The sequence below is a fragment of the Pseudomonas sp. URMO17WK12:I9 genome (assembly GCF_900230165.1).
Classification (GTDB): domain Bacteria; phylum Pseudomonadota; class Gammaproteobacteria; order Pseudomonadales; family Pseudomonadaceae; genus Aquipseudomonas; species Aquipseudomonas fulva.
This window is the reverse complement of record NZ_OCMQ01000005.1, coordinates 170,714-228,384: the sequence shown is the minus strand read 5'-3', so window position 1 is coordinate 228,384 and position 57,671 is coordinate 170,714. Positions and strand designations below refer to the sequence as shown.

Sequence of the window (57,671 nt, the reverse complement as noted above, 5' to 3'; positions counted from 1 at the left end):
AGGCACCTCGAACAGGCCAAACACCGGGATCCCCACGCCGTCGGCGGTGGAAATCAGGTAACCGGCAATCATCACGGCGAACAACCCCAGGTACAGGGCCAGATGCCCCAGCTTGGCACCCAATCGGGTGAGCGGGCCATAACTGGCAAGTGCCGGCGGCGGCGGGCTCACAAAACGCCACAGCACGCGCAACAGCATCACCGCCAGCAGCATCAGACCAATGCTTTTATGCAGGTCTGGGCCGGCCTTGCGCCATGGGTCATAGTAGTCGAGCCCGACCATCCACAACCCGAGGCCGAAAAGACTGAAGACGGTCAGCGCCACGCCCCAGTGCATGAGAATGCTGACAGCGCCGTAACGTGAAGATGAATTGCGCACTTGCATGTTGGCGTTCTTCCCCGTGAAAGCTATGCAAAGACTAGCGTCAAACGTATCGAATAAAAGCGGAAAAACTTGCTTTGGATTATCAACAAATCCGATAGCAATTTTCATAGAAGGCTATTAAGGAAACGTTAACGCCGATATCAGGCAGCGAGCGCTTCGATCAATGCGCATGGCACAGGGCTCAGTCGAGTGGCTGAGCCCTGCGGTTAGGCGCCGCCGGGGCGGTGCCGGGCAGGCCGGCGGTATCAGCTCGCTTTGGCCTGGCTATCGGTCAAAGACTTCTTGGCTGGCGCCGGCTTGGTAGCCGCTTTTTTGCTGTCGGCAGGCTTGTGAGCTGGCTTGTGGGCCGATTTGGCCGCTGGCTTGTGGGCCGGCGCCTGCTTGACCGGGGCGGCCTTGGTGGCTGCTGCCTTGGTGGGTGCTGCCTTGACGGCGGGCGCCGGGCTGGCCGGTGCCTGTTGTGGCGCTTGCGCTGCAGGCTGCGCGACGGGGGGTGCTACAGGTGCTACGTCAGCGGCCTTTGCCGCCGGTTGAGGCTCTGGCGCTGGGGTTTCCTTGGCGCCGAACAGCCGAGCGAAGAACCCTGGCTTCTTCTGACCCGTCGCGTCGGTTGATTGGGCCTCAGGCTTGGCCGGCGCTTGGTCGCCTGCCTTGTCTTTGTTGGACGCGCCGCCGAAGAGGTTGGTGAAGAAATTGCCCTTGCTCTTGGCCGCTGCCGCACCTGCTGCGGCTGTCGCGGCAGCCGGCACGGCCTTGACTGGGTCGAACGACTTGCCGGCCAGCAGGTCCTGCACTTGGCCGGCAGCCCGTTGACCGCTACGCAGTGCGCCTTCAAGCGTGCCTGGGTACAGGGCATCGGTGTGCTCACCGGCAAACGCGATGCGTTGCACCGGGCGCTCCCAAAGACGCCAGTACTTGCTGATCTGGCCAGGTCCATAGGCCAGGTAGGCACCCCCGGTGCCGGCATCGGCGCTGTAGCGCTTGACTTCATAGCCGGTGAAGGCGCCGCGGGCCTGAGGATAGAAGGTGTGCAGGCGAATGAGCACCTGGTCGACCATTTGCTTGTCGCCAAAGGCCTGCAGCAGGCGGGCGTTGTCGCCGGAAAGGTTGATCACCACATTGGCACCGCCCTTGAGGGCCGGCTCGATCCACAACATGCCCAGGCCGGTATTGCTGAAGATCTCGCCCGACATGCGCGCCCGGCTTTCCCACACCGGTTTCTTGAACTTGAGCATGACCTGGTCGCGCCAGCCGTAGTTGGTGCCCTTGAGCGCCGCCACATGCTGGTTATCCAGGCCAGGTGTCATCTGGATCTTGGCCAGTGCGCGCAGGGGCACGGCCATCACCACGTAATCGGCGCGATAACCCACGCTGCCGACTTTCACGGTGACGCCATCCTTGTCCTGAACGATTGCACTTACCGGCGAGTCGGTCTTGATGGTCTTCAGTTGCTTGACGAATGCCTGCGCCAACACCGGGCTGCCGCCAGGAAGCCGCGCTGCACGCAGGTCACGGTCGCTCACGTCACGGTAGACGCGGTTCTGCTGAGCGAAATACAACAGCGACAAGCGCGATGGCTCGTCGTAGCGGCTGCGGATCTGCTGGTTGACCAGCTGACGGGCGGTGGCAGGCAGCTGCAACTTGTCCAGCCAGGAGGATACGTTGATCTGGTCCAGGGCGAACAGGGTGCTGGTCGCCTGGGGGTTGAGCGGATCGTCGATCGAACGGGCCAGGTCGTCCAGGGTTTTCTCGTAGCGCTTGAGGGCTTCGGCCGTGGCCGGCTGCTTGAGGGCCAGGTCTGCGGCGCTGAAATACTCGCCATCGATCAGGTAGCCAGGGGTGCGCACGAATTCCGGCGCTGGCAGCGTGTCGAGCTTGAAGCGATCAACGTACTGGTTGAGTACAGGCTGCGCCTTGGTATTGCCGATCCATTCGCTGGTGGCCAGGCCCGAGCGGCCGCCCATGCCTGCCTTGGCTTCGAGCAAGGTCACCTGCCAGCCCTTGTTCTGCAGCTCATAAGCTGCGGTCAGGCCTGCCATGCCGCCACCCACGACGATTGCCGTGGGCATCTTGTCACTCGCCAGCGCGGCACCGCTGGAAACACCAATCAATACCAACGCGCACAGGCGCACCCAAGCAGCAGCCATGTTGGCGAACTCCGAGTCAAAGGTTGCAGAAAACAGAGAGAGGCGGGATGCCCCGAGAGAGGCGCTAGAATACGTCACCGCTGCCAGGGCTGCCAGCGTAGTGACATCAAGTGGTCTGGCTAAATGACATTTTCTGGCGGGTTGTTCTCACCCGTGCCATTGCTTAGGCTTACGCCCCCACGCCGCCAAGCCAGGAGAAATGCTCATGGGCCTCAATGATCAGTGGATGCAGCGCGACCTCAAGGTCCTCTGGCACCCCTGCACCCAGATGAAAGACCACGAGCAACTGCCGCTGATACCGATCAAGCGCGGGGAAGGCGTGTGGCTCGAGGATTTCGAGGGCCGGCGCTACCTGGATGCCGTGAGCAGCTGGTGGGTCAACGTGTTCGGCCATGCCAACCCGCGTATCAATCAGCGCATCAAGGAGCAGGTCGACCAGCTTGAGCACGTGATTCTGGCAGGCTTTAGCCACCAGCCTGTGATCGAGCTGTCCGAACGCCTGGTGGCCATGACACCGACTGGGCTCGACCGGGTGTTCTACGCCGACAATGGCTCCTCGTGCATCGAAGTGGCGCTGAAGATGAGCTTCCACTACTGGCAGAACGTCGGCAAGCCGGACAAGAAGCGGTTCGTCACCCTGACCAACAGCTATCACGGTGAAACCATCGCGGCCATGTCCGTCGGTGATGTCCCGCTGTTCACCGAAACCTACAAGGCGTTGCTGCTCGACACCCTGAAAGTCCCAAGCCCCGATTGCTACCTGCGTCCGGAGGGCGTCAGTTGGGAGGCGCATTCGCGCACCCTGTTCCAAGTCATGGAGCAGACCTTGGCCGAGCATCATGCCTCGATCAGCGCGGTCATCATCGAGCCGTTGATCCAGGGCGCCGGTGGCATGCGCATGTACCATCCGGTCTATCTCAAGCTTTTGCGCGAAGCCTGCGATCGCTACGACGTGCACCTGATCCATGACGAGATCGCGGTTGGCTTCGGTCGTACGGGCACGATGTTCGCCTGCGAGCAGGCAGGTATTCGCCCGGACTTCCTGTGCCTGTCCAAGGCCCTGACCGGGGGGTATCTGCCCCTGGCCGCCTGCCTGACCACCGACAAGGTGTACCAGGCGTTCTATGACGACTACCGCACCTTGCGCGCGTTCCTGCATTCGCACAGCTACACGGGTAACCCACTGGCGTGCGCGGCCGCATTGGCCACCCTCGACATCTTCGAGCAGGACAACGTGATCGAGGCCAACAAGGCGCTGGCCACGCGCATGGCCACCGCCACCGCGCATCTGGCCGACCATGCCCACGTGGCCGAGATTCGCCAGACCGGCATGGTCCTGGCCATCGAAATGGTCCAGGACAAAGCCGGCAAAGTGCCCTACCCCTGGCAGGCGCGACGCGGCCTTAAAGTGTTCGAGCATGCCCTGACCCGTGGCGCGCTGCTGCGTCCGCTGGGCAGTGTGGTGTATTTCCTGCCACCGTATATCATCACGCCCGAACAGATCGACTTCCTGGCCGAAGTGGCCAGCGAAGGCATCGACATCGCCACCCGCGACAGCACCTGCGTGACGGTGCCCAGCACCTTCCACCCGGATTTTCGCGATCCGGGCTGATTACGGGGCGAAGGCCAGGCCTTCGACCGCGCCGGAACCTGCGCTGCGCATGCGTCATGCCAGCGCGGGCCTTCCGGTTGTCCTTACCTTTTCAGAGCTTACCCATGAGACTGTCCCGCTTTTTCATCGACGCTACCCTGAGCCTTGGGGAACACGACCTGCCCGAGGCACAGGCCCACTACATCGGCCGCGTATTGCGCATGGCGGCGGGTGACCCCGTGCAGCTGTTCGACGGCAGCGGCCAGGAATACCGTGGGCAGTTGCTGGAGGTGGGCAAGAAGGCCGTGCGTGTGAGCCTGGACCAGGCATTCGCTGGCCAGGCCGATTCCCCCCTGCAGGTGCACCTGGGTCAAGGGCTGTCGCGGGGCGAGCGTATGGACTGGGCCATCCAGAAAGCCACTGAGCTGGGCGCCAATGAAATCACCCCGATCGTCAGCGAGCGGTGCGAGGTGCGCCTGAAGGACGAGCGTGCCGACAAACGCCTGGCCCACTGGCGGCAAGTGGCGATCAGCGCCTGCGAACAGTGTGGCCGCTCCAGCCTGCCGATCATCCACCCACCCATCACCTTGACTGAGTGGCTGGCCGCAACCCAGGCGCAGCTCAAGCTGGTGTTGCACCCGGTGGCCGAACCGCTGGTCAGCCATGCCAGACCGGCAAGCCTGGCTTTTCTGATCGGTCCCGAAGGCGGCTTGAGCGAACCCGAGGTCGAACAGGCCAAGGCAGCGGGCTTTCATGCAGCGCGCCTTGGCCCGCGGGTATTGCGCACTGAAACTGCGCCGGTGGTAGCCCTTTCGGTGGCGCAACAGCTCTGGGGCGATTTCTAAGCCTTCTCAGGGGAGCAGAGGCTGCTCACAGGCTGGGTTCATCAGCGCACGTAGTGCGACACTGCCACGAAATGCATCAGGCTGCCGGCAATCACGAACAGGTGCCAGATGCCATGCCAGTGGCGAAAGCGCCGGTCGAATGCGAAAAATATGATGCCCACGGTGTAGAACACGCCCCCTGCGGCCAACCAGGCAAAACCGGCCGTACCCAGCGCCTCCAGCAACGGGTTGACCGCGACCAGCACGATCCAGCCCATCACGGCGTAGATCACGATGGACAAGACGCGTGCTTCGGAGCGGGGCTTGATTTCCTGCAACATGCCCAGTACGGCCAGCCCCCAGACGATGCCGAACAGGCTCCAGCCCCAGGGCCCGCGCAGGCTGATCAGGCAGAAGGGCGTGTAGCTCCCGGCGATCAGCAGGTAGATGGAGAGGTGATCGAGCTTGCGCATGATCACCTTCGCCCGCCCTCGCGTGCTGTGATACAGCGTGGAAATGCTGTACAGCAACAGCAGCGTGCCACCGTAGATGGAGAAACTGACGATCTTCCAGGGGTCCCCCTGCAAGATGGCGCCGATGATCAGCCAGAGGGCACCGAGGCCTGCCAGCAACGCACCCACCAAGTGGGTCCAGGCATTGAAGCGTTCACCGTAATACATGCACTTAAAGACCTTTCGAAACCCAGCTAGTTTCAGCCACGACACTCGACGCGTACCGGCGGCACGCTCTAACCCGGCGTTTGCAGCCTGCCGCTGCGCTGTGCGTCCCTGACCAGGCGCTCGAGCCCGACCAGGTCAGGCACGCGCGCCACCTGATCCCCTACCTGGACAGCGGCCAACTCAAGGGGTGCCAACGCCACGTCAACGTAGTTGAGCTGGCTGTCGAGCTTGCACGAGCGCGGTATGTCTTGCAGCAACAAGGCCAGGTAACGCAACCCCGTGTCGCCCAGTGCGTTGAGCACCACCACACGGGCCCGTTCTCCACAGGGCGTATGGCTGTCACAGGCCGCTTCGAAGCCGATCAGGGGCAAGCGCTGCTGGCGCCAGTCGACCCAGCCCAGGTGCCAGGGCAGGTCACCGCGCTGACACGCTACATTGCGCAGCCCACTGAGTTCGGCTACGGCCACATTGGGCAGCACCAACGTACGGTCGCCCAATGGCAGCAACAGCCCGGTAAGGCTGCTGCGCTGCCCGGCTATCAGTTCAAGCATGGGACTGGCTCCACCGGAGGATGCTGTGCAGCAAGACCGACTCCTGATAAGGCTTGCCGAGGTATTCGTTGACCCCGATGGCCATGGCTCGGTCGCGGTGCTTGTGCCCCGTACGCGAGGTGATCATGATGATGGGCAGCGCCTTGAGGCGGGCGTCCTGACGAATGCGGGTCGCCACTTCGAAACCGTCCATGCGCGGCATTTCGATATCCAGCAGCAACACATCGGGCCGGTGCCCTTCCAGCACCGCCATGGCATCCACCCCGTCCTTGGCGGTGATCACGCTCATGCCATGGCGCTCAAGCAGGCGGCTGGTGACCTTGCGCACCGTGACCGAATCGTCTACCACCATCACCAGCAAGGTGCGGTCCGGGGTCGCTGCCGGCAGCAACCCACGCGGCGTGCCTCCAGGCAAACGAGCAAGCCGCCGTTGCTGGCCACGCAATTGCCCCAACAGGTCGAGAATCAACACGACGCGCCCATCCCCCAGCAGCGTTGCACCCGACAGGCCGGCAACGGCCGCAAACTGCGGGCCCAGGCTTTTGACCACGATCTCCCGGCTGGGCGACAGGCTGTCGACCTGAATGGCGAACGACTGCTCCTGTGAATGCACCAGCAACAAGGGCAGCGGCACGCTCTGGCCCAGCAGCGTAGGACGCGGCGCGCCCTGCACCAGCTCGCCCAGGTAGCGCAGCTGGTACTGATGGCCTGCGTAGGTGTAGCGCGGCGGCTCCTGCTCGTAGCAACCTGCCAGCTCAGCGGGCGGTACCCTCACGATGCCTTCGATGGTGTTGAGCGGGATGGCGTACTGCTCGTCGACCAGGTGCACCATCAGCGCGCGGTTGATCGACACCGTGAACGGCAGGCGAATCTGAAAACGCGCCCCTTTGCCCTGGGCCGACTCGATGGTCATCGAGCCGCCCAACTGCTTGACCTCCTCGTGGACCACGTCCATGCCCAGGCCTCGCCCTGAGATCTGCGTGATCTTTTCGGCCGTGGAAAAGCCCGGCCTGAGGATGAACTGCAGTATCTCGTGGTCGCTCAGCTGTGCCTGCGGGTCGAGCAGGCCGCGCTTGATCGCCTTGAGTCGGACGGCTTGTAGGGGTACGCCGGCGCCATCGTCGGTCATCTCGATGACGATGTCCGCCCCCTCGTGCAGCAGGTTCAGGTGGATCGTGCCCTGCTCAGGCTTACCCGCAGCCAATCGGGCTTCGCGGCTTTCCAGGCCATGGTCGACGGCATTGCGCAACATGTGTTCAAGCGGCGCCACCATGCGTTCCAGCACACTGCGGTCCAGCTCGCCCTCGGCGTTGCCCACCACCAGCTCGACCTGCTTGCCCAGCTCGCTCGCCACCTGCCGCACCACGCGCTGCAAGCGCGGCACCAGGCGTTCGAAAGGCACCATCAACGTTGCCGTCAGGCCTTCCTGAAGCTGACTGTTGACCCGCGCCTGCTGCTGGAGCAGGCCGTAGGCTTCCTGGGCGCGCTGGGCCATGGTTTCCTTCAGGTCCAGCAGGTCCGAGGCCGACTCGAACAGCGCCCGCGACAACTGCTGCAGCTGGGAGTGGCGGTCCATTTCCAGTGGGTCGAAGTCTTCATAGACATCGCCCTCCAGCTGCTGGCGGCTGGAGATCCGCCCCTGAGTTTCGATATCCAGGCGCAGCAGCTGGTCACGCATGCGCTCGAGCGTGGTTTCCATTTCGTTGAGGGTGAACTGGGCGTCATTGACCTGCTGCTCGATGCGTCCACGGATGATCGAGTGCTCACCGGCCAGGTTGCCCAGGTCGTCCAGCAATTCGGCATCGACCTTGACCATGTCCCCCGGCACTCGCTCGGGGGTTACTGCCGGACCTTCGCTGGCGGCAGTTTCGACCGGGCTGGTGCCGGCCGCGCTGTCGGTCAGGCCTGCGCTGCTGAAGTTGCGGATGTAATCGATCAGCGCCGTGGCGGCGTGCAGCGGTTGCCCCAGGCGCACCGCATCGAGCATGTGCGCCAGGCGGTCGTGGCAGTTCTGCAACAGCGAGAACAGGGCCCCGCTCGGTGGCAGGCGCCCTGCCGCGAGCAACTCGTACAAAAATTCCAGCTCATGGGCCAGGTCACCGATGGGGCCGATTTCGACCATGCGTGCCACCCCTTTGAGGGTGTGCAGGTCGCGCATCAGGTTGTCCACCTCCACCGTGCTGCGCGGGTCGGCCTGCCATCGCGCCAGCGCTGCAGCGGCGCTCTCGACGATGTCCGAGCTTTCTTCGAGGAAAACCTCCATCAGCTCTTCCCCGGCGCTTTCCGGAGCTTGTGACGGCGGCACTGGCGCGGGGTCGAGGGCCAGGTCTGGGGCTGGCGTGTCGATCAGTTGCACGTCCATGTCCGGGTGCAGCGGTGTGACGCTGTCGAGGCCCACGCGCCCGGTGGCATCGGGTGCAAGCCCTTGCCCCTGAAGTTCGCGCAGGCGAGCCACCAGCGGCGTACGCGGGACGACGTCCTGGCCGGCAGCCAGCTCGTCGAGCATGTCCAGCAGCGCCTCGTGGGCGTGCTGGGCATGGGTGAAGAACTGCGCATCGGCAGGCAGGCTGCCCTCCTCCACTGCACCGTACAGGTCCAGCAAGGCTTCGCACACCTCATCGACCTGCCACAGATCGGCCGAATGGGCGGCATGGGCAAGCTCGGTCATGTCATCGAGCAGTGTCTCCAAGGCCGCCCGTTGAGCCGGGCGCCGCTGCCAGTCGGCCAGCAACGACTCGGCGTCCAGCAAACGATCCATGGCTTGCGACAGGAAAGCTGCGACCTGTTGCGGGTCGCGGGCGTTGCCGGTCGAGGCATGCGCATCGCCGCCCAGGGCGGCGATGCGCGTATCGATGGCCAACTCGACCTGCTCGATCAATTGGGCCGCACCAGGCAGTGGCTCGAACGGGGTGGTGGATAACTGCGCCAGGCCCTGCCCGAACATCGAGGCGGCGGACTTGAGCCAGTGCAGCTCCGTTTCATCGAGCAGCAGGTCGTGCGCCTTGTACTCGCGCACCAGTCGGTCGAACACGGTGGCAAGTTCGGCGATGGGCACAACTCCGGCCATGGCCGCACTGCCCTTGAGGGTGTGCAAGGCCCGCTGCAGGGCGTCGTCTACAGGGACGCCGTGCTGGGCATTTGCCAGGAACCCGTCGAGGCTGGCCAGGTGGCCTTGGGCCTCGCCACGGAAGATGTCCAGTAACTGCGGGTCGAGCCCCTGCGCGCTGGCCGCGGCTGGCAGGTCGCGCTCGGCAAGGGCATGCAGGTGGCCCACCAGTTGCTGTACGGCGCTCACATGCGGCAGGTGCCCCGCGGCGAAGTCGGCGAGCACCTCGGGCAGTTGCGCGAACGCTTGCTCAAGCGCCATCTGCCCGTCCGCACCAAGCACGTTGCGGCCGGCAAGCACACGGTTGAGCAAGTGCTCGGCGGCCCAGGCCAGCTCTGCCAACGCCTGGGCATGCACCAGGCGGCCTGCGCCCTTGAGCGTATGCAATGCCCTATGCACTTCGATCAGCGCGTTGTGCTGCTGGTGGTCGGCACGCCAAGTCAACCAGTGCCGCTCAATGTCCTGAAGCAATGCTTGGGCTTCTTCGATGAATACGCCACGCAATTCGTCCTGAAGGCCATCCGCCTCTTCCAGATCGGCATGCTCTTCAACGGTGGAACAGTGCACGCCCAACGCCCCCAGGCGCTCGCGAGCCATGACGATGAAGCGCTGAGCGTCGGCCAGTGGGTCGGCCACGCGCCATTGTAGATAGCATTCGCCAGCGCTCAAGGCTTCGGCCAGCAGCGTCAGTTCCTCGGACGAGGGGTCGGCCTGCGCCTGTTGTACCCAGCCCTGGACAAACACCGTGCAGCGCGCGAACACCTCGGCAGCGGCCGGCAACATCAGCATGGCCAGGGCGCCGCGCACCTGCTGGAGCAAGCCTGGCAAGGCCTGCAGGTGCTGACGGGGCCAGCCCGACTCCAGGCAATCGCCCATCAGGTCCTTGGCCTGCTGCAACACGTTCAGCGACTCTCGCAGCACGACCAGGCGAATCTCGGCGACATCGGCGCCCGGCAGGCCTGGCTCCCCCCCTTCTTCGAGTGGCCCGACCATGCCGTTGAGCGTGGCTTCCACGTACAACAAGGCCCCCGCCACATCCATCAGCACCGCGTCATCCACGGCCCGATCGCCCTCGGCCAGCCCTTGCAGCGTCATCACTTGATCGATGATGACCCGACGCGGCTGCTGGAAACCCAGCACGGCCAGGGTATCGGCCACGTGGCGCAGGGGCGCGAGCAACACCTCCAGTTGTTCATTGTGCTGCCGGTCGCTGCGCACGAACTGGTCCAGGCGGTCCTTGATGCGCATGAGGTCGTCACACAATGCCGCCACTACCGACCTTAGCGCGTCGCGGCCCTCCCCAGCCTGCAACTGCTCGCGCCAGTTGCCCAATGACACGTCAAGGTTCGCCAGGTCCTGGGCACCTGCCAGACGCTGGCCTGCACTGCCGAGCAGGCGGCCATGAACCACCGGTTCCGCGCCCCGGCAGGCACGCAGCTGGTTCAGGAGCGGCAACATCACCAGTGGCAAGTCATGGCGTGCACCGCGCAGACGTTCCAGGTAGGAAGGCAACAGCTCCAGGCCCTTGAACAACGCGCCCAGGCAGTCGCCTCGCGGGGTGACCTTACCGTTGGCCAGGTCGGTCACGAGCATCTCCAGCTCCTGGGCAAGGCGCGTTGCCCCAGGCAACTCCAGCATCACCAGGCAACCGTGTACCTGGTGCAGGTTGTCCGCCACGAAGGTGAGTAACGACAGGTCTTCAGGCTCGCCGGCAAAACGTTCCAGCGCCTGGCGCCCCTGCCCCAGGCAATCGAGCAGGGCAGCCTTGGTCCAGGCCAGGCCCACGGTATCGTGGCGGGCAGGGCCAGCAATGGGGCCGGGCATGGGCGTGGACATGGGCATTTCTCAATGGGGCTCGGCAGGTGCCGGCAGGGTGAATCCGGAGACCGAACGACGCATCTCGCTGGCCATGCGCGCAAGGTGACGAATGCTGTCGGCGGTGGCGCTGGAACCTGCGGACGTCTGGGCGGTGATCTGCTGGATGACGGCCATGGTGTGTGAGATCTGCCCCGCCGAGGACGTCTGCAATTGGGCCGCATCGGAAATGCTGTGGATAAGGTCGGCAAGGTTCTGCGAAACCCCTTCGATCTCAGCCAGCGCCACGCCGGCGTCCTGCGCCAGCCTGGCGCCGCGCACGACTTCGGCCGTGGTCTGTTCCATGGAAATGACCGCTTCGTTGGTGTCGGCCTGAATGGTCCGCACCAGGGCTTCGATCTGCCGCGTGGCAGAGGACGAGCGCTCGGCCAGGCGCTGGACCTCGTCCGCGACCACGGCGAACCCCCGCCCTGCCTCACCCGCCAGCGAGGCCTGGATCGCGGCGTTCAAGGCCAGGATATTGGTCTGGTCGGCAATGTCGTCGATCAGGCTCACGATATCGCCGATCTCCTGGGACGATTCGCCCAGGCGCTTGATGCGCTTGGCGGTGTCCTGGATCTGCTCGCGAATGTTGTTCATGCCATCGATGGTGTTGTGCACCACCTCATTGCCCTTGTTGGCAATGGCCACGGACCGCTCGGCGACCTTGGCCGACTCGTAGGCATGGGCCGAAACACGGTCGATCGACTCGACCATGTCCCCGACTGCCTCGGAGGCCTCGCTGATCTGCTCGGCCTGTTGCTCGGATGCCTTGGCCAACTGGCGGGCCGTGTTCTGCGTATCCTGCACCGCCGAGGCGACCTGCACCGCGCTGTGGTTGATGGTGGCGACCAGGTCGCGCAATTGGTCAACGGAATAGTTGATGGAGTCGGCAATGGCGCCGGTGAAGTCTTCGGTCACCGACACGGTCACCGTCAGGTCGCCATCTGCCAACTCTTCGATTTCATCGAGCAGGCGCATGATCGCCTGCTGGTTGCGTTCGTTCTTTTCGGCGGTCTCACGCAACTGACGGTTGGTGGTGCGCACCATGACCAGGCCGATGAGGATGATCGAGGCCAGCGCCAACAAGCCCAGTGCATACCCCCCAACGGTATCGAGCGTGCGCCCGCTGGCCAGGTTTTCGAACCCGTTGGCCAGGTGCGAGGCTTCCTCGAGCAAGGTCTGCGACAGGCTGAAGATGCTGCCGGCCGCCTCCCGCACCCGGAACAGCTCCGGCGAGGTTTCGAGAATTTCATCGACCGAGCCGGCCACGAACTGGAACAGCTCGGCGATTTCCGCCAGCCGCGCCCTGGCATCGGCGTCCTCGACACGGGTAACGCCAATGCCAGCGTCGCCCTTGAGCATGCCCTCGAGCACCTGGCCGAAGCGGCCGGCATCACGGCCGAAGGCATCGGCGGCCTGCGCCGCCGCCGCATCGCCGGCCAGTACGGTATTGACCGACCCCAGGATACGTTCGGCCAACAGCAGTTGGCGCTGAGCCACGGCGACCTGGCTGGCCGGGGCGCCACTTTGCAGCAGAATTTCGACCACTTTTTCGTATTCGACCTGCAACTGCGGGACGGTTTCGGCCAGGGTTGCCGCCACCTGGTGCAAGGACAGCACGGTCTGTTCGCTGGCCAGGATGGTGTCGGTGCTCTTGCGCAGGCTCTCCCAGTCATCGCGCACCGCTTCCATTTCTTCGCGCACCGAGGGTGGCGCTGCGGGCAGGCCAGTGGCCTTGTCGCCTTCGCGCAGGTAGCCCCAGCGACGCTCGAAGTCGTTGCGCGCATCGGACAGCAGCCTGAAGGCCACACCCTTGCCGGCAGCCGCTTCAGTGGCGTTCTTGGCAATGCGCTGGGACAGCACGCGCAGCTCGCCGGCATGGCCGATGTACTGCTTGTCGTAGTTGGACTGGGTGTTGAGGTAGGCGAAATTGGCGAACAGCAGAATGATCGAGAGGATCAGGATCAGGAACAGCACGGTGATCTGCGCAATGCTGCGGGTGCGGGGGCTCACGGTGGTGGCGGTGACGGGGGGAGCAGGCTGGTTCACGTTTGCAAGGTCCTATAACGCCACATCGAGAAAGCCCGGTGCCTGGGCCAGGGCAAAGGGGCTGAAGATCGCCCAGTAGTCGTGGTCGCGTTCGAAGCGCCCCTGAACGAAGGGCCCGGCAGCATCGGTCACTGGCAGCGCAGGTTGCAGGCTGTCGATAGCAAAGTGCTGCAGGCCCACCACTTCGTCCACCAGCAGACCAACGAAAAGCGCCTCGTGATCGAGCACCAGGACGCGGCGCTGCTTGCCTGGCACGGCACTGCCCAGGCCGAGGAAACGGCCCAGGTCCATCACGGGCAGTAGCCGGCCACGCAGATTGGCCACCCCGCATACCCAGGGTTGTACACCGGGTACTCGGCTACTGCGGGGCTCACGCAGCACTTCGGCCACCTCGCCCATGGGGGCGACGAACCATTGCCCGGCTACACGAAAACCGATGCCGCTCCACTGCTGCAACCTGTCACCCGAAGCTGGCTGGTCGGCCACCAGCAGCCGGCAGCGGCGATCGATATCCAGCAACAGTTCGAAGGCGGTCAGCGACGCCCCCTGCGGGCGTGTGGTCAAGCCCCCAGCACCTCTTGGAGCTTTTGCACCAGCGCATCTTCTTCCACGGGCTTGGTCAGGAAGTCACGTGCGCCCTGGCGCGTCGCCCAGATGCGGTCGGTCTCCTGGTCCTTGGTGGTCACCACAATGACCGGAATGGCCTTGGTCTCCGGGTCCTTGCTGAGCTGGCGAGTGGCCTGGAAGCCGTTCATGCCTGGCATCACGATGTCCATGAGCACTGCATCCGGCTTCTCTTGCCGGGCAAGGGCCACGCCATCGGCGCCGTTATTGGCCTTGAGTACCTCGTGCCCGTGCTTTTCCAGCCATTGGGTCAACTTATACATTTCTGTCGGCGAATCGTCGACAATCAGAACGCGGGCCATACTGGTTCCCCATCAGGATTCGTAAGACCGTGCCAGGGCAGGGCACGATCAGGGTGCTGTTTGTTGGGCTGTGGCAAACCCAGGCACATGGGCCTGTATTGCCTCGATCAGTTCTTCCTTGGTAAACGGCTTGGTCAGAAACTGATCAGAACCGACCACACGCCCGCGGGCCTTGTCGAACAAACCGTCGCGCGACGACAACAGAATCACCGGGACGTCCTTGAAGGTGCTGTTCTGCTTGATCACCGCGCACGTCTGGTAGCCGTCCAGGCGCGGCATCAAGACATCGACGAAGATCACGGCCGGGTTGTGATCGACGATCTTGGCCAGGGCATCGAAGCCATCGCTGGCAGTGATGACCTCGCAGCCCACCTCACTGAGCAGCATCTGCGCCGTGCGGCGAATGGTGCGTGAATCGTCGATTACCATCACTTTCAGGGGTTGTTCCATAGACGCCTACCCGGGGGAATTGAGCTGCATGGTGCAAGCGGCACGCGACAGGAAAGCCCCATGGGCCCATGGCCGCTTTTCGCTTGAGGCGTGTAGCCAAAGGCTTGAAGCTGCATTTTTAGCACAGTCCGGGTAGCCATTCCATCTGCCGCGCCCCTTGACCGGCGGCGTTAGCGGCGCCACCCTGAGCCACTTTTCTTTCGATCCATCGCGGCCACGCCGCCAAGAGGAACCACCCCATGAGCGTTCGCCTCGGCATTGTCATGGACCCTATTGCGTCCATCTCCTACAAGAAGGACAGTTCGCTGGCCATGCTGCTGGCTGCCCAGGCACGCGGCTGGAGCCTGTTCTACATGGAGCAGCGCGACCTGTATCAAGGCGAAGGCAAGGCCCGTGCGCGCATGCGCCCATTGACGGTGTTCGCAGACCCGGCCCGCTGGTTCGAGCTGGGCGAGGAGCAGGACAGCGCCCTGGCTGAACTGGACGTGATCCTGATGCGCAAGGACCCGCCTTTCGACCTGGAATTCGTCTACAGCACCTACCTGCTCGAACAGGCCGAAAGCGAAGGCGTGCTGGTGGTCAACCGCCCCCAGAGCCTGCGTGACTGCAACGAAAAGCTGTTCGCCACGCTGTTCCCGCAGTGCACCCCGCCTACCCTGGTCAGCCGCCGCCCGGACATCATCCGCGCATTCGCCGCCGAGCATGGCGATGTGATCCTCAAGCCCCTGGATGGCATGGGCGGCACGTCGATCTTCCGTCACCGGGCGGGCGACCCAAACCTGTCGGTGATCCTCGAAACCCTTACCCTGCTGGGCACTCAACAGATCATGGCCCAGGCCTACCTGCCGGCGATCAAGGACGGTGACAAACGCATCCTGATGATCGACGGCGAGCCGATCGACTACTGCCTGGCCCGTATTCCGGCCAGCGGCGAAACCCGTGGCAACCTGGCAGCCGGTGGTCGCGGCGAGGCACGCCCCTTGAGCGAGCGCGACCGCTGGATCGCGGCCCAGGTGGGCCCGACACTGCGCGAGAAAGGCCTGCTGTTCGTCGGCCTGGACGTGATTGGCGACTACCTCACCGAAATCAACGTGACCAGCCCCACCTGCATCCGCGAAATCGACGCCGCCTACGGCACCGACATCGGCGGCCAGCTGATGGATGCCATTGATCGCCAGCTCAAGGCGCGTTGACCACGGACATTCGGTAACGGGCTGGCGTGGGGTATCATGCTCACCCGCAAGCGACAGGCTGCAAGCCCGGCACAACCGCCCCGTGCTTCTGCTGACTGTCGCGTGCCGTTTGTAGCTCGACGATGCCCCTGGATACCTGATGACGCTGCCCGCTGACATCCCCGCCGACCTGTTGCCGCCCCGCGTTCGTCCGGTGGACAGGCTGGGCTTCACGCTGTTTCTGGCGGCGCTGGTGCACCTGGCGTTGATCCTCGGAGTGGGCTTTACCGTGGTCAAGCCGGCGCAGATCAGCCGCACCATGGACATCACCCTGGCCACGTTCAAGAGCGAAAAGCCGCCGGAAAAGGCTGATTTCCAGGCGCAGGACAACCAGCAAGGCAGCGGCACCCTGGACAAGAAGGCCGTGCCCAAGACCACCGAGCTTGCGCCTTTCCAGGACACCAAGATCAACAAGATCACGCCGCCTCCTGCCGCCAGGCCCGAGGTACCGCCGCCTCCACAGAAGTCGGCGGTCGCGACCAAGGCCCCCAAGGCGCAGAAGGTCGAGCCCAAGCCCCGGGAAAGCAAGCCCCAGCCCAAGCCGAGCACGCCCGTGCGGGAGTTCGACAGCTCGCAGCTGTCCAGCCAGATCGCCAGCCTTGAAGCCGAGCTTGCCAACGAGCAGCAGCAATATGCCAAGCGCCCGCGTATCCATCGCCTGAATGCGGCCTCGACCATGCGCGACAAGGGCGCCTGGTACAAGGAGGAGTGGCGCAAGAAAGTCGAACGCGTGGGCAACCTGAACTACCCGGACGAGGCACGCCGGCAGCAGATCTACGGCAACCTGCGCATGATGGTCTCGATCAACCGCGACGGGTCACTCTACGAAGTGCTGGTGCTCGAATCCTCCGGTCAGCCCGTGCTGGACCAGGCGGCCCAGCGCATTGTGCGCCTGGCTGCACCGTTCGCACCGTTCACCGGTGACCTGGCCGAGTACGACCGGTTGGAAATCATCCGCACCTGGCGCTTCGCCAGAGGCGATCGGTTGTCCAGCAACTGAGCCGGCACGCTTGCAGCTGTGGCCGGGTGGCGCCACACTATCCCCCATGAAGAACCTCACGCCGAGCTACCTCAAGCACCAGTTCCTGATCGCCATGCCGCACATGGCCGACCCGAACTTCGCCCAGACCCTCACGTACATCGTCGAGCACAATGCTCATGGCGCGATGGGGCTTGTGGTGAACAAGCCGCAGGAACTGAACCTGGCCGACATCCTCGAGCAGTTGCGCCCGGACGAAACCCCGTCGGCCAGCACGCTGCAGGTACCCATCTACCAAGGCGGCCCGGTGCAGACCGACCGCGGCTTCGTGCTGCACACCAGCGAGTGCAGCTACCAGGCCACGGTGGAACTCCAGGGCCTCTCGCTCTCCACGTCCCAGGACGTGCTGTTCGCCATCGCGGAAGGCGTGGGCCCGGAAAAGAGCCTGATCACCTTGGGTTACGCCGGCTGGGAAGCGGGCCAGCTGGAGGCCGAACTGGCCGATAACGCCTGGCTCAACTGTGCGTTCGACCCGGATATCCTGTTTGCCATGACCAGCGAGCTGCGCCTGGAAGCGGCGGCCGCGAGCCTTGGCATCAACCTTCACCTGCTGACCAGCCAAGCGGGCCACGCCTGATGGCCGACGCACTTGCCGCACCCCGGCTGCTGCTGGGCTTCGACTATGGCACCAAGCAGATTGGCGTTGCTGTCGGCCAGGCGGTCACCGGCCAGGCCCGTGAGCTGTGTACGCTGCGCGCCCAGAATGGCGTGCCGGACTGGGCCCAGGTCGAGCGTCTGATCGCCGAATGGAAACCTGACGCCATCGTCGTCGGCCTGCCGCTGAACATGGACGGCACCCCCAGCGACATGAGCGCCCGCGCCGAAAAATTCGCCCGCCGCCTCAATGGGCGCTTCAACCTGCCGGTGCATACCCATGATGAACGCCTGACCACGTTCGAGGCCAAGGGCGAGCGCATGGCCCGTGGCGGCCAGCGCGGCACGTACCGGGACAACCCGGTCGACGCTATCGCCGCCGCCCTGCTGCTGCAAGGCTGGCTGGAGGCCAATACCTGATCATCTTCGCGGCCGGATGCCTCCGGCGCACCCTTCCGAGGAACCTGCAATGAGCCTACCTGATCCTGCCGCGCTGATCCGGCAGATGGCTGTCGACCTTCGCGCCCATCTGGCCCGCCGCGCCATCGCCGAGCCACGCTACATCGGCATTCGCACCGGCGGTGTGTGGGTGGCCCAGGCGTTGCAACAGGCCATGGACGACACCAGCCCCATGGGTACGCTTGACGTGTCGTTCTATCGAGACGACTTCAGCCAGAATGGCCTGCACCCGCAGGTGCGCCCCTCGGAGCTGCCGTTCGAAATCGAAGGCCAGCACCTGGTGCTGGTAGACGACGTGCTGATGAGCGGTCGAACCATTCGTGCCGCCCTCAACGAACTGTTCGACTATGGCCGTCCGGCCAGCGTCACCCTGGTCTGCCTGCTGGACCTGGATGCAGGCGAGCTGCCCATCCGCCCGAATGTGCTCGGCGCCACCTTGTCATTGGCGGCCCATGAACGGGTAAAATTGACCGGACCCACGCCGCTCGCCCTCGAGCGCCAGGACCTCGCCCCCGCTACCGCCCTTTAAGAGTCCCCCGCGATGACGCCAATCGACGCCAAGCGCCCGCTGCAGCTCAATGATCAGGGCCAGCTGCGCCATTTTCTTTCGCTTGACGGTTTGCCCCGCGAACTGCTGACCGAAATTCTCGACACTGCCGATTCCTTCCTGGAAGTCGGCGCCCGCGCCGTGAAGAAAGTGCCGCTGCTGCGTGGCAAGACGGTGTGCAACGTCTTCTTCGAGAACTCGACCCGAACCCGGACCACGTTCGAGCTGGCCGCCCAGCGCCTGTCGGCCGACGTGATCAGCCTGAACGTGTCGACCTCCTCGACCAGCAAGGGCGAGACGCTGTTCGATACCTTGCGCAACCTTGAAGCCATGGCGGCCGACATGTTCGTGGTGCGCCACTCGGATTCGGGCGCGGCGCACTTCATTGCCGAGCACGTGTGCCCGGAGGTTGCCGTGATCAACGGCGGTGATGGCCGCCATGCGCACCCGACCCAGGGCATGCTCGACATGCTCACCATTCGCCGTCACAAGGGCGGCTTCGAGAACCTATCGGTTGCCATCGTCGGCGATATCCTTCATTCGCGCGTGGCGCGTTCGGACATGCTGGCGCTCAAGGCGCTGGGTTGCCCGGACATTCGCGTGATCGGCCCCAAAACCCTGATCCCCGTCGGCATCGAGCAGTATGGCGTGAAGGTGTACACCGACCTGGCAGAAGGCCTCAAGGATGTGGACGTGGTGATCATGCTACGCCTGCAACGTGAGCGCATGACCGGTGGCCTGCTGCCCAGCGAAGGCGAGTTCTACCGTCTGTTCGGCCTGACCACCGCCCGCCTGGCAGGCGCCAAGCCGGACGCCATCGTCATGCATCCCGGCCCGATCAACCGTGGGGTGGAAATCGAATCGGCCGTGGCCGATGGCAAGCATTCGGTGATCCTGAACCAGGTTACCTACGGGATCGCCGTGCGCATGGCCGTGTTGTCCATGGCCATGAGCGGGCAAAACGTACAACGTCAACTCGACCAGGAGATCGCCCAGTGAGCATCAGCATTCTTGGCGCCCGGGTCATCGACCCTCAAAGCGGCCTTGACCAGGTCACCGACCTGCACCTGGAGGGTGGCCGCATTGCCGCCATGGGCGCCGCGCCCGCTGGCTTTGCTGCTAGCCGCACCCTTCAGGCCGATGGCCTGGTCGTCGCCCCTGGCCTGGTGGACCTGGGCGTGTCACTGCGCGAGCCCGGCTACAGCCGCAAAGGCACCATCGCCAGCGAGACCCGCGCGGCCGTGGCCGGCGGCGTGACCAGCCTGTGCTGCCCGCCGCAGACCCGCCCGGCCCTGGACACCTCGGCAGTGGCCGAGCTGATCCTGGACCGCGCCCGCGAGGCGGGCAACAGCAAGGTCTACCCGATTGGTGCGCTGACCAAGGGCCTGGAGGGGGAGCAGCTGGCCGAACTGGTAGGCCTGCGCGACACCGGCTGCGTCGCTTTTGGCAATGGCCTTAAGGAAATACCCAACAACCGCACTTTGGCCCGTGCGCTGGAATACGCCGCCACGTTCGACCTGACGGTGGTGTTCCACTCCCAGGACCGCGACCTGGCCCAGGGCGGCCTTGCCCACGAAGGGGCCATGGCCAGCTTCCTGGGTTTGCCCGGCATCCCTGAAACTGCCGAAACCGTGGCCTTGGCGCGCAACCTGCTGCTGGTGGAGCAGACAGGTGTTCGCGCTCACTTCACCCAGATCACCAGCGCCCGTGGCGCCAGGTTGATCGCCCAGGCGCAAAGCCTTGGCCTGCCGGTGACTGCCGATGTCGCGTTGTACCAGCTGATCCTGACCGACGAATCGCTGCGTGAATTTTCCAGCCTGTACCACGTGCAACCGCCACTGCGTAGCGCTGCCGACCGCGATGGCCTGCGCGAGGCGGTGAAAACCGGCGTGATCCAGGCGATCGCCAGCCATCACCAGCCTCATGAGCGCGATGCCAAGCTGGCCCCGTTCGGCGCCACGGAGCCGGGTATCAGCAGCGTGGAAGTGTTGCTGCCATTGGCCATGACGCTGGTACAGGATGGCTTGCTCGACCTGCCCACGTTGCTGGCGCGCCTGACCTGTGGTCCTGCTGGAGCGATGCGGCTGCCGGCTGGCCAGTTGCAGGTGGGGGCAGCGGCTGACCTGGTGGTATTCGATCCACAGGCCTCGACCGTGGCGGGTGAGCATTGGTACTCCCGTGGCGACAACTGCCCGTTCATCGGGCACTGCCTGCCGGGTGCTGTGCGCTATACGTTGGTCGATGGGCGCGTCTGTCACGAGGCGTGAGCCAGGGGCCGGCCGATCAATGAGTTGTGTAGCGGTTTAGGGTTTCAGCTTTACAGCTTGTAGCGTTGGGGCCGCGCAGCGGCCCACGCGGCCGGTCCGGCGCTCCGGCAAAGCCACCACAGGGATGGCGGTGCAGTCCGTATCTGAGAGGCGTACTCATTGCGGTGTGGGGGCGGCCTCGTGCCGCGATGGACCGTTGCGCGGCCCCAACCTACGGGTTGCGAAGCCAGGATCCTGGGCTGCCGCTTACCGCATCGAGGTGTTTCGCCATACGGTGTTTCGCCATACCTGGCACAAAAACCTCGTCACCCATTCTGAACCCCCACTCCTCGAACCGTTCATCCCCCGCGGTTGAAATCCCGTCCTGCACCCCCATATGAGTTTGCAACAGGCATTTTCGCCCCGCTGCGTGGAGACTCTCCCTTGACCACCATCGTTTCAGTCCGCCGCAATGGCAAAGTCGTCATGGGCGGCGACGGCCAGGTATCCCTCGGCAACACCGTGATGAAAGGCAACGCCAAGAAAGTGCGTCGCCTGTACCACGGTCAGGTCATCGCGGGCTTTGCCGGCGCCACTGCCGATGCCTTCACCCTGTTCGAACGCTTCGAAGGCCAACTGGAGAAACACCAGGGCCACCTGATCCGCGCGGCCGTGGAACTGGCCAAGGAATGGCGTACCGACCGCTCCCTGAGCCGCCTCGAAGCCATGCTGGCGGTGGCCAACAAGGATGCCTCGCTGATCATCACCGGCAACGGTGACGTGGTCGAGCCCGAAGACGGCCTGATCGCCATGGGTTCCGGCGGCGCCTACGCCCAGGCCGCAGCCCGTGCACTGCTGAACAAGACCGACCTCTCGGCCCGCGAAATCGCCGAGACCGCGCTGAACATCGCCGGTGACATCTGCGTGTTCACCAACCACAACCTGACCATCGAGGAGCAGGACCTGGCCGAGTGATCAGCTGCTTTGGCGCCCCGTCTCGGTGACGGGGCTTTTCCACGCTGAATCATTCGTACGAGGACCCTATTGATCATGTCCATGACCCCCCGCGAGATCGTCCACGAGCTCAACCGTCACATCATCGGCCAGGACGACGCCAAGCGCGCCGTGGCCATCGCCCTGCGCAACCGCTGGCGCCGTATGCAGCTCCCTGCCGAGCTGCGCGCCGAAGTGACGCCCAAGAACATCCTGATGATCGGCCCCACCGGCGTGGGCAAGACCGAGATCGCCCGGCGCCTGGCCAAGCTGGCCAATGCCCCGTTTCTCAAGGTCGAAGCCACCAAGTTCACTGAAGTGGGCTATGTGGGCCGCGATGTGGAATCCATCATCCGCGACCTGGCCGACGCTGCTCTGAAGATGCTGCGTGAGCAGGAAATCATCCGTGTGCGCCACCGCGCCGAGGATGCCGCCGAAGAGCGCATCCTCGACGCCCTGCTGCCACCGGCACGGGCCAGCAGCTTCAGCGAGGAAGCCGCCCAGACCAGTTCCGATTCCAATACCCGCCAGCTGTTCCGCAAGCGCCTGCGCGAAGGCCAGCTGGACGACAAGGAAATCGAAATCGAGGTGGCCGATGCCGTGGGCGTCGAAATCGCCGCGCCCCCTGGCATGGAAGAAATGACCAACCAGTTGCAGAGCCTGTTCGCCAACATGGGCAAGGGCAAACGCAAGTCGCGCAAGCTGAAGGTTCGCGAAGCGCTGAAAATGGTGCGCGACGAAGAAGCCGGTCGCCTGGTCAATGAAGAAGAGCTCAAGGCCAAGGCGCTGGAAGCGGTCGAACAGCACGGCATCGTGTTCATCGATGAGATCGACAAGGTCGCTAAGCGCGGCAATGTCGGCGGCGCCGATGTCTCCCGTGAGGGTGTACAGCGCGACCTGCTGCCGCTAATCGAAGGCTGCACGGTCAACACCAAGCTGGGCATGGTCAAGACCGACCACATCCTGTTCATCGCCTCGGGCGCGTTCCACTTGAGCAAGCCGAGCGACCTGGTGCCTGAGCTGCAAGGTCGTCTGCCGATCCGCGTGGAACTCAAGGCCCTGACCCCGGAAGACTTCCAGCGCATCCTGCGCGAGCCGCATGCCTCGCTGACCGAACAGTACCAGGCACTGCTCAAGACCGAAGGGCTGAACATCGAGTTCGTCGAGGATGGCATCAAGCGTTTGGCCGAAATCGCCTACCAGGTCAACGAGAAAACCGAGAACATCGGTGCCCGTCGCCTGCACACCTTGCTTGAGCGCCTGCTCGAAGAGGTGTCGTTCAGCGCCGGCGACCTGGCCAGTGCCCATGACGAAGCGCCGATCCAGATCGACGCAGCCTATGTGAACAGCCACCTGGGCGAGCTGGCCCAGAACGAAGACCTGTCCCGCTACATCCTGTAACGGGCCCGCGCCAGGCTGCAAGCGCCCCGTGCGACGCTTGCAGCCTGGCGAAACAGGTTTTTTGCTCAAGAAGCTGGCGAGCATTTCGTGCAGCGGGTAGCGTGCGGTGTGTAACTCAAACAGAGATCACGCCCATGGCTCGCATGCCTACCGCCATCAACCTGCACAAAGCCTCCAAGACCCTGCGCCTCACCTATGGGCCCGATGAGGTCTACCACCTGCCCGCCGAATTCCTGCGCGTGCACTCCCCCTCGGCCGAAGTCCAGGGGCACGGCAACCCCATCCTGCAGTTTGGCAAGGTCAACGTCGGCCTCGTCGGGCTGGAACCGGCTGGGCAATACGCCCTGAAACTCACCTTCGACGATGGCCATGACAGTGGTCTGTTCACCTGGGAATACCTGGAACAGTTGTGTCTGCGTCAGGACGTCTTGTGGGCCGAATACCTTGAGGCACTGCACAAGGCCGGCAAGACGCGAGACCCTTCGGAATCCGTGGTCAAGCTGATGCTTTAACTGTTCTCCTGGCAAACGCCTTCGCCCGCCATGCCGACCCAACTGACAGTGATAAGGAACATACGACAGCGCCAGGTTGCTTCGCGCCTGAAACTCGGGTAACCAGTAGAGGTGGCCATTTACCAGCATGGCGCGGCAGGCGCCTGATCGCCCGTAGCAGTGCAGGACGTGGTCACGGATTACCCGAGTAGCGGTATCGGGGACACGTCGGTGCACCCCTCGGCAGCCGGTACTCGTCTCAGACAACGGAGCGTCGCGGATGAGTAACAAAAACAATGAAGATCAGCAGCAGGCCCCGCAACGCGCCGCGGGCCTGAACCCGATGGTCGGCGTTCAACGCAAGGACCTGTTGGGCACGGCCCAGACCGTGCTGCGTCAGGCCGTACGCCAGCCCTTGCACAGTGCCAAGCACGCGCTTGCCTTCGGGCTCGAACTGAAGAATGTGGTGCTGGGCAAATCGAGCCTCGCCCCTGCCAGCGATGACCGCCGCTTCAGCGACCCGACCTGGTCACAGAACCCGCTTTACCGACGCTACCTGCAAGGCTACCTGGCATGGCGTAACGAACTCCAGGCGTGGATCAGCAGCAGTGACCTGCCCCCTGAGGACATCAGCCGTGGGCAGTTCGTCATCCAGCTCATGACCGAAGCATTGGCGCCTACCAACAACCTGTCCAATCCTGCCGCACTCAAGCGTTTCTTCGAGACCGGCGGCAAAAGCGTGCTTGATGGCCTGTCGAACCTGGCCAGGGATGTGGTCCACAACGGCGGCATGCCCCGCCAGGTGAACATGGATGCTTTCGAGGTGGGCAAGGACCTGGGCAGCAGTCGCGGCGCGGTCGTGTACCGTAACGAGGTGCTGGAATTGATCCAGTACAGCCCCCTCACCGAGCAGGTGCATGAACGGCCATTACTGGTGGTGCCCCCACAGATCAACAAGTTCTACATCTTTGATCTGTGCCCGCAAAAAAGCCTGATGCGCTTCTGCCTGGACGCCCGCCAACAGACCTTCATGGTCAGCTGGCGCAACCCGACCAGGGCGCAGCGCGATTGGGACTTGTCCACCTATGTGCGAGCACTGGGCGAGGCAGTGGACGCCGTGCTGAGCATCACCGGCAGTGCGACCCTGAACATGCTCGGTGCATGCTCAGGGGGCATCACCTGCACCGCGCTGCTGGGCCACCTTGCGGCGCGCCATGAAACCAAGGTCAATGCCTTGACCTTGCTGGTCAGCGTGCTGGACGCCACGCTCGACAACGCGCTGGCGTTGTTCGTCGACGACCAGGCGCTGGATGCGGCCAAGCGTCAATCCCAGCAGGCGGGGGTGCTCGAGGGCAGCGATCTGGCCCGGCTGTTTGCCTGGATGCGTCCCAACGACCTGATCTGGAACTACTGGGTCAACAATTACCTGCTCGGCAACGAGCCGCCAGCGTTCGACATCCTGTACTGGAACAACGACACCACGCGCTTGCCCGCCGCATTCCATGCCGACCTGATCGAGATGTACAGGGGCAATCCGCTCACCCGTCCCGGTGGCATCACCGTTTGCGGTACCGCCATCGACCTCAAGCAGGTCAAGTGCGATCTCTTCAGCGTGGCGGGCAATGCCGACCATATTACGCCCTGGCAGGCTTGCTACCGCTCGGCGCGACTGTTCGGCGGCAAGGTCGAGTTCGTGCTCTCCAACAGCGGGCACATCCAGAGCATCATCAACCCGCCAGGCAACCCGAAGGCGCGCTTTCAGGCCGGCGGTGGCCAGCATGACGATCCGCTGGCGTGGCAAGAGGACGCCGTCAGGCATGTCGATTCATGGTGGCTGCACTGGCAGGGCTGGCTGGTCGAGCGGGCCGGGGCATTGATCGAGGCGCCGGGCCACCTGGGGTGCCCCAGTCATCCTGCAGCCGAGTCTGCGCCAGGCCGCTACGTGCACCAGCGTTGAACCCCTGCGCCGTGGCCACCTGCGCGGTGCCAAGGCGTTTACCTGCTCCAGGAGCCATGCGCATGCCGTCACCCTACGTGTTCAAAACGGTCGAGCTCGATGGCCTGTCCATCCGTACCGTCGTGCGGCCAGGTCAGTCGACCCTGGCGCCCTTGCTGATCTTCAACGGCATCGGGGCCAACTTCGAGCTGATATTTCCGTTCATCGAGGCACTGGACCCCGACCTGCAGGTCATCGCCTTCGATGCCCCGGGTGTGGGCGGTTCATCCACGCCGCAGCGGCCCTATCGGTTTTCAGGGCTTGCCCGGCTCGCCGCTCGGCTGCTCGACGCGCTAAATTACGGCCAGGTCAACGTCATCGGTGTGTCGTGGGGAGGTGGGCTGGCTCAGCAATTCGCCCATGACTACCCGCAGCGCTGCCGAAAACTCATCCTGGCCGCCACGGCGGCAGGGGCGGTGATGGTGCCTGGCAAGCCCAAGGTGCTGTGGAGCATGGCCAGCCCCCGCCGGTACGTAGACCCGGCGCATGTCATGCGCATCGCACCGCTGGTGTATGGCGGCGGGTTTCGCCGGGATCCGCACCTGGCGCTAAAGCACGCGGCCACGGCACGCTCGGCTGGCAAGCTGGGTTATTACTGGCAACTGTTCGCAGCAGTTGGCTGGACCAGCATCCACTGGCTGCACAAGCTCCGCCAGCCCACCCTGGTGCTGGCCGGGGATGACGATCCGTTGATTCCGCTGGTGAACATGCGTCTGCTGGCCTGGCGTATTCCCAACGCGCAGCTGCACATCATCGATGATGGTCATCTGTTTCTGATCACCCGGCCGCACGCCATCGCGCCGGTCATCATGAAATTTCTTGCCGAGCCCACCTGAAACGCCCCGTTCGCCATCACCCGGCGAACCGGGCCGAATGGCCGGTGTCCAGATTCAGGCAAGCGCCTTGTCCAGCGCCCGTTCGATTTCGCCCTTGATGGTGCCGCTCATCATCGACATCATCATGCCGAGCTTGAGATCGACACGGATGCTGTCCTGGCCGATGTGCACGCTGCCGTTCGCACCGCTGCGTGCCACATCGACGCGGTCGCCATCCCATGAGGCCTTGAGGTCATACTCGCGGCTGAGGCGATCCACCAGCGCCTGGGCCTTGGCACGGGCGGCGTCGCGCCCAAGGGTGTGTTTGCGTTCGACGCTGATCTGGGTCATGCGGGTGTTCCTGAACATGTAGACATAATCGACATTATGCCCGCCCCCGCCTGGCGGTACACCCCGCCAAGACAAATCCGCTCGTTCGCCCTAGAATGGCGTCAATTAATTTCGGTGAAGCGATATGAACGACCAGCGCAAAGGCGACCACGCCGAACCCACGACCCATTTTGGCTACCAGGACGTGCCTGAGAGCCAGAAGGCGCGCAAAGTCGCCGAAGTGTTCCACTCGGTGGCGGCCAAATACGACCTGATGAACGACGTGCTGTCCGGCGGCATGCACCGCCTGTGGAAGCGCTTCACCATCGAGCTGTCGGGCGTTCGCAGCGGCAACCGTGTGCTCGACATCGCCGGCGGCACGGGCGACCTGGCAGCCAAGTTCGCGCGCCTGGTGGGCCCGACCGGGCACGTGGTGCTGGCCGACATCAACGAGTCCATGCTCAAGGTCGGCCGCGACCGCCTGCTGGACCGTGGCGTGGCCGGCAACATCGAGTTCGTCCAGGCCGACGCTGAGAAGCTGCCGTTTCCGGACAACCATTTCGATTGCGTGACCATCGCCTTCGGCCTGCGCAACGTCACCCACAAGGAAGACGCCATTCGTTCCATGCTGCGCGTGCTCAAGCCGGGCGGCCGCCTGCTGGTGCTGGAGTTCTCCAAGCCGACCAACAAGCTGATGTCCAAGGCCTACGACGCCTATTCGTTCGCCTTCATGCCCCTGGCCGGCAAGCTCATCACCAACGACTCCGAGAGCTACCGCTACCTGGCCGAATCGATCCGCATGCACCCTGACCAGGAAACCCTCAAGGCCATGATGGTGCAAGCCGGGTTCGACCGGGTGACCTACCACAACATGACCAGCGGCATCGTGGCCGTGCACCGGGGGATCAAGCCCTGATGCTCATGGCCGGTCTGCTCGCCAGCGCCGAACATGGCCTGAACCGCGTCCTGCGCATGGACAGCACGGCATTGCCAAGGCTGGCGGCGCTGGAAGGCAAGGTCATCGAGATCGACTGCCGCCAACCGGCCATGCAGGTCTTCATCCTGCCCGACGAACAGGGCCTGATGCTGGCCAGTGCCTGGGAAGGCGAGGTCGACTGTCGGCTGCGTGCACCGGCAGCGAGCCTGGCGCACCTGGCGTTGTCGCGGGACAAGACAGCAGTCCTGCACAGCCCACAGGTGCAATTGCATGGCGACACCGCGGCCCTGCTCGATCTGTTCGGCATTCTCCAGGACCTCGAGCTGGACTGGGAGCATGAGCTGCAGAAGTGGCTGGGCCCGGTGCCCACGTCCCTGATCGCAGGGCACATTCGCCTGCGCACCCGCTGGACCCGCCAAGGCCTGGCGCGCTTGAGCCAGAGCCTGTCCGAGTACCTGGCGGAAGAATCGCGTACGCTGGTAGGCAAGCGCGAAGCCGAGGCCGCCTTCAGCGAACTCGATGCCATGAAGGTCGATACAGAACGCCTCGAGGCGCGCATCCTGCGCCTTTCCCGATCCCTTGATTCCAGCGATAACGCATGAAGCTGCTCGCCTTCCGCCGCCTTTTCCGCATCCAGCGCGTCGTCATCCGCTACCGGCTCGATGACCTGCTGTTCGACTACCCTCTGCCCTGGTGGTTGATGAGCCTGCGCCTGCTGTTGCCGTGGCGCTGGCTGCCGCGTCGGGCCTCCGAGCTGAGCCGCGGTGCGCGGTTGCGCATGGCGCTGCAGGACCTGGGGCCTATCTTCATCAAGTTCGGCCAGCTGCTGTCTACCCGGCGCGACTTGCTGCCCACCGATATTGCCGACGAACTGATGCTGCTGCAGGACCGCGTACCGCCGTTCGATCCGCAGAAGGCCGTGGCGCTGATCGAAGCCCAGCTTGGGGCCAAGGTGAGTGAGGTGTTCAGCCGCTTCGACGTGGAGCCCCTGGCCTCCGCATCGGTGGCGCAAGTGCACGCTGCACGCCTGAAAAGCGGTGAAGAAGTGGTGGTCAAGGTGGTCAGACCGGGGCTCAAGCCGATCATCGCTGCCGACATCGCCTGGCTGTTCCTGATCGCCAAGGGCGCCGAACGCATCTCTGCCGATGCACGCCGCCTGCACCCGGTGGACGTTGTCGGCGATTACGAAAAAACCATCTACGACGAACTCGACCTGCTTCGCGAGGCGGCCAATGCCAGCCAGCTGCGGCGCAATTTCGAGGATTCCGAGCTGATGTACGTGCCCCAGGTCTACTGGGACTGGTGCCGGCCGAAAGTGCTGGTGATGGAGCGTATCTATGGCGTACCGGTGACCGACATGGCCACCCTCGCCGATCAGCGCACCGACATGAAGATGCTGGCCGAACGCGGCGTCGAAGTGTTCTTCATGCAGGTGTTTCGCGACAGCTTCTTCCACGCCGACATGCACCCGGGCAACATCTTCGTGAGCACGGTCAAGCCGTGGAGCCCCAAATACATTGCCATCGACTGCGGCATCGTCGGCAGCCTTACCGATGAAGACCAGGATTACCTCGCGCGCAACCTGATTGCCTTCTTCAAGCGCGACTATCGCCGCGTCGCCCAGCTGCACATCGACTCGGGCTGGGTGCCGGCCAATACCAAGGTCAATGAGTTCGAAGCGGCCATTCGCACCGTGTGCGAGCCGATCTTCGAAAAACCCCTCAAGGACATTTCCTTCGGCCAGGTGCTGATGCGCCTGTTCCAGACCGCGCGCCGCTTCAACATGGAAGTGCAACCTCAACTGGTGCTGCTGCAGAAGACCCTGCTCAACATCGAAGGCCTGGGGCGTCAGCTGTACCCCGAGCTGGACCTGTGGAGCACGGCCAAGCCTTATCTTGAGCGCTGGATGCGTCAGCGCATGAGCCCCAAGGCGTTGCTGGGCAACCTGCACAGCCAGGCTGAGCAGTTGCCTCACCTGGCCAACATGACCCGGGACTTGCTCGAACGCCTGTCGCAACCGCACCTGCACGACCCCAAGATGCCCGAGCGCCGACATGGCGATCATTGGGCCCTGCGCCTGCTCGGTGCCGGCTTGCTGGGCGGGGGCGTGATCCTGGGCGGTGTCGCCCTGCAGGCCGGTAGCCTGGCGGCAGCCACTGCGTGGCCGGCCTGGTTGATGCTGGCCGCAGGCCTTTACCTGATCGTGCGCCAATAGCCAGCCGCGCCCGTGGCTGGCACACTAGCGCAAAAGGCCCGCGACGCAGACGGGCCCGTTTTGGAGTCGACGATGAAAGACTGGCTGGACGAGATCAAGTGGAACAGCGATGGCCTGGTGCCTGCCATCGCCCAGGACCACAAGACCGGACGCGTGCTGATGATGGCGTGGATGAACCGTGAAGCACTGGCGTTGACCGCTGCTGAGCAACGCGCCATCTATTGGTCGCGCTCGCGTGGCAAACTGTGGCGCAAGGGCGAGGAGTCGGGCCATGTGCAAAAGCTTCACGAAATGCGCCTGGACTGCGACGCCGACGTGATCATCCTCATGGTCGAACAGGTGGGCCACATTGCCTGCCATACCGGCCGGGAAAGCTGCTTCTACCGCGTCTATTCGAATGGCCAATGGGCCACCGTCGACCCGGTTCTGAAAGACCCGCACGCCATCTACGACGCAGGACACTGACATGAGCGACACCCTCAACCGGCTGGCCGCCGTGCTCGAAGAACGCAAGCAGGCAGCGCCGGACAGCTCCTATGTGGCCAGTCTGTACCACAAGGGCCTCAACAAGATTCTGGAAAAGCTCGGCGAAGAGTCGGTCGAAACCATCATTGCCGCCAAGGATGCTGCGCTTAGCAAGGACTGCAGCGACGTCATCTATGAGACGGCCGACCTGTGGTTTCACAGCCTGGTGATGCTCAGCGCCCTGGGTCAGCACCCGCAGGCCGTGCTCGATGAACTCGACCGGCGCTTCGGGTTGTCGGGCCATGACGAAAAAGCCGCCCGCCAGCCTTCGGCCTGATGTATGTTCAGGGCTGACGCCCGGTGACCTTCACACAATTTTCGGGAGTACGAAATGGGTATCTTTGACTGGAAACACTGGATCGTCCTGCTGGTCGTGGTCGTGCTGGTGTTCGGCACCAAGAAGCTGAAGAACCTGGGCAGCGACCTGGGCGAATCGATCAAGGGCTTTCGCAAGGCCATGAACGAAGAGGAAACCAAGCCAGCTGAACCTACCCCTCCTCCGGCCCAGCCCGTACCCCCTGTGCAACCGGTGCACACCACCGCCCAAGCCAGCCAGGGCCACACCATCGAAGGCCAGGCCCAACCGGTCCAAGAGCCGCAGCGGAAAGACTGACTTATGTTCGGCATCAGTTTCAGCGAGCTGCTGCTCGTCGGCCTCGTCGCCCTGCTGGTGCTCGGCCCCGAGCGCCTGCCGGGCGCCGCCCGCACGGCAGGCTTGTGGATCGGTCGGCTCAAACGCAGCTTCAACAGCATCAAGATGGAAGTCGAGCGTGAAATCGGCGCCGATGACATCCGCCGCCAGCTGCACAACGAGCACATCATGCACATGGAAGAGCAGGCCAAGCGCATCCTCAACCCCAATGCGCCGCCTGCCCAGCCTCCGGTGACCACGGCAACCGTGCAGCCGCCTGCCGGCCTGCCAGCCACATCAGCCGAAACCGATGCCACTGCGCACCCTACTCCCGTACCGCCCGAGCCGCCGCGAGCCCCATGAGCGAGAATCCGGAACACGACCAGCCCATGCCGCTGGTTTCGCACTTGACCGAACTGCGCACCCGCTTGCTGCGTTGCGTTGCTGTCATCTTCCTGATCTTTGCCGGGCTGTTTTCCTTCGCCCAGCAGATCTACACCCTGGTCTCGGCGCCGCTGCGTGATCATCTGCCCGCCAATGCGACCATGATTGCCACCGACGTGGCCTCGCCCTTCCTGACGCCGTTCAAGCTGACCATGATCGTTTCGCTGTTCCTGGCGATCCCCTTCATTCTGCAGCAGATCTGGGGTTTCATCGCGCCGGGCCTGTACCGCCATGAAAAGCGCATCGCCATACCGCTGCTGATGTCGAGCATCGTGCTGTTCTACGCCGGCATGGCCTTTGCCTATTTCCTGGTCTTCCCGTTGATCTTCGGCTTCTTCGCCAGCGCAACGCCCGAGGGCGTCTCGATGATGACCGACATCGCCAGCTACCTGGACTTCGTGATGACGCTGTTCTTCGCCTTCGGCGTGGCCTTCGAGATTCCGGTGGCCGTGGTGCTGTTGGTCTGGATTGGCGTGGTCGATGTGAAGTACCTGAAGAAGATCCGCCCCTACGTGATCATTGGCTGCTTCGTGGTCGGCATGGTGCTGACGCCTCCGGACATCTTCTCCCAGACCCTGTTGGCCGTCCCCATGTGGCTGCTGTTCGAGGTCGGCGTGCTGTGCGGCAGCCTGATTCGCAAGCGTGGCAGCGACGAACAGCCTGCCGATGATCAAGACCAACCACCCGCGACGCAGTCGTGAACCTGCTGCTGCTGGAGGAGGCCGATTTCATCGCGGCCGACCGCGTCGTATTGACTGATCGGCGCTTCGTCCATATGCAGGATGTGCACGGGGTCGCCGTCGGCGACACCCTGCGCGTAGGCCGCATCAACGGCCTGATGGGCCTGGCGACGGTGCAGCGCCTGGAGCGTCATGAAACCGAGCTTCACGTCAGCTTCGACCAGGCGCCACCGGCCAAGCTGCCGTTGACCCTGGTGCTGGCGGTGCCACGGCCCAAGATGCTGCGCAGGCTATTCCAGACCGTCGCCACCCTTGGGGTTCCTCGCCTGATCCTGCTCAACAGCTACAAGGTGGAAAAGAGCTTCTGGCAGACCCCCTTCCTTCAGCCCGACGTCATCCGCGAAAACCTGATATTGGGGCTGGAGCAGGCACGTGACACGGTGCTGCCGGAAGTCATCATCGAAAAACGCTTCAAGCCGTTCGTCGAGGACCGTCTGCCCGCCATCGCTGAAGGCACCCTTGGGCTGGTTGGTCACCCAGGTGATTATCCTGCCTGCCCTCGCGCTGTAGAACAGCCAGTCACCCTGGCCATTGGCCCGGAAGGCGGGTGGATCCCCTACGAGGTCGATCTGCTGGGCAAGGCGGGTTTGGCCCCGGTGCAGCTCGGTGCGCGCATCCTGCGTGTGGAAACGGCCGTCACGGCCTTGCTCTCACGCATATTCTGACGACCTGGTCAGCTTTTCCCCATCAAGTTTCCGCTTCCCTGGCCGATGGCATTGGCAACAACAACGAATCGTGCTGCCAAGCCGCCAGGGAGTTTCTATGAATCGATGGTTAGCCAAGCTTTTGGGCAACGTGAGTGTAACCCGCAAACTGGCGCTGGGCTTTGGCCTGGTACTGCTGCTGACGCTGATCATCACCCTGACCGGTTGGCACGGCATGAACAGCATCACAGCCAGGGGTGACAAGCTGGGCAACATCTCGGTCATCCAGCAGTACGCCCAGGAGCTGCGCATTGCACGTCAGCATTATGAGCGCCAGCGCGACGACGCCTCGATCGGTGAGATGGAGAAGGCGCTTGGCACTCTGGATCGTCAGGTTCAGCTGATGCTCGGCCAGATCGACGAACCCGCCGATCACCAGCGACTCGAACAGCAGCGCGATGCAGTAGCGGCCTACCAGCAGGCCTTCGCGCAGCTCAAGCAGGCGAATGTGCGACGCGAGGCCAGCCGCGGCGTGCTGGGGGACAGCGCGGACAAGGCAGTCGAACTGGTAGGACGCGTTCAGCAGCGCCTGCTTCAAGCGGGCGATATCACCCAGTACCAATATGCCGTCACCGTCAACAGCCTGCTCCAGCAAGCGCGATTCCAGGTGCGTGGTTACACCTACAGCGGTAATGCCGATTATCAGCAGACCGCACTCAAGGCCATCGACCAGGCGCTGGACGAGTTGCGAGGGCTGCCCGCCAAGCTGCCTGCCGAATTCGCCGCCGGCCTGACCGACGCCAGTACCGCCATGGGCGGCTACCGCGACGCCGTGATGCAGTTCGGCGAAGCGCAGAGCGCCAGCGCCCAGGCGTTGCAGCAAATGGCCGATCAAGGCGTGACCTTGATGCAGACCAGCCAGGCCATGACCACATCGCAGACCCAGGTGCGTGACACCGCCGCTGCCCAGGCAAAAGCGTTGCTGGGGTTGGCCACTGGCCTGGCCGTCTTGCTGGGCCTGCTGGCGGCCTGGGTGATCACCCGTCAGATCATCCTGCCGCTGCGCGAGGCGCTGCGTGGAGCCGAACGGGTGGCCAACGGCGACCTCACCCTGCATGAACCTTCGTTGCGTAAAGACGAGCTTGGCCAGTTGCAGGCCAGCATGCAGCGCATGACCCAAGGCCTGCGCGAGCTGATTGGCGGCATCGGCGATGGTGTAACCCAGATTGCCAGTGCCGCCGAAGAGCTCTCGGCGGTGACCGAGCAGACCAGCGCAGGCGTTACCAACCAGAAAGTCGAGACAGACCAGGTTGCCACGGCGATGAACCAGATGACAGCGACCGTTCACGACGTGGCACGCAACGCCGAGCAGGCCTCGGAAGCAGCCGTCATGGCCGACCAGCAGGCCCGTGAGGGCGATCGTGTGGTCAGCGAAGCGGTGGCGCAGATTGAGCGGCTGGCCAGCGAGGTGGCCAACTCCAGCGAGGCCATGAGCCAGCTCAAGGGTGAAAGCGACAAGATCGGCAGCGTACTGGATGTGATCAAGTCGGTGGCCCAGCAGACCAACCTGCTGGCGCTCAACGCGGCGATCGAAGCGGCCCGTGCAGGCGAAGCCGGGCGCGGGTTTGCAGTGGTGGCTGACGAGGTGCGCAGCCTGGCACAACGCACACAGCAATCCACCGAGGAGATCGAGGAACTGATCGCCGGTTTGCAAAGCGGCACACAGCGCGCAGCGAGCGTGATGGACAGCAGCCGGCAACTCACCGACAGCACCGTCGAACTGACCCGCCGTGCAGGTAGTTCGCTGGAAAACATCACCCGCACCGTCTCCTCCATCCAGGCGATGAACCAGCAGATCGCCACGGCAGCCGAGGAGCAGACGGCGGTGGCCGAAGAGATCAACCGCAGCGTGATCAACGTACGGGACATTTCCGACCAGACCTCGGCGGCCAGCGAACAGACTGCCAGCTCCAGTGTGGAGCTGGCACGCCTAGGCACTCATTTGCAGGGTTTGGTGAGGCGTTTCAAGCTCTGACGGGCAGGCCTGTCGACACGACCAATGACAGTGCCGGTCAATCGGCGCATTCAGACTGAGGCTGCCACGCAGCCTCTTTGAAAGACGTGCGGTTGCGCTCGAAAGGCTTATGTAACCGTAAAAGATCTGACCATATGGTCCGAATTTTCCTACGCGGGTTTCAGGTCAAGTCCTACAGGTCCTCCGCCGATGGGCAGGGATGGCTTGCACGCATTGCGCGTGCTCTTCATTCCTTCCACTTGCACGGAGAATCCCCATGCTCGGTTACCTCAACCGCAAGCTCGGCAACATCAGCGTCGCCGCCAAGTTGGCCCTCGGTTTCGCCGTGGTCCTGCTGCTCACGCTGGTCACCACGATCAGTGGCTGGCGCGCCCTGGACGGCGCCATCGTTCGTTCGCAGCAACTGAGTGAAATTGGCGAAATCAATGACCTGACCAAGGACCTGCGCGCTGAGCGCATCACGTACCGTGTGCTCGACGATGAGCAGAGCAAGACTCGGATCGGCCGCATCCTCGAGCAATTGAGCAACATGCTGACTACGCTGCAGCAGCGCAGCAATGTCGAAGAGTCACGGCAGATGCTGACCGAAAAACTGGGTTTGCTGCAGCAATTGCGCGATGACTTCGCCGAACTGCAGCGCACTGCCAACAGCCGCACCACCTTGCGCCAGGCCCTGCTCGTTCAGGGGGAGAAACTCAGCACGGCCATCGATGAACTTGAAACCCAGGCCCTGTTGAAGATGCCTGCCGATGGGCAGCAGACCAACGTGCTGGGCATGATGGACACACTGAGCCGGCATGTGGAGAGCGCCAACCAGCAAAGCCTGGTACCGGCCTACACCTTCTCCCCTGTCGAAGACTTCGCCAAAGTCGGTGAAAGCGCCTTGGAGGCCGCAAGTACCAGCCTGGCTCAACTGGTCAAGGGCCTAGCGCCTCTCGGGCTGCCGCGCACGGTGATCGAGCAACCAGGCACCGAATTGGCCCGATACCGCGCGACCCTGGACCAGTACCGCCAGGTCGCCGTCAAGGCCGAGCAACTGCAAAACACGATGGAGCGCCGCGGCGACGAGTTGCGCTCGGTGAGCCTGGAGCTTGGCAAGCGCAAAGTCGAACAACGCGACAGGGAAGCACTGGCCGCCCGCTCGCTGTTGACCACCGTGGCGCTGCTGGCGCTAGTGGTCGGTGTGATCGCCGGGTGGCTGATCACATTGCAGATCACCCAACCGCTGCGCCAGACCCTGGATGTGGCGGCACGTATCGCCAAAGGGGACCTGAGCCAGGTCGAACCGGTGCAGCGCCGCGACGAGATGGGCAAGCTCCAGGCCAGCATGCGTGAGATGACGATAAGTTTGCGCGAACTGATCGGCGGCATCGACCACGGTGTCGGGCAACTCTCGCAAGCCGCGTCGCAACTGGCCTCCAGCAGCGAAGACACCAAGGTGCGCATCAGCCAGCAGCGAGAAGAAACCGACCAGGTTGCCACTGCCATGAACCAGATGAGCGCCACGGTCCAGGAGGTGGCGCAGAACGCAGAGCAGGCATCGATGGCCGCCACCAATGCCGACCAACAGGCGCAGGTGGGCGATCAGGTGGTGACCGAAGCGATTGGCCGCATTGAACAGTTGTCCGGGCAGATGGACCATTGCCTGGCAGCCATGCAGCATCTGGCCGGCGAGAGTCAGCGCATCGGCAGTATTCTGGACGTGATCAAGTCGGTCTCCGAACAGACCAACCTGCTGGCACTCAACGCCGCGATCGAGGCGGCGCGGGCGGGTGAAGCCGGGCGGGGCTTCGCGGTAGTGGCCGATGAAGTGCGCGGCCTGGCCCAGCGCACCTCCACCGCCACCGAAGAAATCGGTCAACTGATCGACAGCCTGCACAACGGCACCGACGAAGTCACGCGCTTGCTGGACAGCAGCAAGAACCTCACAGAGCAAAGCGTGGAGTTAAGCCGCAGGGCAGGCGATGCGCTGAGCCAGATCACAGGGACGGTCTCGAGCATCCAAGGCATGAACCAGCAGATTGCCACGGCCAGCGAACAGCAGAGCGTGGTGGCCGAACAGATCAATCGCAGCGTGCTGAATGTGCGTGATGCGTCCGATCAGACCAGTGCAGCCAGCGAACAGACTGCAGCATCGAGTGGTGAGCTGGAGCAGTTGGGGCAGCAACTGCGGGGGATGGTAAGGCGGTTCAACATCTGAGCGCTTGGTTTGGGAGCCCTGTAGCGCACAATCCGAAGGCTACCCACTGCGCGAGGGTAGCCTTCACTTTCAGAGCACTTGCCGCAAAAACGCCTGCGCACGTGGGTCTTTCGGTGCGGCAAAGAATTCCGCGGGCGGCGAGTCTTCCAGCAGCTTGCCATGGTCGAAGAACAGCACGCGGTCGGCCACTTCTCGTGCAAAGCCCATTTCATGGGTGACGCAGACCATGGTCATGCCTTCCAGGGCCAGGGTCTTCATCACATCCAGCACCTCCCCTACCATTTCCGGGTCCAGCGCCGAGGTGGGCTCGTCGAACAGCATCACTTTCGGGTCCATGGCCAACGCGCGGGCAATCGCAACCCGTTGCTGCTGACCGCCCGACAACCGTGACGGATACTCGTTGGCTTTCTCCGCGATCCCCACCTTTTGCAACAAGGCCCGAGCCTTGGCCTCGCGGTCGGCCTTGCTGCGCTTGCGCACCACCTTCTGCGCCAGGCACAGGTTTTCCAGCACGGTCATGTGCGGGAACAGGTTGAAATGCTGGAACACCATGCCGACTTCGCGGCGATAGGCGTTGATGTCGGTCTTGGGGTGCGCCAGATCCAGGCCGGCGATGGCCACATGGCCCTCATCGAAATGCTCCAGGCCGTTGAGGCAACGCAAGAAGGTCGACTTGCCAGAGCCCGAAGGGCCGAGGACCACGACCACTTCGCCTTTTGCCACGTGCGTGGTGACGTTGTCGACCGCCCGTACCACATGGCCACGGGTGTCGAATACCTTGAGCAGGTCACGGACTTCAATCACTTTGCGCAAGCCTCCGCTCGAGCCGGCTGGCAATGTGCGACAGCGGCAGGTTGATCAGCAGGTACAAACCTGCCACGCAGAACCAGATCTCGAAGGTCGAGAACGAGGTGGTGATGGCTTCCCGTCCGCTTTTCGTCAGTTCGGTAATGGCGATCACCGACACCAGCGACGTGTCCTTGACCAGGCTGATGAACTGACCGGCCAGCGGCGGCAGTACACGCTTGAATGCCTGGGGCAGTATCACGTGACGCATCGACTGGCCGGCATTGAGGCCCAGCGAGCGCGCCGCTTCGTTCTGCCCCTTGGCGATGGACTGCACGCCAGCACGCACGATTTCGGCCACATAGGCGCCTGTGAACAGCGCCAGGGCGGCGACACCGGCGAACTCGCGGGACAGGTTCAGGACCGTGCCGATGAAGAAGTAGAAGATGAAGATCTGAACCAGCAACGGCGTACCGCGCACCAGTTCGACATACACGGTCGACAGGTCATGCAGCGTCGGGTTGGTCGACAACCGGCACAGGCCGGCCACCAGCCCGATCACCAGCCCCAGCGCACCGGACACCACCGAAATCCACAGGGTGGTCCACAACCCCCAGGCCAGCGGACCTGCGGCCCAGTGCCGGGTCACGCCAATCTGGTCCCCTTCGGCCACGTCGTCGCCGCGGCTCAGTTGCAGGCTGTCCTTGGCCACGTCCAGGACCTGAAGCTCCCCGCTTTCATCCTTCAGGGTGACGCGGGCTTCATCACCGGAGATGACGATTTCCTGCACGGTGCCATAGTCGGTCGCGCGCTGTACGTCTTCGGCTTGGTAAGCGAAATACTGAGGGACGCGGTTCCAGCGCCACTCGTAGGAAATCATCGAGGTCGCCATGTACAGGCTGACGGCCAGGCCTACCAGGACCAGTGCAGTCAGCCCATGCCAGGGCCACTGGGCCTTCTTGTGTTTGATCACTTTGGATACTCCGGAAAACGGCAGGCCGCAAGCCGCAAGCCGCAGCCTGTAGCCGACCCCACAAGGTCGGTCACTGGCTACGGCCTGCAGCTTGCGGCCTGAAGTTGCCTTTTATTCCATGTCCTTGAGCCAGTCCTTGTTCTTGAACCACTTGTCGTGAATACGATCGTAGGTCCCGTCATGCTTGATCTGGTGCAGGAAATTGTTGATGAAGTTGATGCTGTCGTAGTCGCCTTTCTTCAGGCCGAAGGCCAGCGGCTCGTAGGTGAAGGGTTCTTCGAGGAACAGCAGCTTGCCAGCACCGGCCTTCTCAACGGCCACTACGTTGTACGGCGCGTCATAGACGAAGGCGTCTGCCTTGCCGTTGACCACATCCATGACCGCTTCCTGCTCATTGTCATAGCCGTGGTACTTGGCTTTGCCGATCAGCTTCTTGGACACCATCTCGCCGGTGGTACCCAGCTTGGAGGTCAGGCGGTACTTCTCGTTGTTCAGGTCCTTGTACGACTTGATCTCGCCGGCCAGGTCCTTGCGGATCAGCAGGGTCTGGCCCACGACGATGAAAGGCTCGCTGAAGTTCAGGCGCAGGTTGCGCTCCTGGGTCAAGGTCATGCCGCTGCCGATCATGTCGAACTTGTCAGTCAGCAGGGCGGGGATGATGCCGTCGTAGGCGGTGGATACCGCTTCGAACTTGACGCCCATCGACTTGGCCATGGCCTTGAGGATGTCGACCTCAAAACCAATGATCTCGCCACGCTTGTTGGTCATCTGGAACGGCATGTAGGTCGGGTCCATGCCCACACGCAGCGTGCCACGCTTGACGGCCTCGTCGATGGCCCCGGCCTGGGCGGCGGACACCGCCACCAGAGCGGTCATGCCCACCAGCAGCCGCGAAAGGTATTTCTTGAACATCACCAAGTCCCCTGAAAGTAGAAGTAGCGCGTTTTCTTATTGGTACGGCCGTGCGGGCCGCCATGAGCTATCGGAGAGGGATGCTAACGCATGGCGCGCTGGCGATATAGCATCGGGGGGGACTTTGTTGGCCTAAATCGGCCCGAGGGGCAAAAGCGTCGCGGGCCAACCCGGTCCGGCGCTACCCTGCAAACGTCGGCTGCAGGGTAGGTCGGAACGGGCTGGCCCGCTAATGGCGCAGGTCAGGAGCCTGCGAGTGCCGGTTGACCCTCATGTTCAGGATGCAGCGGCAACAACGGTGAATGCGGGTCGCCCTTGATCGAGGCGCGCCAGGCATCGATCCATGCCGCGTGCTGCTGCGACCATACCTGCTCGTGCAGGCGGGTCAGCGCCACGGGGTCGCTCAGCAATGCCAGGCGCGTGCCCAGGTCGAGTCCATGGGGGCCAACTTCCAGAGCTTTGACGATGCGTTCGGCACGCATGGCCTCGATGGGCGCTGCCTGACCGTGCCGGGCAGTGGCCATGGCACACGCCAGAGCATTCTGCCGCGGGTCCACTACCGCGCGCACAAAACCGTCGCGCAGGGCGTGCCAGCGATTCTCGTGGGTATACTGGTCCGTGGCCAGCAGCTCCTGCGGTGTGGCGTATTCCTCAGGAATCAGGAACAGCTTCTCGTCCTTGGCGGCCAGACCCAGGCGGGTACGGCTGGAAATGACCGAGACCGGAATGGACAGCATCAACGAGCCCACGATCGGCGTCAGCCACCACAGGAAACTGGGGTTCAGCCAGGCTACCAGACCTGCCCATGCCACGCCCAGCAAGGTCTGCGGACCATGACGCTTGACCGCTTCGCTCCAGGGTGTGGAATCGTCGTCGCGCTGCGGGGAGTTCCAGGTGGCGGCCCAGCCCAGGAACGCGGCCAGCACGAAGCGGGTGTGGAAGATCATGCGCACCGGCGCCAGCAACATGGAGAACAGCATTTCCATGAGCATCGACAAGGTGACCTTGATCCGCCCGCCGTACTCAACTGCGCCCTTGGCCCAGATCAGGATGACGCTGAGCAATTTGGGCAGGAACAGCAGCACGATGGTGGTGGAGAACAACGCCACGGCTTTTTCCGGGTGCCATTGAGGCCACAGCGGATACAGCTGGTACGGCTCGATGAAGTACTGGGGCTCCATCAGGGTGTTGGTCGCCAGCAACGCAGTGGACAGCACCAGGAACAGGAACCACAACGGCGCAGACAGGTAGGACATGACACCCGTCAGGAACACGGCACGGTGCACCGGGTGCATGCCCTTGACCAGGAACAGCCGGAAGTTCATCAGGTTGCCATGACACCAGCGACGGTCGCGCTTGAGTTCGTCGAGCAGGTTGGGCGGCAGTTCTTCGTAGCTGCCCGGCAAGTCATAGGCGATCCATACGCCCCAACCGGCGCGGCGCATGAGCGCGGCTTCGACGAAGTCGTGGGAAAGAATGGCCCCAGCGAACGCACCCTTGCCTGGCAATGGCGCCAATGCGCAGTGTTCGATGAACGGCTTCATGCGAATGATCGCATTGTGCCCCCAGTAGTGCGACTCACCCAGCTGCCAGAAGTGCAGGCCGGCCGTGAACAATGGGCCGTATACGCGCGTGGCGAACTGCTGCATGCGCGCATACAGGGTATCCATGCCCGACGCCTTGGGCCCGGTCTGGATGATGCCGGCATCGGGGTTGGCCTCCATCAGGCGCACCAGGCTGCTCAGGCATTCGCCGCTCATGACGCTGTCGGCGTCCAGCACCACCATGTACTTGTATTCGCTGCCCCAGCGGCGGCAGAAGTCGTCGAGGTTACCACTCTTGCGCTTCACCCGACGCCGGCGACGGCGGTAGAAGATACGGCCGAACCCCTTGGTTTCACGGCACACGTCCAGCCATGCCTGCTGCTCGGCAACGGCAATGTCGGTGTCGTTGGTGTCGCTGAGCACAAAGAAGTCGAAACGGTCCAGGTTACCGCTGGCTGCTACCGACTCGAACGTTGCACGCAGGCCTGCAAACACCCGCGGCACGTCTTCGTTGCAGATCGGCATGACCAGCGCAGTACGTGCATCGGGCGCGATGGGTTCGTTGCCGGCACTGCTGCCGGAAATCTTGTACTTGTCGCGCCCGGTCAGCAGCTCAAGGAAGCCCATCAGGGCAGTCCAGAAGCCGGCCGACACCCAGCAGAACAGAATCCCGAAGAGAATCAGGATGGACGTCTGCAAGGCGTACGGCCATACCTGCACCACCGTATCCCAGATCGGCTGAGCGAAGATTTCGTCCAGATCGACGAACGACCAGCCCTGGTAGGGCAGGATGCTCTTCATGTACCAGCCAGCGACCAGTGTCTGCCCGATCATCAGCGCCAGCAGGATGTATCGGCGGATCGAGCCGACAGTGCGCCAGCGGGCCGCCGGCAACTCACGCTTGGGTGGCTGCGGTGCGTTGGTACGCCCGGTCAGGCGCCGCCATACCCGCACCAGCAGGTTGGTACGCCATGGCTCGGGAACGACCTTGGTACGCGTGATGGGCGGCGCGATCTTCAGGCACAGGCGCCCGTTACCGTCCACCCCGAGCATCTCGGCCTCTTCCAGTTCACCCGCGGTGCCGACCGTCAGGCGCGAGCCCACCGAGGCCTGCACGGCCTCGGCTGGGCTGGCGTGCGAGTTGGCCGCCAGGCGCTGGTGCAGCTCACTGAACGATGCGCAATTGGCCAGTTCCGCGCGCTGCTCATCGCTCATTGGAAGGTGGGCCAGGTACTCGCCAAGCGATACCGGCTTTGGGCTCGAGTTACTCATCGGCAGGCAACTGATAGGTCCAGGTTTCGGTCAGCACCTTTTCGGTGGTGGCCGCAGCCTCGGCGGTGGGCGCCGCGTCGGCGGCAGGTTGTTCGGCCTTGGCGGTTTTCTCGGCCTTGGCATGCTTGGCAGACGCCTTGTCCTGCTTGGCGTCCGTGGCAGGCGCTGGAGCCTCTACGGGCACATCGCGCACCAGCGCTGCACGCATTTCGGTCGACTTGTTGGCTTCTTTGACCTTCAGACGCAGCGTCAGGCGCCAGCCCTTGGTTTCAGGGTTGTAGCGCAGGTTGTTCTCGACCACCTCACCGTTGTCGCCCACGCTGATCTGGCTGCGCACCGGGGTGTCTTCAGGCAGGGCGGCAAGTGCCGGGCCCGCGAAGTCGACCAGGAAAGCCACGCTGCCATCAGGCTGGCGGATCAGGTTGGACTGCTTGACGTCGCCAGTGGAGCGCAGGGTCTGCTTGACCCAGCCCAACTCAGGCGCCTGGAACTTGGGTTCGTCGATGGTCCAATGCAGGCGGTAGGCGAACTCGGCCGCCTCGCCAGGCTCGGGCAGCTTTTCCGGGCTCCAGAAAGCAACGATGTTGTCGTTGGTTTCGTCGGCCGTCGGGATTTCCACCAGGTCGACGGAGCCCTTGCCCCAGTCGCCTTTGGGTTCGATCCAGGCACTTGGGCGCTTCTGGTAGTTATCATCCAGGTCTTCATAGTCGCTGAAGGCGCGCTGGCGCTGCATCAGACCGAAGCCGCGCGGGTTCTCGACGCTGAAATTGCTGACCGACAGGTGCTTGGGGTTATTCAGCGGGCGCCACAGCCACTCGCCGTTGCCGGCATGGATGGACAGGCCTTCGGAATCGTGCAACGCAGGACGGTAGTTGAGGACCTTGGACGGCTGGTTCGGACCGAACAGGTACATGCTGGTCAGCGGCGCGACGCCCAGGCGGCTGACATGATCGCGCAGGTACACGCGCGACTGCACGTCAACGACCGTGTCGTTGCCCGGACGCAGGGTGAGCTTGTAGGCGCCGGTTGAGCGCGGGGAGTCCAGCAGCGCGTAGATCACCAGGTGCTTGTCGGCCGGCTGCGGCTTCTCGACCCAGAACTCGGTGAACCGTGGGAATTCTTCGCCCGAAGGCAGCGCCGTGTCGATGGCCAGGCCACGGGCCGACAGGCCATACACATGGCCCTTGCCCACGACGCGGAAATAACTGGCGCCAAGCAGGGTCATGATTTCGTCCTGCTTGTCGGCCTTGTTGATCGGGTACAGCACGCGGAAGCCCGCATAGCCCAGGTTCTTGGTGGCATCGGCATCATGCGGCACGTCGCCGAACTCGAAGCGGCTCGGGTCGTACTTGATTTCCTGGACCTTGGTGGCGGTGACTTCGTTGATTTTCACCGGCGTATCGAAGTGCATGCCCTGGTGGTAGAACGACAGCTTGAACGGTGTCTTGTCGTTGGCCCACTCGGCCTTTTCCTGCAGGAAGTGGATCTTCTGGTAGTCCGCGAACTTCATGTCGCGGAACACGGCCGGCAGGTTGCTTTTGGGCGCTTCGTACTTCTGGCCGGCCAGATCCTTTGCCTTGGCTGCAACATCGTCAAGATTGAATGCCCACAGCTGGCCCGCGCTCATCAGGCCAACGATTGCCATGCTGGCCATCAGCGCCTTGCGCAGCCTGACGCCGGGGATTCTTGATGCTTTTTGGGGACTAACAATCACGAGCAACCCTCGCCGAAAACAGATCATGAAACCAACGGCCAGCGACAAATGCCGGGTTGGCGAGCACTGTTCGGACCCCGTAAGGGCGTAATGATTCCCCAAACGGCTACGGACAATGCTCGAGTCAGAGTGAAACGGACCTGCGAACGCAGGCCTCATGCAGCGCGCGATTATCCAGCAGGTCGCGTGACAACGCATCAGGCTGCAACAACTATTTATGGTATAGAACCGCTTATTTATTCAAGAAAGCGGCTTTTTTTAACCTTAAATTTGTAACAGCAATGTTACAGGGCCATCATTGACCAGGTGGACCTGCATGTCGGCACCGAACTGACCGGTAGCGACGTCGGCGTGGCGGTCTCTGGCTTGCGTCACCAGGTAGTCGAACAGCTCGGCGCCCAAGGCCGGCGGCGCCGCCGTGGAAAAGCTGGGGCGCATGCCGTTGCGGGTGTCGGCCGCCAATGTGAACTGCGAGACCAGCAGCAGCCCGCCCCCCACTTCTTTCAACGACAGGTTCATCTTGTCCTGCTCATCGCTGAACACGCGGTAGTTCAACAGCTTGTGCAGCAGCTTGTCAGCATGCTCGCGGGTGTCGTCCGGCTCCACGGCCACCAGCACCAGCAGGCCTTGCTCGACAGCGCCGATGACCTGGCCCTGCACTTCCACCCGCGCGTTGCGCACCCGTTGCAGCAGGCCCTTCATGCTTCTTCCAGTGGCAAGTCGAGCAGGCGCCTGGCCATCTGGTCGGCTGCGCGCACCAGAGCATCGGTAATGCCCGGCTCGGATGCGGCATGCCCGGCATCGCGAATGACCTTCAGTTCACTGTTCGGCCACGCCTGGTGCAGTTCCCAAGCGTTGTCCAGTGGGCAGATCACGTCGTAGCGCCCGTGCACGATCACCGCCGGCAGGTGGGCGATGCTGGGCAGGTCGCGCACCAGCTGGTTCGGCTCCAGGAAGGCGTTGTTCATGAAGTAGTGGCATTCGATGCGGGCGATGGACAAGGCCCGCTGCGGCTCGGAGAACCGGTCCACTACCAGGGGGTTGGGCCGCAGTGTGGCCGTGCGGCCCTCCCAAGTGGACCATGCCTTGGCCGCGTGCATCTGGGCAATCTGGTCGGAGCCGGTCAGGCGCTTGTGGAACGCGCTGACCATATCGCCGCGCTCCTCCGGTGGGATGGGCGCAATGTAGTCCTGCCAGTAGTCGGGGAACAGGCGGCTGGCACCTTCCTGGTAGAACCACTGTATCTCCTGGGGCCTGCACAGGAAGATGCCGCGCAGGATCAGACCATGCACGCGTTCGGGGTGAGTCTGGGCATAGGCCAGCGCGAGCGTGGAGCCCCATGAGCCGCCGAACAGTACCCACTTGTCGATACCCAGGTGTTCACGGATGCGCTCCATGTCCTCCACCAGGTGCCAGGTGGTGTTGTTTTCCAGGCTGGCATGGGGGGTGGAGCGGCCACAGCCGCGCTGGTCGAAGGTGATAATGCGGTACAGGGTGGGATCGAAATAGCACCGGCTCTGGGCGTCGCAGCCTGCACCCGGGCCGCCGTGAATGAAGACCACTGGCAAACCTTCGGGCGAGCCGCTTTCATCGACGTACAGCACGTGTGGCGCTTCCACGGCCAGATCGTGCCGGGCGTAGGGTTTGATCTGCGGGTAGAGGGTCTGCATTGCGCACTCCGTGTGAAGGTTGTTCGACCGTGAGCCATCATAAACCTGAATTGAGCGCAGAGCATGCTTGTACATCAACTCCATGCCTGGCCCGGTACAGTTGCCGGGCAGATATATCTACCTCCTTTCTCCTTCCCCGGCCCTACAGAGTCCTTCACCTCATCGTGCAGAGGACTGCTAAATGCCAACACCCACCAGCGACACCCTACCCTCACAAGGTGTCCATTACTCCACCATTGCCAAGCGCATCCCCCAGTGGCTGAAAAAAAGCCCGACCCACACGCACCAGGCCATGCGCAATTGGCGGCAGGCACCTGCCTGGCTGGCGTCAGCGATCACGGAGCAACCGGCCGTCGCGCGTGCCTGGAGCATCGAACACGCACAGCACCGTCAGCACCAAGCGCAGGTCGCGGCGCTGTTCGAGCAGGTTGCAGAGCTGGAGATCTATGCCAGAAAGGCGTTGACCGAAGCCATTGCCGAACGCTTTGGTCTACAGGTCGATGTCGACAAGAGCTACCTGGTGGACGCGCGCCTGATCGAGGAGCACGACGCCCTGGACGGGCGGCAGGCCGTGGAGCGGGCGACCCGTTCACTGCTTCAGGCAGCCCTGCATAACTTCGAGGCGTCCGCCGCCGTTGAAGGTGGCATGGATGCACCCGATGGGCTCCTGAAAAAATCGGTGATTCTCGACCACCGGCGTTTCATGGGCACCGTGCCTATCATCAATGCACTGGACATTCCGGCAGAAGCCTTCGCCGACCTGTGTCGGACGTTGGACATTGGTGGGAAATATCACGACCTGATACACGCGATCTACTACCCGGCCGCAACGGCTGACCGCAGTGCGGACGAGGTGGCCCTGGAGGTGTATCAAACACTGGGGCGGGCGGAGGAATCGGCTTGGCGACAGTCCCTGCACTACGCTCGCTTGAAGGGCGATATCAGCGAGACGTTCTACACCGCCGCGCTGGAAGTACCGCTCGATCAAAAGCTGGATCCTCTCGCATCGGGGTTCAGGTTCAGCGAGCTGCAACTCTGGGGCTGCGTACTGACGGGAGTAGTGGTCATCGAGAGGCAATCGGGTGCCGATAGCCGCATTGCGCTGTATATCCCCGACGACGAGGAAACACCCCTCAAGGCGTTCGCCGATACGCAGGCCATGCATGACGCACTGCGGGATCGGCTCCAGGCTGACATGGGCTACCTGGACAAGCATGTGCCCGAGCGCGACAAGGAGATGGTTAGACAGCGCCTGCAAGCGCGTCTGACACCACCGGGCTGGAGTACCCGCGGCCTGCACGAGCCCGTACGCGATCCACATGCCAGGCTCTACCCCGTTCAAACGCCTTTCACCCACGCGTTCCAGGGGCTCATGGCCTTTCGCAAGGTGGAACGTCATGAACAGGACGTGCTCTTCCACGCTGTCCCAACCCAGATCGTGGACCGGCGTACGGCCCAGGCTCACCGCGAGCTCATTGCCGGGCGCGCGTTGCTGGCATTGAACATCGCCGGCTTCTTCGTGCCTGGCCTTGGGGAGGCCATGCTTTTGGTGGGCATCGTCCAGCTGGCCCATGAGGTGTATGAGGGGATCGAAGCCTGGGAGGCAGACGAGCGCGACACAGCTTACGACTACCTGATCGATGTCGTCGAGAACGTGGCGGTCATGGCTGCGCTGACAGCTGCCGGCCATGCGCTCAAAGGCGCGCCGCAAATCCCAGGGGGCGACGAACCCATCGTCGAAGAACCCGACGACGAATCGGGTGATGCGCGCATTCCCGTCGAGACCCCGTCATTCATCGAAGAGCTGGAAGACGTGGACATGCCTGATGGGCAGGTTAGCCTGTGGAAACCTGATCTGACGCCCTATCAAATCCAGGACCCACTGCCACAGTCATTGGCACCGGATGAGCAGGGCCTGTTGTTGCATGAGGGTCAGCAACGGCTGGTGCTGCAGGGTCGCCAGTATCAGGTCGTGTCAGACGCCGACACTGGCCAATACCGGCTGCAGCACCCACAGGGCGAGCATCGCTATCAGCCACCGCTGCGCTACAACGGCGCTGGCGCGTGGATACAGGTCACCGACCGCCCCGCTACCTGGACAGGTTCGACCTTGTTGCAACGAATGGGGCACCTGAGTGCTGACTTCGATGAGCCGACGCTGCAACGGATGCTGCAGATCAGTGACACGGACGAAGATACCTTGCGCAGGGCGCTGGTGGAGAGCGAGCGATTGCCGGCGTTGCTGCAAGACACCCTCCAGCGGTTCAAGCTTGACCAGTCGATCAGCCAGTTGCCCGTCACGGCAGACCGCTCAACCGAATTTTTCAGAGCCTACAGGCGCATGGCATCGGCCCAGCTGCCCGACGCCGAACCGGTCATGCGGGCATACCCCGGTCTTCCAGCCGCCATTGCCGACGAGCTGGTACGCAGCGCGACTGCCAACGAACGGGGCCTGCTGGCAAGCGGTAGGGTACCGTTACGCCTGAGCGAGGAAATTCGTGTTTATCTGCAACAGGTCCGTCTGGCGCGGGCTTACGAGGGGCTGTTTCTGGTAGGGGCTCAGAGCTGGGACAGCGATCGACTCGTGCTGCATACCTTGCCGACACTCAGGCAATGGCCTACCGGTACCAGGCTACAAATCCTGCGAGGTGGGTTCTGGCCCACTCAAGCCGAGGCAATCGGCCCCAAGCAAGGTAACCCCTGCGTAACCATCATCCATGCCCCTGCAGGGTACATCGTCCAGGATCAAGCCGAGTCACCTAGGTTGGTAACGGCACACCCGGACCTCTTTACCGCGCTTCACGAGGCGCTGCCAGACGTCATGGCACAACTCGGCGCGGCTGACGCTGCGGCCCTGCGGCACCTGATGCAGGAAAGTCCGTTGCTGCCTCGCCCAGCCTTGCGCAGGGCCCTGGGCATGCGGCCGGTGCGCCCCGGCTATCGGTCACCCATGCGCCTTGCCGAGGGCCGCCTGGGGTATCCGCTGAGCGGCAGTGGCCCGCAAGCCCATGCGGTCTCTTATTCGCAGCTCCTTGCAGAGGTCGAGGCATTGGAGTTGGCGCAGCGTACCGGCCGCTCTGCCGATCAGGTGATCAATACGCTGGCCAGCAGTGGCCGCACGCGCCTGCAGATTTTCGAACACCTGCAACGTTTGGCCGAGCAGCGCACCGAACTGCAAAGCAGGCTCGATGACTGGAGCGAGGCCATTTCGCCGTCGACCGATGCAGCAGCACGCAACTACGATGCGTTGCGCGAGGCTATCGTGCAGTTCTGGTATGACACGGCGTTGGACGAAGGCGACCGGAGCACGTCCGTGTTACGCCTGGCGCTGATCTCTCTGGCCGATATTCCGTTGAACTTACCCGAGTTCTTCTACCAGCGAGTGCGCAGCCTGACCCTCTATGACCTGCCCTCAGGCGCGATGGCCAGCTGGGCGCAGAACGAGCGTTTGCTGCAACGCCTGCTCCGTCAGATGCCGCAACTCCAGGCATTGGAAATTGACCGGCCCTACACACCGCGGGCAACACCCTCGGCATTCATATTCAGCATTCCCACCATTCTGGAAAACCTGCCACAGCTGCAGCGCTTGGTACTGACCAACCAGAACATTGCCTTGTCCTCCAGTGACCTGCACATGCTGACCGGTGCCCGGCAGCTGCGTCATCTGGACCTTTCCGGAAATCGCTTGGCACAAGGCAACCGTCCGAGCTTCCACGCGCTCACACTCGATTACCTCGGGCTCGACCGCATGCATCTGTCGCAATGGCCGATGGGCATCGACAGCGATGCCTTGAGCCGCATCGGTGAGCTGTCCCTGCGCGCCAATAACCTGCTCACGCTGCCATCGTTCCTGCTGCACGAAGCCGAATCACTGCGACTCCCGCCGGTCATCAACCTTGAAGGCAACCCGATCAACGAAATTCACGTGCAGCGTTTGCTCATGAACGAGCAGCTGGACACTTCTGGTATTCGCGTGGACCAGCCGCCGTCGCTTATCGAGGGAATCACGCGCCTGCGCACCGAGCGCTCGCAGGTACGAGAAGCGCTGGAGGGCTGGGCGCAGGCATCGAGTTCCAGCAACCCCCTGACACAAACCGCCCTGGCCGAGCGTCAACGCATTGAAACGGCGATCAATGATTTCTGGACATATCAGGAACAGGGCCATCGATACCTCAGGCTGCATCTGGAAGACGTGTCGATCGAGCACTTCCCGAGGCGCCTGCCCCCCTTCTTTGGCGAGCGTGTTCGCGCCCTGGCCTTGACCCGCTTGCGAGGCACGACTGCGCAGCTTGATGAGCTGCTCAGTCGGTTTCCGGGTATCACGCGCCTGACCATAGACGGTCATCAAGCGCCGCAATCGACACTGCCTACCGCCTTGCTGCGCTTGCCGGAGCTGGAGTACCTGGAGTTGCGCAACATGGGTTTGGAAATCGATGAGCCTATGTTCGAGATTTTTGGCCGCCTGAACCACCTTACTTCGCTGGACCTTTCGGGCAACCGGGTGGGCACCATCAATCGTGTTCCTGCACAGCTTGCAGCGAATCTCCAGTCCCTGGTGCTGAGCAACATGGACCTGCAGGGCTGGCCGCACTGGTGCGACCTGTTGCTGCCGCTCGAGTTGCTCGACCTCAGTTCGAACAACATCACCGAACTGCCGGACCGTGTCCTGTCGAACCTGGATAGCACCATTCCGATTTCTTCTGTGTCCCTGTTGGACAACCCGCTGCCAGCCGAAACCATCCAGCGGGTCCGCACGTTTTCCGACAGCCATCACAGCTTCTCCTTCGCCTTGGACATTCCCAACGACCTGCTCACCGATGGTTCCAGTGATGGCTCTCTGGACCACCCGCACTTTCCGGTGTCCGGTGACGATACCCCACGGATGGAATCGTGGATGTTGGGAAATGCACTGCAAAATGAATCCCTGCAGGTATGCTGGGATGCGCTTGCAGGCAGTGACTTGCTGCGCCTGGTGGGCCGTCTGCAAAACGCAGCCCCTTACGTGGAGCCCGCTACTCGGGGCAGGTTTTGCGAACGGGTGCGACTGATGCTGGTCGCGGCGGTCAGCAACCCGACCGAGCGGCCATTGCTGGAAAGCATCGCTGTAGCGGCGCTGCCTGACGAAAATGGCGCACAAACCTGTCATGACGGCGCGCTTCAGGCGTTCAACAACATCGAGTTGTACCTGATGCATCAACGTGTCGTGATCGATGCAGGAGATAGCCTGCAGCAGATGCGCCAAAGGCTGTTGCAGCTGTTCCGGGTAGAGGAACTCGAACACCTTGCCCAGCACCGCTCGATACCGGGGGATCTGGTTTCGGTGCGCCTGGCTTATCGCCGCGAACTGGCCAAGGAACTCGAGCTGCCCATCGCCGACCGCATGCGTTTCCGAAGTGCTGCCAACCTGGCGGCCGATGAGCTTTCGAGCGTGCTCGAACACGTGCGCAAGCGCGAACACAGCGAAGCGTTCATCGACTATCTGCTGTCCAACCAGGACTGGACCCAGCGCCTTCGCGGTGAATACGCCGAGCGGTTCGAGGAGGTTGAAAACCGGTACCGCCAGCGGGTACTGGAACTGGCCAACACCAGCCATCCGCTGCAGGAAGAGGTGATCTTGCAACAAGGCTTGCAGATGGATCGGGAACTCGAGGAGCAGGCACTGCTGCGCGAACTCACGCTCAAGGAGGTCGCCAAAGGCTGACGATTGACCGGGCGGCGCGCGTACCCCGCGCTGCCTGGCCGATTGCCTTTAGTTGCGATAATGCGCCTGGCCCCACGCTAGCAGCGCCTGCAGAAGCTGCTTGAGCACCGTCTGGGTGGGGCCTGCCAAATCTTCACGGTAGCTAAAAGGCTCACGCTCTAGCATGTAGGTGCTTTGCGCAAGCTCGAGCTGGACGGCGTGAACGTGCGCGGCTGGGTTGCCGTAATGACGGGTGATGTGCCCGCCCTTGAAGCGCCCATTGAGCGCATGATCGTAACCGTGCGCCTGTTGGCAGACGTGCGTCAGCCGCTGGGCCAGGCTGGGGTCGCAACTCGCATCATTGAAGGTCCCGAGGTTGAAGTCCGGTAGCTTGCCGTCGAACAACCGAGGAATGTGCGAGCGAATGGAATGGGCGTCCCAGAGCAGGGCATAGCCGAACGTCTCACGCAAACGTGCCAGCTCATGCCTGATTGCCCTGTGATAAGGGTGCCAGATGTGCTCAAGGTAATGCTTGCGCTCTGCCGGGCTTGGCGCCAGCCCCTCCTTGAACAAAGGTTCACCTTCAAAGAGCGTGTCCGGATAAAGCCCCGTGGTGGCCCCGGCATACAGCGGCTTGTCGTCCTCTGGGCGATTGAGGTCGATGACGAAGCGCGAATACTCGGCCGTCAGTACACTGGCGCCCAGCGCCTGGGCGAAATCGTACAGACGGGGAATGTGCCAGTCCGTGTCGGGCAAGCTGCGCGCCTGATCGACCAGGCCATCGGCCACTGCCGGGGTCAGCTTCAGGCCCGCATGGGGAATGCTGATCAACAGCGGCAATTGACCCTGGTGAAAGCTCAGTACCTTGTCCATCTCGCCTCGCTCAGATATCCAGTTCATGGCCGCCGCGCACGACGCGCTTGGGCAGGTCGCCGCCAAGCCAGTAGGCCAGGTCGGCAGGGCGTTCTATTTGCCAGGCAACGAAGTCGGCGGCCTTGCCCGCTTCAAGGGTGCCATGGCTGCTTCCCATGCCCAGCGCTTGCGCCGCATGGGTGGTGACACCGGCGAGGGCCTCTTCCGGCGTCATGCGGAACAAGGTGCAGCCCATGTTCAGCATCAGCCGCAGTGACAGGCCTGGTGAGGTGCCCGGGTTCAGGTCGCTGGCCAGGGCGATTTTCACGCCGTGCCGACGCAGGGCCTCCATCGGCGGAACTTGGGTCTCGCGCAGAAAGTAGAACGCGCCGGGCAGCAAGACGGCCACGGTGCCAGCCGTTGCCATGGCCACGGCATCTTCTTCTGTCATGAATTCCAGGTGATCGGCCGACAGTGCCTGGTAGCGGGCGGCCAAGCTGGAGCCGTGCAAGGAAGACAATTGTTCAGCGTGCAGCTTGACCGGCAAACCCAGTTGCTGTGCCTTGATGAACAGGCGTTCAACCTGGACGGGTGAGAAGGCCAGGTGTTCGCAGAAGGCATCCACCGCATCCACCAGCCCTTCTGCTGCCAATGCCGGCAGCATGTCATCACAGATGTGGGCAATGAAGTCGTCGCTGCGTTCGGCGTATTCCGGCGGCAAGGCGTGAGCCGCCAGGCACGTGGCCCGAACCGTGATACCCAGCTCGTCACCCAGACGCCGGGCTACACGCAGCATCTTGCGCTCGTTGGCCAAGTCCAGGCCGTAACCGGACTTGATCTCCAGGGTGGTCACGCCGTCGCGCATCAACGCCCGGACGCGCTGCCGGGCGCTGGCGAACAGCATGTCTTCACTGGCGGCGCGGGTGGCCCTCACGGTGCTGGCAATGCCCCCGCCCTGCGCGGCGATCTCGGCATAGCTCACACCTTGCAGCCGCTGTTCGAACTCGCCGCTGCGGTTGCCGCCGAATACCGCGTGCGTGTGGCAATCGATCAGCCCGGGGGTCACCCAAGTGCCGCCCAGGTCCACCGTCTGCTCGGTCCCTTCGACTTGCCAGTCGGCACGTGGGCCGATCCACAGGATCCGCCCACCACCGGTCACGATGGCGGCGTCTTCGATGATCGAATAACGGCCTTGGGCCATGGTTGCCACGTGGCAGTGTTGCCAGAGGGTTTTCATGCAGGTTCTCCTTTGCTAGCGATGCAACTCGGCGGCTTCGGCCACCGACGCGCCCTGCCCTGTGCGCGGCTTGCACCACAACAGGTAGGACGCCACCAGAAAGACCAGCCAGACCATGCCGACCAACAACGCCGCCTGGGTGTCCGGGAAATAGCCAAGCACACCGAAGACGAAGACCATGAAGGCGATGGCCAATGCCGGGCCCCAGGGCCAGAACGGTACCGGGAACTTGAGCTCGGCCATCTGCTCACGGCTCATGCGCCGCCGCATCGCCACTTGAGTGATGAGGATCATCAGCCAGACCCAGACGGTGGCGAAGGTAGCGATCGAGGCGATCAGCAGAAACACGTTTTCAGGGATCAGGTAATTGAGCAGTACCCCAACCAGCAGTGCTGCCCCCATCACCACCACCGTCATCCACGGCACGCCATGCCTGGACAGCCGGCTGAAGCCCTTGGGGGCATGCCCCTGCTGGGCCAGACCATACATCATGCGGCCCGCACCGAAGATATCGCTGTTGATGGCAGAAACGGCCGCAGAGATCACCACCACGTTCAGCACCGCAGCCGCAGAGCCGATCCCCAGATTGCTGAAGATCTGCACAAAAGGGCTGCCCTGGCTGCCAATCTGCGGCCAGGGGTACAGGCACATCAGCACGAACAGGGTGAGCACATAGAACAGCAGGATGCGCAGGGGCACGGCGTTGATCGCCTTGGGAATCACCCGTTGCGGATCCTTGGCCTCGCCTGCGGTCACCCCGATGATCTCGATGCCGCCAAAGGCGAACATGACCACTGCAAACGAGGCGATCAACCCGGCGACACCGTTAGGCATGAAACCGCCATGCTCGAACAGGTTGCCCACGCCCACGGCCTGCCCGCTGCCCACCTGGCTGAAGCCGCAGGCCATGATGCCAAGGCCCGCCAGGATCATGGCCACGATCGCGCCCACCTTGAGCAAGGACAGCCAGAATTCCAGTTCGCCGAACACCTTGACGTTGCACAGGTTGAGCGCACCGATGACCAAGACGATGCCCAGCACCCATGTCCAACGGGCGACCTCTGGGAACCAGAAGCCCATGTAGATGCCGAACGCCGTCACATCGGCGATGGCGACGATGACCATCTCGAACGCATAGGTCCAGCCGAGGATAAAGCCGGCCATGGGGCCCAGGTAGGTGCTGGCGTAGTGACCGAATGAGCCGGCCACGGGGTTGTGTACGGCCATTTCGCCCAATGCCCGCATGACCATGAATACCGCAGCGCCGCCGATCAGATAGGCCAGCAATACCGCCGGGCCGGCCATCTGGATGGCCGATGCCGAGCCGTAGAACAGGCCGGTACCGATGGCAGAGCCGAGGGCCATGAAACGAATGTGGCGGGCAGTCAGCCCGCGCTTGAGACCTTGTGCAGGTTGCATGTCACGTCCTTGAATTGTTTTTGTGGTCGTGAGATACGGGGGCCGCCACCAAAGGCCCCCGAGCGCATTACAGACTTGGTAGCACGCCCGCTGGCAATAGCGCGGTCAGACTGCCTTCGGCCAGCATGTGCACGGCCTTTTCGATGTCCGGTGCAAAGAACCGGTCGCGGTCGTAGTGCGGCACTTCACGGCGTAATGCCTGGCGCGCCTGTTCGAGCCTGGCGGAGGTCTTGAGCCCCTTGCGCAGGTCCAGGCCCTGGCAGGCGCCCAACCACTCGATCGCCAGCACGCCCCGGGTATTTTCAGCCATTTCCCATAGGCGCTTGCCAGCAGCCGGGGCCATTGAGACATGGTCCTCCTGGTTGGCGGAGGTCGGCAGGCTGTCGACGCTGTGCGGGTGGGACAGGGCCTTGTTCTCGCTGGCCAGTGCGGCGGCGGTGACCTGGGCGATCATGAAGCCCGAGTTGACCCCACCGTTTTCCACCAGGAAGGGCGGCAACTGGGACATGTGCTTGTCCATCATCAGCGAGATGCGGCGCTCGCTCAACGCGCCCATTTCGGCGATGGCCAGGGCGATGTTGTCGGCGGCCATCGCCACCGGCTCGGCATGGAAGTTACCGCCGGAAACCACGTCGCCTTCGGCGGCGAACACCAAAGGGTTGTCCGACACGGCATTGGCCTCGACGCCGAGTACCTCGGCAGCCTGACGCAGTTGGGTGAGGCAGGCGCCCATCACTTGTGGCTGGCAGCGCAGCGAGTAAGGATCCTGGACCTTGTCGCAGTTCTGGTGCGAAAGCGATACCTCGCTGGTGTCCCCCAGCAGGGCCCTGAAGCAGGCAGCGGTGTCGATCTGTCCGCGCTGGCCGCGCACTGCATGGATACGGGCATCGAAGGGCGAGCGCGAACCAAGGGCGGCTTCCACGCTGAGCGCGCCGCAGGTGACCGCGGCGGCGAACAGGTCTTCGCCATGGAACAGCCCGCGCAGGGCATAGGCCGTGGAGGCCTGGGTACCATTGAGCAGGGCGAGCCCCTCTTTGGCGGCCAGGGTCAACGGCTCAAGACCGGCGATGGCCAGGGCCTCGGTAGCCGCAAGCCACTGGCCCTTGTAGCGCGCCTTGCCCTCGCCCAGCAGTACCAGAGACATGTGGGCCAGCGGCGCGAGGTCACCGGAGGCGCCGACCGAGCCTTTGAGGGGGATGTGGGGATAGACCTCGGCGTTGACCAGCGCGATCAGCGCGTCGATGACCTTGCGGCGAATACCGGAGAAGCCGCGGCTCAGGCTGTTGATCTTCAGCACCATGATCAATCGGACCAGCGCGTCATCGAGCGGCGCACCGATCCCGGCGGCATGCGACAGCACCAGCGAACGCTGCAGGTTTTCCAGGTCGTGGCTGGCGATACGGGTCGACGCCAGCAGTCCGAAACCGGTGTTGATGCCGTAGGCGGTACGGTCCTGCGCGATGATCTGCTCGACGCAGGCCACGCTGGCATCGATGGCCGGGCCGGCGCTGGCGTCGAGTTGAAGCCGTACAGGGCCTGCATGCACAGTGCGCAGTTGCGCCAGGGTCAGGCAGCCGGGCTTGAGGGTAAGTTCGGTCACGTTGCTACTCCAGTTCGCGAGGCATGACCGGCAGCGCCAGCCCGCCTCTTCTTGTTGTCGAGTATCACCCTTGTGGGGTGCATTGCAGAGGGAGGTGATCAGCCGGTGATCATCGGCAGGTCCAGCCCCTGCGCTTGCGCGCACTCAATGGCGATAGCGTAACCGGCATCGGCGTGACGCATGACACCGGTGCCTGGGTCATTGGCCAGCACGCGAGCGATACGAGCCGCCGCCTCGTCGCTGCCGTCACAGACGATGACCATGCCCGAGTGTTGGGAGAAGCCCATGCCGACACCGCCGCCATGGTGCAGCGACACCCAGGTGGCACCACTGGCGGTATTGAGCAGGGCATTGAGCAATGGCCAGTCGGAGACCGCATCGGAGCCATCGCGCATGGCTTCGGTTTCGCGGTTGGGGCTGGCGACCGAGCCCGAATCGAGATGGTCGCGCCCGATCACGATCGGTGCCGACAGCTCGCCACTGCGCACCATTTCGTTGAACGCCAGGCCCAGCTTGGCCCGCAGCCCCAGCCCTACCCAACAGATGCGGGCCGGCAAGCCTTGGAAGCTGATGCGCTCGCGGGCCATGTCCAGCCAGCGGTGCAGGTGGGCGTCGTCGGGGATCAATTCCTTGACCTTGGCATCGGTCTTGTAGATGTCTTCGGCTTCGCCGGACAACGCTGCCCAGCGGAAGGGGCCGATGCCCCGGCAGAACAGTGGACGGATGTAAGCCGGCACGAAACCTGGGAAATCGAACGCATTGGCCACGCCTTCTTCCTTGGCCATCTGGCGAATGTTGTTGCCGTAGTCGAAGGTGGGCACGCCCTGCTGCTGAAAATCGAGCATGGCCTGTACATGCACGGCCATCGACTGCTTGGCAGCCTTGACCACGGCCACCGGGTCGGTCTGTGCGCGGTCGCGGTACTGCTCCCAC

General features: G+C 63.3%; 48 protein-coding genes (2 of these 48 running past the window's edge). 26 read left to right on the top strand and 22 right to left on the bottom strand.

The genetic code is table 11. The features are described 5' to 3' along the window. A protein-coding gene (locus CRP40_RS13020; protein ID WP_027914027.1) for a cytochrome b crosses the window boundary here: on the bottom strand, nt 1-384 show its 5' portion. The gene continues 168 nt to the left of window position 1, outside the view; only the first 384 of its 552 coding nucleotides appear in the window; its start codon is at nt 382-384; its stop codon lies off the left edge, out of view. Nucleotides 385-629: 245 nt separating this feature from the next. Next, entirely contained in the window at nt 630-2,531 is a 1,902-nt protein-coding gene (locus CRP40_RS13015) for a flavin monoamine oxidase family protein (RefSeq protein ID WP_027914028.1), read from the bottom strand. A gap of 205 nt (nt 2,532-2,736) precedes the next feature. Here CRP40_RS13015 and CRP40_RS13010 point away from each other — a divergent pair, with 205 nt between their 5' ends. After that, nucleotides 2,737-4,143 (top strand): adenosylmethionine--8-amino-7-oxononanoate transaminase, encoded by a 1,407-nt coding sequence (locus tag CRP40_RS13010; RefSeq protein WP_027914029.1) that lies wholly within the window; start codon nt 2,737-2,739, stop codon nt 4,141-4,143. 104 nt (nt 4,144-4,247) lie between these two features. After that, nucleotides 4,248-4,967, top strand: coding sequence for a 16S rRNA (uracil(1498)-N(3))-methyltransferase (locus CRP40_RS13005; RefSeq protein ID WP_027914030.1), 720 nt, complete (start codon nt 4,248-4,250; stop codon nt 4,965-4,967). Between the two features lie 41 nt (nt 4,968-5,008). Here CRP40_RS13005 and CRP40_RS13000 read toward each other — a convergent pair whose 3' ends face one another. The 7 genes from CRP40_RS13000 to CRP40_RS12970 all read right to left on the bottom strand — a co-directional run bounded on the left by CRP40_RS13000 (nt 5,009) and on the right by CRP40_RS12970 (nt 14,565). Then, on the bottom strand, nt 5,009-5,626 hold the full coding sequence (locus CRP40_RS13000) for a hemolysin III family protein (protein ID WP_027914031.1): 618 nt from the start codon (nt 5,624-5,626) through the stop codon (nt 5,009-5,011). 68 nt (nt 5,627-5,694) lie between these two features. Continuing rightward, nucleotides 5,695-6,177 carry a chemotaxis protein CheW gene (locus CRP40_RS12995; RefSeq protein WP_023532942.1) on the bottom strand — a complete coding sequence of 161 codons (483 nt, stop codon included), beginning with the start codon at nt 6,175-6,177 and terminating at the stop codon, nt 5,695-5,697. Beyond that, nucleotides 6,170-11,119: an Hpt domain-containing protein gene (locus tag CRP40_RS12990; RefSeq protein ID WP_027914032.1), complete on the bottom strand. Its 4,950-nt coding sequence runs from the start codon at nt 11,117-11,119 to the stop codon at nt 6,170-6,172. Before CRP40_RS12990 ends, CRP40_RS12995 begins: the two co-directional genes overlap by 8 nt. A gap of 9 nt (nt 11,120-11,128) precedes the next feature. Beyond that, nucleotides 11,129-13,153 (bottom strand): methyl-accepting chemotaxis protein, encoded by a 2,025-nt coding sequence (locus CRP40_RS12985; RefSeq protein WP_225806697.1) that lies wholly within the window; start codon nt 13,151-13,153, stop codon nt 11,129-11,131. 48 nt (nt 13,154-13,201) lie between these two features. Continuing rightward, nucleotides 13,202-13,753, bottom strand: coding sequence for a chemotaxis protein CheW (locus CRP40_RS12980; RefSeq protein ID WP_027914034.1), 552 nt, complete (start codon nt 13,751-13,753; stop codon nt 13,202-13,204). Further along, nucleotides 13,750-14,115, bottom strand: coding sequence for a twitching motility response regulator PilH (gene pilH, locus CRP40_RS12975; RefSeq protein ID WP_027914035.1), 366 nt, complete (start codon nt 14,113-14,115; stop codon nt 13,750-13,752). Before pilH ends, CRP40_RS12980 begins: the two co-directional genes overlap by 4 nt. Before the next feature lie 48 nt (nt 14,116-14,163). Continuing rightward, on the bottom strand, nt 14,164-14,565 hold the full coding sequence (locus CRP40_RS12970; RefSeq protein WP_027914036.1) for a response regulator: 402 nt from the start codon (nt 14,563-14,565) through the stop codon (nt 14,164-14,166). Nucleotides 14,566-14,804: 239 nt separating this feature from the next. Here CRP40_RS12970 and gshB point away from each other — a divergent pair, with 239 nt between their 5' ends. The 12 genes from gshB to phaZ all read left to right on the top strand — a co-directional run bounded on the left by gshB (nt 14,805) and on the right by phaZ (nt 26,399). Next, on the top strand, nt 14,805-15,758 hold the full coding sequence (gene gshB, locus CRP40_RS12965; protein ID WP_027914037.1) for a glutathione synthase: 954 nt from the start codon (nt 14,805-14,807) through the stop codon (nt 15,756-15,758). Nucleotides 15,759-15,897: 139 nt separating this feature from the next. Then, nucleotides 15,898-16,797: an energy transducer TonB gene (locus tag CRP40_RS12960; protein WP_027914038.1), complete on the top strand. Its 900-nt coding sequence runs from the start codon at nt 15,898-15,900 to the stop codon at nt 16,795-16,797. A 46-nt stretch (nt 16,798-16,843) separates the two neighbouring features. Next, nucleotides 16,844-17,413, top strand: coding sequence for a YqgE/AlgH family protein (locus CRP40_RS12955; RefSeq protein WP_027914039.1), 570 nt, complete (start codon nt 16,844-16,846; stop codon nt 17,411-17,413). Then, a complete protein-coding gene (ruvX, locus tag CRP40_RS12950; protein ID WP_023533019.1) occupies nt 17,413-17,850 on the top strand; it encodes a Holliday junction resolvase RuvX in 438 nt (145 codons plus the stop codon). The genes CRP40_RS12955 and ruvX overlap by 1 nt, the downstream gene beginning before the upstream one ends. Before the next feature lie 49 nt (nt 17,851-17,899). Next, nucleotides 17,900-18,418 (top strand): bifunctional pyr operon transcriptional regulator/uracil phosphoribosyltransferase PyrR, encoded by a 519-nt coding sequence (gene pyrR / locus CRP40_RS12945; RefSeq protein WP_023533003.1) that lies wholly within the window; start codon nt 17,900-17,902, stop codon nt 18,416-18,418. Nucleotides 18,419-18,430: 12 nt separating this feature from the next. Next, a complete protein-coding gene (locus CRP40_RS12940) occupies nt 18,431-19,435 on the top strand; it encodes an aspartate carbamoyltransferase catalytic subunit (protein ID WP_027914040.1) in 1,005 nt (334 codons plus the stop codon). Then, nucleotides 19,432-20,703 carry a dihydroorotase gene (locus CRP40_RS12935; protein ID WP_027914041.1) on the top strand — a complete coding sequence of 424 codons (1,272 nt, stop codon included), beginning with the start codon at nt 19,432-19,434 and terminating at the stop codon, nt 20,701-20,703. Before CRP40_RS12940 ends, CRP40_RS12935 begins: the two co-directional genes overlap by 4 nt. Before the next feature lie 423 nt (nt 20,704-21,126). Continuing rightward, nucleotides 21,127-21,657: an ATP-dependent protease subunit HslV gene (hslV, locus tag CRP40_RS12930; protein ID WP_023533032.1), complete on the top strand. Its 531-nt coding sequence runs from the start codon at nt 21,127-21,129 to the stop codon at nt 21,655-21,657. Nucleotides 21,658-21,732: 75 nt separating this feature from the next. Next, nucleotides 21,733-23,076 carry an ATP-dependent protease ATPase subunit HslU gene (hslU, locus tag CRP40_RS12925; protein ID WP_023533050.1) on the top strand — a complete coding sequence of 448 codons (1,344 nt, stop codon included), beginning with the start codon at nt 21,733-21,735 and terminating at the stop codon, nt 23,074-23,076. Nucleotides 23,077-23,210: 134 nt separating this feature from the next. Further along, nucleotides 23,211-23,588 (top strand): DUF971 domain-containing protein, encoded by a 378-nt coding sequence (locus CRP40_RS12920; RefSeq protein ID WP_023532890.1) that lies wholly within the window; start codon nt 23,211-23,213, stop codon nt 23,586-23,588. Nucleotides 23,589-23,847: 259 nt separating this feature from the next. Beyond that, nucleotides 23,848-25,524, top strand: a complete 1,677-nt coding sequence (phaC, locus tag CRP40_RS12915; RefSeq protein ID WP_027914042.1) for a class II poly(R)-hydroxyalkanoic acid synthase — start codon at nt 23,848-23,850, stop codon at nt 25,522-25,524. A 62-nt stretch (nt 25,525-25,586) separates the two neighbouring features. Beyond that, complete coding sequence (gene phaZ, locus CRP40_RS12910; protein ID WP_042139516.1) at nt 25,587-26,399, top strand: poly(3-hydroxyalkanoate) depolymerase; 813 nt, start codon at nt 25,587-25,589, stop codon at nt 26,397-26,399. A 54-nt stretch (nt 26,400-26,453) separates the two neighbouring features. Here the strand turns inward: phaZ and CRP40_RS12905 are convergent, their stop codons facing one another. After that, complete coding sequence (locus CRP40_RS12905) at nt 26,454-26,729, bottom strand: polyhydroxyalkanoic acid system family protein (RefSeq protein WP_023533042.1); 276 nt, start codon at nt 26,727-26,729, stop codon at nt 26,454-26,456. A 124-nt stretch (nt 26,730-26,853) separates the two neighbouring features. Here CRP40_RS12905 and ubiE point away from each other — a divergent pair, with 124 nt between their 5' ends. From ubiE to CRP40_RS12850, 11 genes are all read left to right on the top strand, one after another. Beyond that, complete coding sequence (gene ubiE, locus CRP40_RS12900) at nt 26,854-27,624, top strand: bifunctional demethylmenaquinone methyltransferase/2-methoxy-6-polyprenyl-1,4-benzoquinol methylase UbiE (protein ID WP_027914043.1); 771 nt, start codon at nt 26,854-26,856, stop codon at nt 27,622-27,624. After that, nucleotides 27,624-28,247 (top strand): SCP2 sterol-binding domain-containing protein, encoded by a 624-nt coding sequence (locus CRP40_RS12895; protein ID WP_027914044.1) that lies wholly within the window; start codon nt 27,624-27,626, stop codon nt 28,245-28,247. Before ubiE ends, CRP40_RS12895 begins: the two co-directional genes overlap by 1 nt. After that, nucleotides 28,244-29,860: a ubiquinone biosynthesis regulatory protein kinase UbiB gene (ubiB, locus tag CRP40_RS12890; RefSeq protein WP_027914045.1), complete on the top strand. Its 1,617-nt coding sequence runs from the start codon at nt 28,244-28,246 to the stop codon at nt 29,858-29,860. Before CRP40_RS12895 ends, ubiB begins: the two co-directional genes overlap by 4 nt. Nucleotides 29,861-29,932: 72 nt before the next feature. Next, complete coding sequence (hisI, locus tag CRP40_RS12885) at nt 29,933-30,325, top strand: phosphoribosyl-AMP cyclohydrolase (protein WP_023533064.1); 393 nt, start codon at nt 29,933-29,935, stop codon at nt 30,323-30,325. Nucleotide 30,326: 1 nt separating this feature from the next. After that, on the top strand, nt 30,327-30,662 hold the full coding sequence (locus tag CRP40_RS12880; RefSeq protein WP_023532983.1) for a phosphoribosyl-ATP diphosphatase: 336 nt from the start codon (nt 30,327-30,329) through the stop codon (nt 30,660-30,662). A 54-nt stretch (nt 30,663-30,716) separates the two neighbouring features. Beyond that, nucleotides 30,717-30,998, top strand: a complete 282-nt coding sequence (locus CRP40_RS12875) for a twin-arginine translocase TatA/TatE family subunit (RefSeq protein ID WP_027914046.1) — start codon at nt 30,717-30,719, stop codon at nt 30,996-30,998. 3 nt (nt 30,999-31,001) lie between these two features. After that, nucleotides 31,002-31,379, top strand: a complete 378-nt coding sequence (tatB, locus tag CRP40_RS12870) for a Sec-independent protein translocase protein TatB (protein WP_027914047.1) — start codon at nt 31,002-31,004, stop codon at nt 31,377-31,379. After that, the gene (gene tatC, locus CRP40_RS12865; protein WP_027914048.1) at nt 31,376-32,161 is read left to right on the top strand and encodes a twin-arginine translocase subunit TatC; all 786 of its coding nucleotides are present in this window, start codon (nt 31,376-31,378) and stop codon (nt 32,159-32,161) included. Before tatB ends, tatC begins: the two co-directional genes overlap by 4 nt. Beyond that, complete coding sequence (locus tag CRP40_RS12860; RefSeq protein WP_027914049.1) at nt 32,158-32,865, top strand: 16S rRNA (uracil(1498)-N(3))-methyltransferase; 708 nt, start codon at nt 32,158-32,160, stop codon at nt 32,863-32,865. The genes tatC and CRP40_RS12860 overlap by 4 nt, the downstream gene beginning before the upstream one ends. Nucleotides 32,866-32,962: 97 nt before the next feature. Beyond that, entirely contained in the window at nt 32,963-34,879 is a 1,917-nt protein-coding gene (locus CRP40_RS12855) for a methyl-accepting chemotaxis protein (RefSeq protein WP_027914050.1), read from the top strand. A 256-nt stretch (nt 34,880-35,135) separates the two neighbouring features. Further along, the gene (locus tag CRP40_RS12850; protein WP_027914051.1) at nt 35,136-37,079 is read left to right on the top strand and encodes a methyl-accepting chemotaxis protein; all 1,944 of its coding nucleotides are present in this window, start codon (nt 35,136-35,138) and stop codon (nt 37,077-37,079) included. Between the two features lie 69 nt (nt 37,080-37,148). On the opposite strand, the gene CRP40_RS12845 is transcribed toward CRP40_RS12850, so the two are convergent. The 7 genes from CRP40_RS12845 to pip all read right to left on the bottom strand — a co-directional run bounded on the left by CRP40_RS12845 (nt 37,149) and on the right by pip (nt 45,950). Next, entirely contained in the window at nt 37,149-37,883 is a 735-nt protein-coding gene (locus CRP40_RS12845; protein WP_027914052.1) for an amino acid ABC transporter ATP-binding protein, read from the bottom strand. Next, nucleotides 37,876-38,838 carry an amino acid ABC transporter permease gene (locus tag CRP40_RS12840; protein WP_027914053.1) on the bottom strand — a complete coding sequence of 321 codons (963 nt, stop codon included), beginning with the start codon at nt 38,836-38,838 and terminating at the stop codon, nt 37,876-37,878. Before CRP40_RS12840 ends, CRP40_RS12845 begins: the two co-directional genes overlap by 8 nt. Nucleotides 38,839-38,949: 111 nt before the next feature. After that, nucleotides 38,950-39,750, bottom strand: a complete 801-nt coding sequence (locus tag CRP40_RS12835; RefSeq protein WP_023533017.1) for a transporter substrate-binding domain-containing protein — start codon at nt 39,748-39,750, stop codon at nt 38,950-38,952. 242 nt (nt 39,751-39,992) lie between these two features. Then, on the bottom strand, nt 39,993-42,566 hold the full coding sequence (gene mdoH, locus CRP40_RS12830) for a glucans biosynthesis glucosyltransferase MdoH (protein ID WP_027914054.1): 2,574 nt from the start codon (nt 42,564-42,566) through the stop codon (nt 39,993-39,995). Next, entirely contained in the window at nt 42,559-44,280 is a 1,722-nt protein-coding gene (locus CRP40_RS12825) for a glucan biosynthesis protein G (RefSeq protein ID WP_201870985.1), read from the bottom strand. The genes mdoH and CRP40_RS12825 overlap by 8 nt, the downstream gene beginning before the upstream one ends. A gap of 264 nt (nt 44,281-44,544) precedes the next feature. After that, complete coding sequence (gene dtd / locus CRP40_RS12820) at nt 44,545-44,982, bottom strand: D-aminoacyl-tRNA deacylase (RefSeq protein WP_027914056.1); 438 nt, start codon at nt 44,980-44,982, stop codon at nt 44,545-44,547. Next, nucleotides 44,979-45,950: a prolyl aminopeptidase gene (gene pip, locus CRP40_RS12815; RefSeq protein WP_027914057.1), complete on the bottom strand. Its 972-nt coding sequence runs from the start codon at nt 45,948-45,950 to the stop codon at nt 44,979-44,981. The genes dtd and pip overlap by 4 nt, the downstream gene beginning before the upstream one ends. A 181-nt stretch (nt 45,951-46,131) precedes the next feature. Between pip and CRP40_RS12810 the strand changes: the two genes are divergently transcribed. Next, nucleotides 46,132-51,651, top strand: a complete 5,520-nt coding sequence (locus CRP40_RS12810; protein ID WP_027914058.1) for a DUF6543 domain-containing protein — start codon at nt 46,132-46,134, stop codon at nt 51,649-51,651. 48 nt (nt 51,652-51,699) lie between these two features. On the opposite strand, the gene hutG is transcribed toward CRP40_RS12810, so the two are convergent. The 5 genes from hutG to hutU form a co-directional block, all read right to left on the bottom strand. After that, nucleotides 51,700-52,503: an N-formylglutamate deformylase gene (hutG, locus tag CRP40_RS12805; RefSeq protein WP_027914059.1), complete on the bottom strand. Its 804-nt coding sequence runs from the start codon at nt 52,501-52,503 to the stop codon at nt 51,700-51,702. A 10-nt stretch (nt 52,504-52,513) separates the two neighbouring features. After that, a complete protein-coding gene (gene hutI, locus CRP40_RS12800; protein ID WP_027914060.1) occupies nt 52,514-53,719 on the bottom strand; it encodes an imidazolonepropionase in 1,206 nt (401 codons plus the stop codon). A gap of 15 nt (nt 53,720-53,734) precedes the next feature. After that, entirely contained in the window at nt 53,735-55,138 is a 1,404-nt protein-coding gene (locus CRP40_RS12795) for an amino acid permease (protein WP_027914061.1), read from the bottom strand. A 67-nt stretch (nt 55,139-55,205) separates the two neighbouring features. Next, nucleotides 55,206-56,738 carry a histidine ammonia-lyase gene (gene hutH / locus CRP40_RS12790; protein WP_027914062.1) on the bottom strand — a complete coding sequence of 511 codons (1,533 nt, stop codon included), beginning with the start codon at nt 56,736-56,738 and terminating at the stop codon, nt 55,206-55,208. Between the two features lie 98 nt (nt 56,739-56,836). Next, nucleotides 56,837-57,671, bottom strand: the 3' end of a protein-coding gene (hutU, locus tag CRP40_RS12785; RefSeq protein WP_027914063.1) for a urocanate hydratase. 839 nt of this gene lie beyond the right edge of the window; the window shows 835 of its 1,674 coding nt (coding positions 840-1,674); its start codon lies beyond the right edge, outside the window; the stop codon is at nt 56,837-56,839.

Excerpts from the sequence above, each read along its gene's own strand:
- hisI (WP_023533064.1), top strand. The coding sequence starts at position 29,933 with ATGAAAGACTGGCTGGACGAGATCAAGTGGAACAGCGATGGCCTGGTG.
- pilH (WP_027914035.1), bottom strand. The coding sequence starts at position 14,115 with ATGGCCCGCGTTCTGATTGTCGACGATTCGCCGACAGAAATGTATAAG.
- CRP40_RS12955 (WP_027914039.1), top strand. The coding sequence starts at position 16,844 with ATGAAGAACCTCACGCCGAGCTACCTCAAGCACCAGTTCCTGATCGCC.
- CRP40_RS13010 (WP_027914029.1), top strand. The coding sequence starts at position 2,737 with ATGGGCCTCAATGATCAGTGGATGCAGCGCGACCTCAAGGTCCTCTGG.
- tatC (WP_027914048.1), top strand. The coding sequence starts at position 31,376 with ATGAGCGAGAATCCGGAACACGACCAGCCCATGCCGCTGGTTTCGCAC.
- tatB (WP_027914047.1), top strand. The coding sequence starts at position 31,002 with ATGTTCGGCATCAGTTTCAGCGAGCTGCTGCTCGTCGGCCTCGTCGCC.
- CRP40_RS12895 (WP_027914044.1), top strand. The coding sequence starts at position 27,624 with ATGCTCATGGCCGGTCTGCTCGCCAGCGCCGAACATGGCCTGAACCGC.
- CRP40_RS12810 (WP_027914058.1), top strand. The coding sequence starts at position 46,132 with ATGCCAACACCCACCAGCGACACCCTACCCTCACAAGGTGTCCATTAC.
- mdoH (WP_027914054.1), bottom strand. The coding sequence starts at position 42,566 with ATGAGTAACTCGAGCCCAAAGCCGGTATCGCTTGGCGAGTACCTGGCC.
- CRP40_RS12920 (WP_023532890.1), top strand. The coding sequence starts at position 23,211 with ATGGCTCGCATGCCTACCGCCATCAACCTGCACAAAGCCTCCAAGACC.
- pip (WP_027914057.1), bottom strand. The coding sequence starts at position 45,950 with ATGCAGACCCTCTACCCGCAGATCAAACCCTACGCCCGGCACGATCTG.
- dtd (WP_027914056.1), bottom strand. The coding sequence starts at position 44,982 with ATGAAGGGCCTGCTGCAACGGGTGCGCAACGCGCGGGTGGAAGTGCAG.
- hutG (WP_027914059.1), bottom strand. The coding sequence starts at position 52,503 with ATGGACAAGGTACTGAGCTTTCACCAGGGTCAATTGCCGCTGTTGATC.
- hslU (WP_023533050.1), top strand. The coding sequence starts at position 21,733 with ATGTCCATGACCCCCCGCGAGATCGTCCACGAGCTCAACCGTCACATC.
- CRP40_RS13000 (WP_027914031.1), bottom strand. The coding sequence starts at position 5,626 with ATGTATTACGGTGAACGCTTCAATGCCTGGACCCACTTGGTGGGTGCG.
- pyrR (WP_023533003.1), top strand. The coding sequence starts at position 17,900 with ATGAGCCTACCTGATCCTGCCGCGCTGATCCGGCAGATGGCTGTCGAC.
- CRP40_RS12995 (WP_023532942.1), bottom strand. The coding sequence starts at position 6,177 with ATGCTTGAACTGATAGCCGGGCAGCGCAGCAGCCTTACCGGGCTGTTG.
- CRP40_RS12990 (WP_027914032.1), bottom strand. The coding sequence starts at position 11,119 with ATGTCCACGCCCATGCCCGGCCCCATTGCTGGCCCTGCCCGCCACGAT.
- CRP40_RS12960 (WP_027914038.1), top strand. The coding sequence starts at position 15,898 with ATGACGCTGCCCGCTGACATCCCCGCCGACCTGTTGCCGCCCCGCGTT.
- ubiE (WP_027914043.1), top strand. The coding sequence starts at position 26,854 with ATGAACGACCAGCGCAAAGGCGACCACGCCGAACCCACGACCCATTTT.
- CRP40_RS12970 (WP_027914036.1), bottom strand. The coding sequence starts at position 14,565 with ATGGAACAACCCCTGAAAGTGATGGTAATCGACGATTCACGCACCATT.
- phaC (WP_027914042.1), top strand. The coding sequence starts at position 23,848 with ATGAGTAACAAAAACAATGAAGATCAGCAGCAGGCCCCGCAACGCGCC.
- CRP40_RS12850 (WP_027914051.1), top strand. The coding sequence starts at position 35,136 with ATGCTCGGTTACCTCAACCGCAAGCTCGGCAACATCAGCGTCGCCGCC.
- CRP40_RS12795 (WP_027914061.1), bottom strand. The coding sequence starts at position 55,138 with ATGCAACCTGCACAAGGTCTCAAGCGCGGGCTGACTGCCCGCCACATT.
- ubiB (WP_027914045.1), top strand. The coding sequence starts at position 28,244 with ATGAAGCTGCTCGCCTTCCGCCGCCTTTTCCGCATCCAGCGCGTCGTC.
- phaZ (WP_042139516.1), top strand. The coding sequence starts at position 25,587 with ATGCCGTCACCCTACGTGTTCAAAACGGTCGAGCTCGATGGCCTGTCC.
- CRP40_RS12880 (WP_023532983.1), top strand. The coding sequence starts at position 30,327 with ATGAGCGACACCCTCAACCGGCTGGCCGCCGTGCTCGAAGAACGCAAG.
- CRP40_RS12940 (WP_027914040.1), top strand. The coding sequence starts at position 18,431 with ATGACGCCAATCGACGCCAAGCGCCCGCTGCAGCTCAATGATCAGGGC.
- gshB (WP_027914037.1), top strand. The coding sequence starts at position 14,805 with ATGAGCGTTCGCCTCGGCATTGTCATGGACCCTATTGCGTCCATCTCC.
- CRP40_RS13015 (WP_027914028.1), bottom strand. The coding sequence starts at position 2,531 with ATGGCTGCTGCTTGGGTGCGCCTGTGCGCGTTGGTATTGATTGGTGTT.
- ruvX (WP_023533019.1), top strand. The coding sequence starts at position 17,413 with ATGGCCGACGCACTTGCCGCACCCCGGCTGCTGCTGGGCTTCGACTAT.
- CRP40_RS12905 (WP_023533042.1), bottom strand. The coding sequence starts at position 26,729 with ATGACCCAGATCAGCGTCGAACGCAAACACACCCTTGGGCGCGACGCC.
- CRP40_RS12875 (WP_027914046.1), top strand. The coding sequence starts at position 30,717 with ATGGGTATCTTTGACTGGAAACACTGGATCGTCCTGCTGGTCGTGGTC.
- CRP40_RS12835 (WP_023533017.1), bottom strand. The coding sequence starts at position 39,750 with ATGTTCAAGAAATACCTTTCGCGGCTGCTGGTGGGCATGACCGCTCTG.
- CRP40_RS13005 (WP_027914030.1), top strand. The coding sequence starts at position 4,248 with ATGAGACTGTCCCGCTTTTTCATCGACGCTACCCTGAGCCTTGGGGAA.
- hutI (WP_027914060.1), bottom strand. The coding sequence starts at position 53,719 with ATGAAAACCCTCTGGCAACACTGCCACGTGGCAACCATGGCCCAAGGC.
- CRP40_RS12855 (WP_027914050.1), top strand. The coding sequence starts at position 32,963 with ATGAATCGATGGTTAGCCAAGCTTTTGGGCAACGTGAGTGTAACCCGC.